52 protein-coding genes and 2 tRNA genes (1 of these 54 running past the window's edge) are annotated in these 55,801 nt (G+C 64.8%); 25 read left to right on the forward strand and 29 right to left on the reverse strand.

Annotation, left to right across the window (positions count from 1 at the left end; genetic code table 11):
• Positions 1 to 1,609 carry the 5' end (the start) of a sensor domain-containing protein gene (locus P5705_RS04685; RefSeq protein ID WP_277459759.1) on the reverse strand. The gene continues 2,222 nt to the left of window position 1, outside the view, so only the first 1,609 of its 3,831 coding nucleotides appear in the window; the start codon lies at positions 1,607 to 1,609; its stop codon lies beyond the left edge, outside the window.
• A gap of 251 nt (positions 1,610 to 1,860) precedes the next feature.
• Between P5705_RS04685 and P5705_RS04690 the strand changes: the two genes are divergently transcribed.
• The 3 genes from P5705_RS04690 (at position 1,861) to gdhA (ending at position 5,785) form a co-directional block, all read left to right on the forward strand.
• Positions 1,861 to 2,247: a hypothetical protein gene (locus tag P5705_RS04690; protein ID WP_277459760.1), complete on the forward strand. Its 387-nt coding sequence runs from the start codon at positions 1,861 to 1,863 to the stop codon at positions 2,245 to 2,247.
• A 252-nt stretch (positions 2,248 to 2,499) separates the two neighbouring features.
• Positions 2,500 to 4,167 (forward strand): energy-dependent translational throttle protein EttA, encoded by a 1,668-nt coding sequence (gene ettA / locus P5705_RS04695; RefSeq protein ID WP_213659536.1) that lies wholly within the window; start codon positions 2,500 to 2,502, stop codon positions 4,165 to 4,167.
• Positions 4,168 to 4,444: 277 nt separating this feature from the next.
• The gene (gdhA, locus tag P5705_RS04700; RefSeq protein WP_277459761.1) at positions 4,445 to 5,785 is read left to right on the forward strand and encodes an NADP-specific glutamate dehydrogenase; all 1,341 of its coding nucleotides are present in this window, start codon (positions 4,445 to 4,447) and stop codon (positions 5,783 to 5,785) included.
• 83 nt (positions 5,786 to 5,868) lie between these two features.
• Here gdhA and P5705_RS04705 read toward each other — a convergent pair whose 3' ends face one another.
• The 4 genes from P5705_RS04705 to P5705_RS04720 form a co-directional block, all read right to left on the reverse strand.
• Entirely contained in the window at positions 5,869 to 6,366 is a 498-nt protein-coding gene (locus tag P5705_RS04705) for a GreA/GreB family elongation factor (RefSeq protein ID WP_277459762.1), read from the reverse strand.
• 69 nt (positions 6,367 to 6,435) lie between these two features.
• Positions 6,436 to 6,792: a hypothetical protein gene (locus tag P5705_RS04710; RefSeq protein WP_277459763.1), complete on the reverse strand. Its 357-nt coding sequence runs from the start codon at positions 6,790 to 6,792 to the stop codon at positions 6,436 to 6,438.
• A gap of 138 nt (positions 6,793 to 6,930) precedes the next feature.
• Complete coding sequence (locus P5705_RS04715) at positions 6,931 to 8,784, reverse strand: DUF4105 domain-containing protein (protein ID WP_277459764.1); 1,854 nt, start codon at positions 8,782 to 8,784, stop codon at positions 6,931 to 6,933.
• 78 nt (positions 8,785 to 8,862) lie between these two features.
• Complete coding sequence (locus P5705_RS04720) at positions 8,863 to 9,351, reverse strand: DUF3015 domain-containing protein (protein WP_277459765.1); 489 nt, start codon at positions 9,349 to 9,351, stop codon at positions 8,863 to 8,865.
• A gap of 254 nt (positions 9,352 to 9,605) precedes the next feature.
• Between P5705_RS04720 and P5705_RS04725 the strand changes: the two genes are divergently transcribed.
• From P5705_RS04725 to P5705_RS04745, 5 genes are all read left to right on the forward strand, one after another.
• The gene (locus tag P5705_RS04725) at positions 9,606 to 12,044 is read left to right on the forward strand and encodes a Lon protease family protein (RefSeq protein ID WP_277459766.1); all 2,439 of its coding nucleotides are present in this window, start codon (positions 9,606 to 9,608) and stop codon (positions 12,042 to 12,044) included.
• Between the two features lie 162 nt (positions 12,045 to 12,206).
• Complete coding sequence (locus tag P5705_RS04730; protein ID WP_277459767.1) at positions 12,207 to 12,545, forward strand: hypothetical protein; 339 nt, start codon at positions 12,207 to 12,209, stop codon at positions 12,543 to 12,545.
• Positions 12,546 to 12,721: 176 nt separating this feature from the next.
• Complete coding sequence (locus tag P5705_RS04735; RefSeq protein WP_011532163.1) at positions 12,722 to 13,210, forward strand: TIGR00645 family protein; 489 nt, start codon at positions 12,722 to 12,724, stop codon at positions 13,208 to 13,210.
• Positions 13,211 to 13,369: 159 nt separating this feature from the next.
• Entirely contained in the window at positions 13,370 to 13,675 is a 306-nt protein-coding gene (locus P5705_RS04740; RefSeq protein WP_011532164.1) for a DUF6482 family protein, read from the forward strand.
• 86 nt (positions 13,676 to 13,761) lie between these two features.
• Positions 13,762 to 14,379, forward strand: a complete 618-nt coding sequence (locus tag P5705_RS04745; RefSeq protein ID WP_011532165.1) for an FKBP-type peptidyl-prolyl cis-trans isomerase — start codon at positions 13,762 to 13,764, stop codon at positions 14,377 to 14,379.
• A 75-nt stretch (positions 14,380 to 14,454) separates the two neighbouring features.
• On the opposite strand, the gene P5705_RS04750 is transcribed toward P5705_RS04745, so the two are convergent.
• The 3 genes from P5705_RS04750 to P5705_RS04760 form a co-directional block, all read right to left on the reverse strand.
• Positions 14,455 to 14,700, reverse strand: coding sequence for a PA4570 family protein (locus tag P5705_RS04750; protein ID WP_011532166.1), 246 nt, complete (start codon positions 14,698 to 14,700; stop codon positions 14,455 to 14,457).
• A gap of 148 nt (positions 14,701 to 14,848) precedes the next feature.
• Positions 14,849 to 15,190, reverse strand: a complete 342-nt coding sequence (locus P5705_RS04755) for a zinc ribbon domain-containing protein YjdM (RefSeq protein ID WP_277459768.1) — start codon at positions 15,188 to 15,190, stop codon at positions 14,849 to 14,851.
• Between the two features lie 167 nt (positions 15,191 to 15,357).
• On the reverse strand, positions 15,358 to 16,326 hold the full coding sequence (locus P5705_RS04760) for a polyprenyl synthetase family protein (RefSeq protein ID WP_213659546.1): 969 nt from the start codon (positions 16,324 to 16,326) through the stop codon (positions 15,358 to 15,360).
• Between the two features lie 245 nt (positions 16,327 to 16,571).
• Between P5705_RS04760 and rplU the strand changes: the two genes are divergently transcribed.
• From rplU to P5705_RS04785, 5 genes are all read left to right on the forward strand, one after another.
• Positions 16,572 to 16,886 (forward strand): 50S ribosomal protein L21, encoded by a 315-nt coding sequence (gene rplU, locus P5705_RS04765; RefSeq protein WP_011532169.1) that lies wholly within the window; start codon positions 16,572 to 16,574, stop codon positions 16,884 to 16,886.
• Between the two features lie 37 nt (positions 16,887 to 16,923).
• Positions 16,924 to 17,181 carry a 50S ribosomal protein L27 gene (rpmA, locus tag P5705_RS04770; RefSeq protein ID WP_003247464.1) on the forward strand — a complete coding sequence of 86 codons (258 nt, stop codon included), beginning with the start codon at positions 16,924 to 16,926 and terminating at the stop codon, positions 17,179 to 17,181.
• A gap of 188 nt (positions 17,182 to 17,369) precedes the next feature.
• Positions 17,370 to 18,593, forward strand: a complete 1,224-nt coding sequence (cgtA, locus tag P5705_RS04775) for an Obg family GTPase CgtA (RefSeq protein ID WP_277459769.1) — start codon at positions 17,370 to 17,372, stop codon at positions 18,591 to 18,593.
• 87 nt (positions 18,594 to 18,680) lie between these two features.
• Positions 18,681 to 19,799: a glutamate 5-kinase gene (proB, locus tag P5705_RS04780; protein ID WP_240064593.1), complete on the forward strand. Its 1,119-nt coding sequence runs from the start codon at positions 18,681 to 18,683 to the stop codon at positions 19,797 to 19,799.
• Between the two features lie 23 nt (positions 19,800 to 19,822).
• Positions 19,823 to 20,269 carry a CreA family protein gene (locus P5705_RS04785; protein WP_277459793.1) on the forward strand — a complete coding sequence of 149 codons (447 nt, stop codon included), beginning with the start codon at positions 19,823 to 19,825 and terminating at the stop codon, positions 20,267 to 20,269.
• Between the two features lie 110 nt (positions 20,270 to 20,379).
• Here the strand turns inward: P5705_RS04785 and mksF are convergent, their stop codons facing one another.
• Genes mksF through mksB form a run of 3 tightly spaced genes read right to left on the reverse strand, consistent with a single transcriptional unit; the run spans position 20,380 to position 25,194 of the window.
• A complete protein-coding gene (mksF, locus tag P5705_RS04790; protein WP_011532173.1) occupies positions 20,380 to 23,211 on the reverse strand; it encodes an Mks condensin complex protein MksF in 2,832 nt (943 codons plus the stop codon).
• On the reverse strand, positions 23,208 to 23,915 hold the full coding sequence (gene mksE, locus P5705_RS04795; protein WP_011532174.1) for an Mks condensin complex protein MksE: 708 nt from the start codon (positions 23,913 to 23,915) through the stop codon (positions 23,208 to 23,210). The genes mksF and mksE overlap by 4 nt, the downstream gene beginning before the upstream one ends.
• Positions 23,905 to 25,194 (reverse strand): Mks condensin complex protein MksB, encoded by a 1,290-nt coding sequence (gene mksB, locus P5705_RS04800; RefSeq protein WP_277459770.1) that lies wholly within the window; start codon positions 25,192 to 25,194, stop codon positions 23,905 to 23,907. Before mksB ends, mksE begins: the two co-directional genes overlap by 11 nt.
• 438 nt (positions 25,195 to 25,632) lie before the next feature.
• On the opposite strand from mksB, the gene P5705_RS04805 reads away from it, so the two are divergent.
• Both P5705_RS04805 and rimI read left to right on the forward strand, forming a co-directional pair.
• Positions 25,633 to 26,424: an energy transducer TonB gene (locus P5705_RS04805; RefSeq protein ID WP_277459771.1), complete on the forward strand. Its 792-nt coding sequence runs from the start codon at positions 25,633 to 25,635 to the stop codon at positions 26,422 to 26,424.
• Positions 26,421 to 26,876 (forward strand): ribosomal protein S18-alanine N-acetyltransferase, encoded by a 456-nt coding sequence (gene rimI, locus P5705_RS04810; protein ID WP_011532177.1) that lies wholly within the window; start codon positions 26,421 to 26,423, stop codon positions 26,874 to 26,876. The genes P5705_RS04805 and rimI overlap by 4 nt, the downstream gene beginning before the upstream one ends.
• Positions 26,877 to 26,963: 87 nt before the next feature.
• Here the strand turns inward: rimI and P5705_RS04815 are convergent, their stop codons facing one another.
• Positions 26,964 to 28,127 carry a hypothetical protein gene (locus P5705_RS04815; protein ID WP_277459772.1) on the reverse strand — a complete coding sequence of 388 codons (1,164 nt, stop codon included), beginning with the start codon at positions 28,125 to 28,127 and terminating at the stop codon, positions 26,964 to 26,966.
• A gap of 67 nt (positions 28,128 to 28,194) precedes the next feature.
• On the opposite strand from P5705_RS04815, the gene P5705_RS04820 reads away from it, so the two are divergent.
• Positions 28,195 to 28,779: a D-Ala-D-Ala carboxypeptidase family metallohydrolase gene (locus P5705_RS04820; RefSeq protein ID WP_277459773.1), complete on the forward strand. Its 585-nt coding sequence runs from the start codon at positions 28,195 to 28,197 to the stop codon at positions 28,777 to 28,779.
• On the opposite strand, the gene P5705_RS04825 is transcribed toward P5705_RS04820, so the two are convergent.
• Positions 28,719 to 29,624 (reverse strand): LysR substrate-binding domain-containing protein, encoded by a 906-nt coding sequence (locus P5705_RS04825; RefSeq protein ID WP_277459774.1) that lies wholly within the window; start codon positions 29,622 to 29,624, stop codon positions 28,719 to 28,721. The genes P5705_RS04820 and P5705_RS04825 overlap by 61 nt on opposite strands.
• Before the next feature lie 180 nt (positions 29,625 to 29,804).
• Between P5705_RS04825 and P5705_RS04830 the strand changes: the two genes are divergently transcribed.
• Positions 29,805 to 30,422, forward strand: a complete 618-nt coding sequence (locus tag P5705_RS04830; RefSeq protein WP_277459775.1) for a LysE family translocator — start codon at positions 29,805 to 29,807, stop codon at positions 30,420 to 30,422.
• Between the two features lie 67 nt (positions 30,423 to 30,489).
• On the opposite strand, the gene P5705_RS04835 is transcribed toward P5705_RS04830, so the two are convergent.
• Positions 30,490 to 30,566: transfer RNA gene (locus P5705_RS04835), tRNA-Met, on the reverse strand.
• 96 nt (positions 30,567 to 30,662) lie between these two features.
• Entirely contained in the window at positions 30,663 to 31,595 is a 933-nt protein-coding gene (locus tag P5705_RS04840; protein ID WP_277459776.1) for a FecR family protein, read from the reverse strand.
• A gap of 192 nt (positions 31,596 to 31,787) precedes the next feature.
• Here P5705_RS04840 and P5705_RS04845 point away from each other — a divergent pair, with 192 nt between their 5' ends.
• From P5705_RS04845 to P5705_RS04865, 5 genes are all read left to right on the forward strand, one after another.
• The gene (locus P5705_RS04845) at positions 31,788 to 33,002 is read left to right on the forward strand and encodes an MFS transporter (protein WP_277459777.1); all 1,215 of its coding nucleotides are present in this window, start codon (positions 31,788 to 31,790) and stop codon (positions 33,000 to 33,002) included.
• A 476-nt stretch (positions 33,003 to 33,478) separates the two neighbouring features.
• Positions 33,479 to 34,639, forward strand: coding sequence for an MFS transporter (locus P5705_RS04850; protein WP_277459778.1), 1,161 nt, complete (start codon positions 33,479 to 33,481; stop codon positions 34,637 to 34,639).
• Positions 34,640 to 34,776: 137 nt separating this feature from the next.
• Positions 34,777 to 35,403, forward strand: a complete 627-nt coding sequence (locus P5705_RS04855; protein ID WP_277459779.1) for a DNA-3-methyladenine glycosylase family protein — start codon at positions 34,777 to 34,779, stop codon at positions 35,401 to 35,403.
• Positions 35,404 to 35,649: 246 nt separating this feature from the next.
• Positions 35,650 to 36,708 carry a bifunctional DNA-binding transcriptional regulator/O6-methylguanine-DNA methyltransferase Ada gene (gene ada / locus P5705_RS04860; protein ID WP_277459780.1) on the forward strand — a complete coding sequence of 353 codons (1,059 nt, stop codon included), beginning with the start codon at positions 35,650 to 35,652 and terminating at the stop codon, positions 36,706 to 36,708.
• 54 nt (positions 36,709 to 36,762) lie between these two features.
• Positions 36,763 to 39,165: a DUF3772 domain-containing protein gene (locus P5705_RS04865; protein WP_277459781.1), complete on the forward strand. Its 2,403-nt coding sequence runs from the start codon at positions 36,763 to 36,765 to the stop codon at positions 39,163 to 39,165.
• 114 nt (positions 39,166 to 39,279) lie between these two features.
• Here the strand turns inward: P5705_RS04865 and P5705_RS04870 are convergent, their stop codons facing one another.
• The 4 genes from P5705_RS04870 to P5705_RS04885 form a co-directional block, all read right to left on the reverse strand.
• Positions 39,280 to 40,497 (reverse strand): DUF3422 domain-containing protein, encoded by a 1,218-nt coding sequence (locus tag P5705_RS04870; RefSeq protein ID WP_277459782.1) that lies wholly within the window; start codon positions 40,495 to 40,497, stop codon positions 39,280 to 39,282.
• A 173-nt stretch (positions 40,498 to 40,670) separates the two neighbouring features.
• On the reverse strand, positions 40,671 to 42,101 hold the full coding sequence (locus P5705_RS04875) for an aldehyde dehydrogenase family protein (RefSeq protein ID WP_277459783.1): 1,431 nt from the start codon (positions 42,099 to 42,101) through the stop codon (positions 40,671 to 40,673).
• A gap of 13 nt (positions 42,102 to 42,114) precedes the next feature.
• Positions 42,115 to 43,614 carry a purine-cytosine permease family protein gene (locus P5705_RS04880; RefSeq protein WP_277459784.1) on the reverse strand — a complete coding sequence of 500 codons (1,500 nt, stop codon included), beginning with the start codon at positions 43,612 to 43,614 and terminating at the stop codon, positions 42,115 to 42,117.
• A gap of 87 nt (positions 43,615 to 43,701) precedes the next feature.
• Entirely contained in the window at positions 43,702 to 44,091 is a 390-nt protein-coding gene (locus P5705_RS04885; protein WP_277459785.1) for a YybH family protein, read from the reverse strand.
• Positions 44,092 to 44,466: 375 nt separating this feature from the next.
• On the opposite strand from P5705_RS04885, the gene P5705_RS04890 reads away from it, so the two are divergent.
• The 3 genes from P5705_RS04890 to P5705_RS04900 all read left to right on the forward strand — a co-directional run bounded on the left by P5705_RS04890 (position 44,467) and on the right by P5705_RS04900 (position 46,852).
• Positions 44,467 to 45,156 carry a hydrolase gene (locus tag P5705_RS04890; protein WP_277459786.1) on the forward strand — a complete coding sequence of 230 codons (690 nt, stop codon included), beginning with the start codon at positions 44,467 to 44,469 and terminating at the stop codon, positions 45,154 to 45,156.
• A 34-nt stretch (positions 45,157 to 45,190) separates the two neighbouring features.
• On the forward strand, positions 45,191 to 45,811 hold the full coding sequence (gene ycaC, locus P5705_RS04895) for an isochorismate family cysteine hydrolase YcaC (protein WP_277459787.1): 621 nt from the start codon (positions 45,191 to 45,193) through the stop codon (positions 45,809 to 45,811).
• Between the two features lie 114 nt (positions 45,812 to 45,925).
• Positions 45,926 to 46,852, forward strand: coding sequence for a LysR substrate-binding domain-containing protein (locus tag P5705_RS04900; RefSeq protein WP_277459788.1), 927 nt, complete (start codon positions 45,926 to 45,928; stop codon positions 46,850 to 46,852).
• Here the strand turns inward: P5705_RS04900 and P5705_RS04905 are convergent.
• The 10 genes from P5705_RS04905 to P5705_RS04950 all read right to left on the reverse strand — a co-directional run bounded on the left by P5705_RS04905 (position 46,830) and on the right by P5705_RS04950 (position 55,468).
• A complete protein-coding gene (locus P5705_RS04905) occupies positions 46,830 to 47,999 on the reverse strand; it encodes an MFS transporter (RefSeq protein ID WP_277459789.1) in 1,170 nt (389 codons plus the stop codon). The two genes, P5705_RS04900 and P5705_RS04905, sit on opposite strands and share 23 nt — an antisense overlap.
• Positions 48,000 to 48,210: 211 nt before the next feature.
• Positions 48,211 to 48,501, reverse strand: a complete 291-nt coding sequence (locus tag P5705_RS04910; protein ID WP_252091962.1) for a cupin domain-containing protein — start codon at positions 48,499 to 48,501, stop codon at positions 48,211 to 48,213.
• Between the two features lie 167 nt (positions 48,502 to 48,668).
• Positions 48,669 to 49,769: a redox-regulated ATPase YchF gene (gene ychF / locus P5705_RS04915; RefSeq protein ID WP_213659567.1), complete on the reverse strand. Its 1,101-nt coding sequence runs from the start codon at positions 49,767 to 49,769 to the stop codon at positions 48,669 to 48,671.
• Positions 49,770 to 49,791: 22 nt separating this feature from the next.
• On the reverse strand, positions 49,792 to 50,376 hold the full coding sequence (gene pth, locus P5705_RS04920; RefSeq protein WP_248918664.1) for an aminoacyl-tRNA hydrolase: 585 nt from the start codon (positions 50,374 to 50,376) through the stop codon (positions 49,792 to 49,794).
• A gap of 79 nt (positions 50,377 to 50,455) precedes the next feature.
• Positions 50,456 to 51,052, reverse strand: a complete 597-nt coding sequence (locus P5705_RS04925; RefSeq protein ID WP_011532196.1) for a 50S ribosomal protein L25/general stress protein Ctc — start codon at positions 51,050 to 51,052, stop codon at positions 50,456 to 50,458.
• Between the two features lie 123 nt (positions 51,053 to 51,175).
• On the reverse strand, positions 51,176 to 52,117 hold the full coding sequence (locus P5705_RS04930) for a ribose-phosphate pyrophosphokinase (protein WP_016391678.1): 942 nt from the start codon (positions 52,115 to 52,117) through the stop codon (positions 51,176 to 51,178).
• A gap of 45 nt (positions 52,118 to 52,162) precedes the next feature.
• Positions 52,163 to 52,237: transfer RNA gene (locus tag P5705_RS04935), tRNA-Gln, on the reverse strand.
• A 20-nt stretch (positions 52,238 to 52,257) separates the two neighbouring features.
• Complete coding sequence (gene ispE / locus P5705_RS04940) at positions 52,258 to 53,118, reverse strand: 4-(cytidine 5'-diphospho)-2-C-methyl-D-erythritol kinase (RefSeq protein ID WP_277459790.1); 861 nt, start codon at positions 53,116 to 53,118, stop codon at positions 52,258 to 52,260.
• Positions 53,119 to 53,122: 4 nt separating this feature from the next.
• On the reverse strand, positions 53,123 to 53,740 hold the full coding sequence (gene lolB, locus P5705_RS04945; protein ID WP_011532199.1) for a lipoprotein insertase outer membrane protein LolB: 618 nt from the start codon (positions 53,738 to 53,740) through the stop codon (positions 53,123 to 53,125).
• Positions 53,741 to 53,743: 3 nt separating this feature from the next.
• The gene (locus P5705_RS04950) at positions 53,744 to 55,468 is read right to left on the reverse strand and encodes a tetratricopeptide repeat protein (protein WP_277459791.1); all 1,725 of its coding nucleotides are present in this window, start codon (positions 55,466 to 55,468) and stop codon (positions 53,744 to 53,746) included.
• Positions 55,469 to 55,801 lie beyond the last annotated feature (333 nt).

The raw sequence follows: 55,801 nt of genomic DNA on the forward strand, positions 1-55,801 counted from the left end.
AGCCGCCATCACGGTGACGGAAGCGCAACTGGCAATGCAGCGACTGGCCGTAGCTGGTGTCCAGCTGTTGCTGGCGCAGGGCGCGGTAGTGCGCGGCGTCCTCGGGGTGCAGCAGTAATTCCCAGAAGCGTTCGCCCATCTGTGCCAGCTCGGCGCGGTCGTAGCCCAGGGTCTGGCCGAGGTGGCGGTTGCTGAAGATCATCCGCTGGCTCTGTACGTCCTGCACGTAAAGCTGGTCGGGCACGGTACGTACCACGTCCGACCAGAAACCCTCGCGCTCGAGCAGGGACAGCTCCACCTGCTTGCGGCTGGTGATGTCGCTGATGCTCAGGATCACCGCCTGGTAGTCGCGACGTTGCCGGGGCATGCGCACCATCAGCCACAGGTGCAGTTCGCCGCCCAGCGGAGCGGGGAGGCGTACCTCCAACTCAAGTTGCTCACGTGCCTCGATCAACGCGTCGATCAGTTGCATGCCGACACTGTCGCGACCGTCGCCACTGCCTTCGATCAGGCGCTGCCAGGCACCCTGGTGGCAGTCGACGTTGAGCAGCTGGCGGGCTACCTGGTTGATCTCGGTGATCTTCAGCTCCGCCAGCAGCGAACGCCGCAGGTTGGCGTCCAGGGCCAGGCTGTGGCGCAGGGCCGCGTGATTGCGCAGGTGGTAGCGGTCGAGCTGGCCGGGCAGGCTCGACAGGTCGAGCACGCACAGGGCTACGCCTGTGCCTTCGAAGATCTCCTGGTAGCGTCGACGGTCTTCCTGCAGGGCGCGCTGGCGGCGGCGCATGTTGATCAGGGCGAGCACCGGCAGCAGGGCGCAAAACAGCACCAGCACACACTTGCCGATCAGCGCCGGGAGCAGCTTGTCGCGGGCCAGGCCGGCGTCGAACAGGCCGCGCAGTTGCCAGGTACTGTTGTCGATGAAGGCCAGCATCACGCTCTGCAACGGCTCGTTGCTGGCCGGTTGCGTGCCGTGGCGTTCGATGACCTCGCCGTTGCGACTGTTTTCCAGCAGCCACGAAGGGTGGCCCGAGGCGTCCAGATGCTGGGTCAGCTCCTTGTAATAGGCAGGGCTCAGCCGCAGCAGCCAGTAGCCGCGATCCTGCTCGGCGCTTTGGCGCAACAGCAGGTAGACCAGCTGGTTGTCGGGCGCGTTGCTGTAGAAATAGACGCGACCCTGGTTCAGTTGCAGGATCTCGTCAATCATCTGGCGGTCGGGGCTGCCCTCGAGGGTGTCGCTGCGCACCTGCCCGGAGCTGTCCAGCCAGGCCATATGACGCAGCGCGGGGAGGCGCGCGCGCAGCGTCGCGAAGAGGCTGGGCAGGGCGGCGGGCGCCGGAGGTTTGACGTAGGGCTGGACCAGGTTCAGCGCCTGCTGGGCCTTGAGTGCCATGTTCAGGCCCAGATGGTCGGCCAGCTCGGCGCTGGTCGCCAGGCTTTGCTGGCGCAGGTCGGCCTGGGTGTGACGGAACTGGGTGAACAATTGCCACAGCAGCAACCCCAGCAAAACCAGGGCCAGCAGGGCCAGCGCCCCCTTGAGCGAGCCACGCAGGTGTGTGCCGGCCGATGAGTGGGCAGGGCGCAGGGGTGATGAGTGCGTGAGATTGGTCAAGCGTTGGGTCCTGCGATTTGGCTGGCGATGGCAGGGGGTGTTTCACGGTGCATGCATGGCGCGTGCCGCGTGCGTCGGGCGCACTATAAGCCGCACAAGTGAAGCCGCCTAGAATGCCTTCAAATATGGCAAAGTGCCAGTCCGTGTGTCTGCTGCCGGGTTGCAGCCGGTCATGCCGGTTCGGCAAGACCCTGCGACCTGTGCGAGAATGCCGCCCGCTTCAATAGTCAACGCATCGGAGAAGTACGGTTTTGGTTACCCACTATTCCACCAATGGCCTCGATTCCGCCTGTGGGCGTAGCAGTGAGACGCTGGTCAGCACTGCCGTGGCCGAGGACGTGTCCTGCAAGACCTGCCAGCGTTCGCTGGCCAAGCCGGAGGCGGCCGCCTCGAAGAACAAGACGCCATCGCTGGCCGAACTGCGCAAGACCGCCAAGGCGGCTGCGCAACCGGCTGCAGTCGCAGCCAAGCCGGCGACCAAGGTGACCAGCGCACCTGCCGCCAAGCCGGCCAAGACCGTTGAGCAGGCTGCCCGCAGCGGCGGCTTCAGCGTCAAGGCTGCCTGGGCCGCGCGCCTGGCTGAGCAATCGGACCGTTGCCGCCTGCCGCGTGGCAAGGTCAAACAGTCCCACGTCTGAGTTGGCCTCGGCGAGGACTTCGTCCTCGATCGCGACACAAGGCCGCTCCCACAGTCGTGCATCGACCGTGTGGGAGCGGCCTGCCGAGGCGTCGGAGCGGTCCCCCCATCCTGCCATCTGCCCATCTGTGCAACGCCGTCACTTGGCGTAGAATGGCCCACTTTGTTCAATGACACCCCGTAAACACATCCCCCTGGTCACCTGGCCGGGGCGAACGTCGATGTCTTTACCTATCTGATAGAGGGCTTGGTTTTGGCTCAATACGTCTACACCATGCATCGGCTGAGCAAGGTCGTGCCGCCGAAGCGGGAAATTCTCAAGAACATTTCCCTGTCGTTCTTCCCGGGCGCCAAGATCGGCGTGCTGGGCCTGAACGGCGCGGGTAAATCGACCCTGCTGCGGATCATGGCGGGCGTCGACAAGGAATTCGACGGCGAAGCCCGTCCGATGCCCGACATCAACGTCGGCTACCTGCCCCAGGAGCCGCAGCTGGACCCGAGCAAGACCGTGCGTGAAGTGGTCGAGGAAGCGGTCAGCGTGATCAAGGACGCCCAGGCTCGCCTGGACGAGGTCTACGCCGCCTACGCCGAACCCGACGCCGACTTCGACAAGCTGGCCGCCGAGCAGGCCAAGCTCGAAGCCATCCTGCAGGCCGCCGACGGCCACAACCTGGAGCGCCAGCTGGACGTCGCCGCCGACGCCCTGCGCCTGCCGGCCTGGGAAGCGAAGATCGAGCACCTGTCCGGTGGCGAGAAACGCCGCGTGGCCCTGTGCCGCCTGCTGCTGTCGGCCCCCGACATGCTGCTGCTGGACGAACCGACCAACCACCTGGACGCCGACTCGGTGGCCTGGCTGGAGCGCTTCCTGCACGACTTCCCCGGCACCGTGGTGGCGATCACCCACGACCGTTACTTCCTCGACAACGTCGCTGGCTGGATCCTCGAACTGGACCGCGGCGCGGGCATCCCGTACGAAGGCAACTACTCGGGCTGGCTGGAAGCCAAGTCGGAGCGTCTGGCGCAGGAGTCCAAGCAGCAGAGCGCCCACGAGAAAGCCATGAAAGAGGAATTGGAGTGGGTGCGCAAAGGCGCCAAGGCCCGCCAGTCCAAGTCCAAGGCACGTCTGCAGCGCTTCGAAGAGATGCAGTCGCAGGAGTTCCAGAAGCGCAGCGAAACCAACGAGATCTACATCCCGGCCGGTCCACGCCTGGGCGACAAGGTCATCGAGTTCAAGAACGTCTCCAAAGGCTACGGCGATCGCGTGCTGATCGACAACCTGTCGTTCGCCATGCCCAAAGGCGCGATCGTCGGCGTGATCGGTGGTAACGGTGCCGGTAAATCGACCCTGTTCCGCATGCTCATGGGCAAGGAGCAGCCGGATTCGGGCAGCATCGAGATCGGCGAGACCGTGCAACTGGCCTGCGTCGACCAGAGCCGCGAAGACCTGGACGGCAGCAAGACCGTGTTCCAGCAGATCTCCGACGGTTCCGACCAGATCCGCATCGGCAACTACGAGATCCCGTCGCGCACCTACGTGGGCCGCTTCAACTTCAAGGGTGGTGACCAGCAGAAGTTCGTCAAGGACCTCTCCGGCGGTGAGCGTGGCCGCCTGCACCTGGCCCTGACGCTGAAAGAGGGCGGCAACGTCCTGCTGCTCGACGAACCGTCCAACGACCTCGACGTCGAAACCCTGCGTTCGCTGGAGGAAGCCCTGCTGGACTTCCCGGGCGCCGCCATCGTGATCTCCCACGACCGTTGGTTCCTGGACCGCGTGGCGACCCACATCCTGGCGTACGAAGACGATTCGAACGTGGTGTTCTTCGAAGGCAACTACACCGAGTACGAAGCCGATCGCAAGAAGCGCCTGGGCGACGCCGCTGCCCAGCCGCACCGTGTGCGTCACAAGAAGCTGGCTCAGTAAGCCGGTTTTCGTTGCACAAAAATGGGGCCCTTCGGGGCCCCATTTTTGTGCCTGGCTTTCGGCCTGTTCGCCGGCAAGCCGGCCCCTACAGGTGCCGTTTCCTGTAGGAGCGGATTTATCCGCGAAGCAGGCGACACGACTCTTTACTTGTATACAGTTATAGAAAATGCACCAAATAATTTCATAAAAACGACATTTCGCCCTGTTCCAGTGCGATTGGTTCTTGGTACATTCCCGAAAAAACCAAAAAACAATCCCTCTTGGTGAGATGTCTACCATGATCGAATCCGTCGACCATTTCCTGGCACGTCTGCAACAGCGCGACCCGGCCCAGCCCGAATTCCACCAGGCCGTGGAGGAGGTGCTGCGCAGCCTGTGGCCCTTCCTCGAACAGAATCCCCACTACCTCGAAGCCGGTATCCTCGAACGCATGGTCGAACCCGAGCGCGCAGTGCTGTTCCGCGTATCGTGGGTCGATGACCAGGGCAAGGTCCAGGTCAACCGCGGCTACCGCATCCAGATGAGCAGCGCCATCGGCCCGTACAAGGGCGGCCTGCGCTTCCACCCGTCGGTGAACCTGGGCGTGCTCAAGTTCCTGGCCTTCGAGCAGGTGTTCAAGAACTCGTTGACGTCGCTGCCCATGGGCGGGGGCAAGGGTGGTTCGGACTTCGATCCGAAGGGCAAGAGCGACGCCGAGGTCATGCGCTTCTGCCAGGCGTTCATGAGCGAGCTGTACCGCCACATCGGTGCCGACCTGGACGTACCAGCCGGCGACATCGGTGTCGGCGCCCGCGAGATTGGTTTCCTGTTCGGCCAGTACAAGCGCCTGGCCAACCAGTTCACCTCGGTGCTGACCGGCAAGGGCATGACCTACGGCGGCAGCCTGATCCGCCCGGAAGCCACCGGCTACGGTTGCGTGTACTTCGCCGAAGAGATGCTCAAGCGCCAGGACCAGCGCATCGATGGTCGCCGCGTGGCGATCTCGGGTTCGGGCAACGTCGCTCAATATGCGGCGCGCAAGGTGATAGACCTGGGCGGCAAGGTGATCTCGCTGTCCGACTCCGAAGGCACGCTGTTCTGTGAAGCCGGGCTGAGCGATGAGCAGTGGGATGCGCTGATGGAGCTGAAAAACGTCAAGCGTGGCCGTATCAGCGAGTTGGCCGGGCGCTTCGGCCTCGAGTTCCGCAAGGGCCAGACGCCTTGGAGCCTGGCGTGCGATATCGCGCTGCCATGCGCCACTCAGAACGAGCTGAACGCCGACGACGCCCGCACCCTGTTGCGCAATGGCTGCATCTGCGTGGCCGAGGGCGCCAACATGCCGACTACCCTCGACGCTGTGGATATCTTCATCGAGGCCGGCATTCTCTATGCCCCGGGCAAGGCTTCCAATGCCGGTGGCGTGGCGGTGTCGGGCCTGGAGATGTCGCAGAACGCCATGCGCCTGCTGTGGACCGCCGGTGAAGTGGACAGCAAGCTGCACCACATCATGCAGTCGATCCACCATGCCTGCGTGCATTACGGCGAAGAGGCCGATGGCCAAATCAACTATGTGAAAGGCGCCAACATCGCAGGCTTCGTGAAAGTCGCCGATGCCATGCTGGCGCAGGGCGTGGTCTGATTTGCAGCCCGTTCGCCGGCAAGCCGGCTCCTACAGAATTGGCGCTGACCCTGTAGGAGCCGGCTTTGCCGGCGAATGGGCGTTCATGCCTCAGGCTCGATCAAGACGATCTCGATCCGCTGATCCCCCACAGGCCGTCGCCACAGCACTTCATCTCCTGGCCCACCCCCCAGCAATGCACGTCCCAACGGTGAGCCCCAATTGATCAGCCCATGCAGGGCATCGGCCTGGTCTTCACCGACCAGATGCACCTGGTGCTCCCGGCCATCCTCATCGACAAAGCGCACCCGGCTGCCAATCTGTACCTTCTGCGTGGACGTGGCGGCAGGCACCTGCTGTGCGCTCTGCACGCGGGACGTGAAGTAACGCAGGTCGCGCTCGGTGTCGGCCAGACGCTGCTTATCGGCGCGATCGCCTTCGGCCAGCAGTTCGCCGTGCAGCGCCCTCAGCGCGGCCACGCGCTGCTGCAACTGGGCCAGGCCGCTGGCGGTCACATAGTTGGGTTGGTCGCTGACGCGCCGCTCCACCGGCTGGCTGGCCTGGGTGGCGGCCTGGTCCTCGTTGACGAATGCTCGGCTCATGCGGGGCCTCCTTGTGCTGGAGACCATGGTGGCAGGTCGCAGGTTGCAACGGTTGTCCGTTTGCGACCTCTAGTTGCGACGATAGGCGCGGGCGGCGTCGCGGTCCTTTTCCTGCTGCCATTCGCGGTCGCGCTCGTCCCAGTAGCGCTCGCGGTATTCGCGCAGGTCTTCGTTGGACTGCATGGCGTGGCACTGGCGAAAGCCGTCGTCCCAGCCGCTTTCGTACTGGCGGTTGTGCAGGTAGCGCGGGACGTCCTTGCGAAAGTCGCCGGCCATCAGCCCGGCGGCCTGGCGACCGCTGCTGCAGCCATCCTGAAAACCGTCGGCGTAGGCGGGGGGATAGCCTTGGTTGACCATCTGTTCGTGGGTGGTTTCACAACCGGCCAGCAGCATTGCGACACACAGGCCCAACCAGTACCGCGACATATCCACAAGACCTTTGACGTGATGATCGAAAGTCTAGGGGGTGAATTGTTGGCGGGATGTCAAAACGCTGTCGAAGGATCGCGGCGGGGCTGTTCGCCGGCAAGCCGGCTCCTACGGGGAGCGCTTGCCGGCCAATCTTCAATATTGGTACCACTTCAATTCCAGCATCACCTCGTTCTGTGCCGTGGCCAACTGGCTGAACTGCCGCGAAGCGCTCAACCTCAGCCCGAGATTCTGGCTGATCTCCCACTGCTGGTTCAGGCTCACGCTGCGTCGTACCTCGCCATTGGTGAAATAGTCACCCTTGGCTTCCAGGGTCAGGTTGCCCAGCCCGTTGCGCCACAGCAACCCGCCATTGAACCCGGCTGCCGGCGAGATGAATTCGGCGAAGTCGTTGTGGTGCTCCACCCGTGCCGTGCCCAAGGCGAAGCCGAGCATGTCGTCGGTCAGCTGCCAGGTCCCACCGGCACCGCCGTTGACGTGGCTGACCAGCACCTCGTCGCCATGCTTGCCCGGCACTCGCTCAAGCCCTCCGGCGACCTGCCACGACCACGGCTTGAGCAGCGCGTTGCGCGGCGTCAGCGAACGGATGGTGGCCAGGTCCAGGCGCTGCACCTGCCAGTCGTTGCCCTCGTACTGGCGCAGCTTGAGCTGGAGGATCTCGATCTGTGCGCCGAGCGGGAAACCGTACAGGTTGTCGTTGAGGTCGTGATAGGCCATGCGCAGGCCATATTCAGCGAAGGCGCGGTCCTCGCGAGTACCCACGCCCAGTTGCCAGGTGCGCGACTGGTGGCCGTCCTCCGGCAGGCCGGGGCGTTCGATCTGCAACGGTGGCGGCGGGTTGCGGTTGATCGCCTTGAGCAGCTCGAAACTGCGCGCGGCCTGGCCGGCGTCGCGCGCCTGGCCATTGGCCCGGTAACGCTCAAGGCGGTAGGCGGCGTCCTGCACCAGTGCCTGGCGGTCGCGGGGCAGGGCGGTGAACGCGGTGCTTTGCAGATGGCCGGTGTCGGCGCTGATGGCCAGCACCTGCTGTTGTTCGGCGTGGTCGAGCGGTTCGGCGCGGGCCAGCAGCTCGCGTTCACGCGAGGGGCGGTAGCGCACGTCCGTCACCAGCCCGGATTGCTTGACCGCCTTGACGGTGTCGGTGGGGATGGCGGTCAGCGGGAACTGCGAGGTCAGGTCCAGGCCCGGGCGCGCCACCTGCAGCAGTTCCAGCAGGCGGTAGGAGCAGTTCTCGTCGAAGAAGAAGTAGTCGAACTTGATCTGCTTGAGTTCCCACACATGCTCGACCATGCGCCCGGTCTCTTCCGGGGTCAGGTCCAGCTGGTACTCCCACAGGTCGCGGTTCTCCAGGCTGCGGTACTCGGAGAGTTTCTCCTGGTAGGGCATCATCGCGAACAGGCCCGGATAGCCCCCCATCAGGCCTTTCCAGGCGTAGAGGATGCTGTTGTCGCTGCCTTCGATATAGGCGCCGAAGTTGATCGCGTAGCTCAGCAGCGTCGTGTCGTCGCGGCGGGTGTTGGACTGGTCGATGCGCAGCAGCGTGTGGCCGAACATCGACGACGGGCTGTTGAGGTAGGCGGCGGGGAAGATCAGCGCCGCGCTGTGCGGGTCGATGGACGTGTACCAGGTGTTGAACTCCTGGCAATCCGGGCGTGGCAGGTCGTTCAGCGCCAGTTGCTCGCGCAGCCAGCGGGTGCGAGCCGGGAATACGCACTGGGGGTGTTTGTCGCCGAGGCTTGCCGGGGCATACAGCGCCGCCACCGTGGCCGTGAGCTCCTGGTCGGGATGGTGGGCACCGTCTGCGGCGAGGAAGAAGCGCGGGTCATCCACATAGCTGCGCCAACCGCCGAGCTTGGCGGTCTCGTAGTGGCCCAGGGCGATCCAGTAGGGCGTGGCGGCCAGCTGCTGCGCGCGGGCCGGGTCGATCTGTGGTGCGGCGTGAAGCGGGGCGCTGACCAGTAGCGCCAGGGATGCGAGGCGTTTGAGCATGTCGGGCAACTACTTCCTGATGATGCCGAAAGATGAATCGCCAAGCCCGCCCCGGTGCCGGGGCGGGAGGCGTGGGACTCAAGCCTCGGTGGCGTATTTGGCCAGTTGCGGGTCGCGCTTGAGCACGGCCAGGGTGTTGCTGTGGACAGCTTCTGCCGTCACGTTGGCGCTGCTGAAGATCTGCTGGAAGTGCTCGTGGGTGACGGCGGCGAAGTGCGCGCGGTCTTCAGGTGCCACGCCCAGGACCACGGCGTAGGTGGTCAGGGCTTCACCCTGGCCCTTGGCCATGTCTTCGGACAGCTCGTTCATCATGCCGTTCATGGCGAACCAGGACTTGCCGCCGTAGGTGAGGGAGGCCTTGGTCGAGCAGCCGTTGGTGCCCGAGGTCATGCCGAAGGTTGCGTTGCCGGAGGTGCCGTTGGTGGTGGAGGCGAGGAAGTGGGCCGGTGTACCGCGCTGGCCCTCGAACAGCAAGTTGCCCCAGCCGCAATTCGGGCCGCCCGGCGCTTCGGCCATGGCGTTGATCGAGACTGCGGCGAACAGGGTACCCAGAAGAATCCGTTTCATAGCGTTGTTCTCATTCTCAAGTGGCATACCAATGGTCAGGGTTCTGGCAACGTGGTTGCCAGGTCGGAAAGGCCCTACGGCCCCCCGCGCAGTTTGGAGTTTAGGCATGATCCAAAGGTTGCGTTGTTTATTGCGAAAAATTGCTTGCGTGACGGGCATTGTCGGACTGCGACATAAAGTCTCGCGCAGCCTTGCCGCTGCGCGCTGGCAGCGCCAGAATGCGGTCATCCGCCCCGCCGAAGTAAGGAAACCCAATGCCCGATCCTGTCGCCTCGCGCCTGCGTCTCGCGCCCGAAGCCCTGACCCGGCGTTTCTCCGCTGAACAGTTTGCCTTCTCCAACACAGACGACCTGGAGCCGTTTCGTGGTGTCCTGGGCCAGGAGCGTGCCGTAGAGGCCCTGCAGTTCGGCGTGGCCATGCCGCGCCCGGGTTACAACGTGTATGTGATGGGCGAGCCGGGCACTGGCCGGTTCTCCTTCGTGAAGCGTTATCTCAAAGCCGAAGGCAAGCGCCAGCACACGCCCGCCGACTGGCTGTACGTGAACAATTTCGAGGAATCTCGCGAGCCCCGCGCGCTGGAGTTGCCGGCCGGCAGCGCCAGCGAGTTCATCAGCGACATGAACGGGCTGCTCGACAACCTGCTGGCGACTTTCCCGGCGGTGTTCGAGCACCCCTCCTACCAGCAGAAGAAAAGCGCCATCGACCGCGCCTTCAACCAGCGCTACGACCGTGCCCTGGATGTCATCGAGCGCGCCTCGCTGGAAAAGGACGTGGCCCTCTATCGCGACAGCAGCAACGTCGCCTTCACCCCGATGGGCGATGGCAAGGCGTTGGACGAAGCCGAGTTCGCCCAATTGCCGGAAGAGGTGCGTGAGCGCTTCCACGAGGACATCGCCGAGCTCGAAGAGCGCTTGAACGAAGAGTTGTCGAGCCTGCCGCAATGGAAGCGGGAGTCGAACAATCAACTGCGCCAGCTCAATGAAGAGACCATCACCCTGGCCCTGCAGCCGCTGCTGGCGCCGTTGTCGCAGAAGTATGCGGAAAACGCCGCAGTCTGCGCCTACTTGCAGTCCGTCCAGCTGAACCTGCTGCGCACGGTGGTCGAGCAACTGGTCGACGACAGCAAGACCGACGCCGTGGCGCGCAAGATGCTCGAGGAGCAGTACGCCCCCAACCTGGTCGTCGGGCACCCCCACAAGGGCGGCGCACCCGTGGTATTCGAACCGCACCCGACCTACGACAACCTGTTCGGGCGGATTGAATACAGCACCGACCAGGGCGCGCTGTACACCTCTTATCGCCAGCTGCGCGCGGGGGCCTTGCACCGCGCCAATGGCGGCTTCCTGATTCTCGAAGCCGAGAAGATGCTTGGTGAGCCGTTTGTCTGGGACGCCCTCAAGCGCGCCCTGCAGTCGCGCAAGCTGAAGATGGAGTCGCCGTTGGGCGAACTGGGGCGCGTCGCCACGGTCAGCCTCACGCCGCAGATGATCCCGCTCAACGTCAAGCTGGTGATCATCGGTTCGCGCCAGCTGTACTACGCGCTGCAGGACCACGATTCGGACTTCCAGGAGATGTTCCGGGTGCTGGTCGACTTCGACGAAGACATGCCCATGCTCGACGAGAACCTGGAGCAGTTCGCCCAGCTGTTGCGCACCCGCACCAACGAAGAGGGCATGGCGCCGCTGACCAGCGACGCGGTGGCGCGCCTGGCCACCTACAGCGCACGCCTGGCGGAGAACCAGTCGCGGCTTTCGGCGCGTATCGGCGACCTGTTCCAGCTGGTCAGCGAGGCGGACTTCATCCGCCAGCTGGCCAATGAAACCATGACCGACGCCGGGCACATCGAGCGGGCGCTCAAGGCCAAGGCCACGCGCACCGGGCGTGTGTCGCAGCGGGTGCTCGACGACATGCTCGCCGGCATCATCCTGATCGATACCGAAGGCGCCGCCATCGGCAAGTGCAACGGCCTGACCGTGCTCGAGGTCGGCGACTCGGCGTTCGGCATGCCGGCGCGGATCTCCGCCACTGTCTACCCGGGCGGCAGCGGTATCGTCGACATCGAGCGCGAGGTCAACCTGGGGCAGCCGATCCACTCCAAGGGCGTGATGATCCTGACCGGATACCTGGGCAGCCGCTACGCCCAGGAATTCCCCCTGGCGATCTCGGCGAGCATTGCCCTGGAGCAATCGTACGGCTACGTCGACGGCGACAGCGCCTCGCTGGGCGAGGCCTGCACCTTGATCTCGGCGTTGTCGCGCACACCGCTCAAGCAGTGCTTCGCCATCACCGGCTCGATCAACCAGTTCGGTGAAGTGCAGGCGGTGGGTGGGGTGAACGAGAAGATCGAAGGCTTCTTCCGCCTCTGCGAAGCCCGTGGCCTGACTGGCGAGCAAGGGGTGATCATCCCGCGGGCAAACGTCGCCACGCTGATGCTTGACGAGCGTGTGCTGCAGGCGGTCGAGGCCGGGCAGTTCCATGTCTACGCCGTGAGCCAGGCCGACGAGGCCCTGAGCCTGCTGGTGGGCGAGGAGGCCGGCGCCCTGGACGACAAGGGCGAGTTCGCCGAAGGCAGTGTCAACGCGCGGGTGGTGGAACGCCTGCGGGTGATCGCCGAGATGATCAGCGAGGAAGAGATCAAGGAAGCCGAGAAGGAGCGGCTGGAAGAGGTCATCGCCCAGGCCAAGCCCGCCTGAGTCAATAAAACGGCGCTGGCGGCCAAGTGCTACCGTTCAGCGCCGGTTTTCTAACTTTTCCACAGGTCGGCTAAAGTGGAACTTAGGGACGGTATCAGGGTTCAGGATGGAAACAGCCCGACGGTTTCGGGCTGAACAGGGCTTCACAGAGGGGACGCCGCCATGCGCAACCTCAGCCTCACCCGCCAGTGCCTGGGCCTGGTGACCCGTATCGAATGCTGCATTCGCCCACTGGCCGGTGACAACGGCATGTGGACCTTGCTCTTCGCCGCCGGCATGGCCGGCGAACAACCCTCGGCGATCAAGGCCCAGGGGCCGTTCCATGGCCCGCTGGTGGCCGAGTCGGTGATGAACGCCATCGTCGACAGCCTCACCCTCCATGGTTACCAGGTCGCGGAAGATCCGCAGATCTGGTGCCTGCACCTGCAGGCGCAACTGCGCAGGATCAACGGCGAGCGCTGCCGGAACCTGGGGGACTACCAGTTCCACCCGGAAACCTGACCACACCGCTTTCTTTGTAGGAGCCAGCCTTGCTGGCGAACCTCTGCGGCCCCGGTTCGCCAGCAAGGCTGGCTCCTACAGGTGTATCGCGAAACGACCATAGGCTTTTGCTGTCACAGGTGGCTGGCTATACTCGCGCCCGCTTTTCCAGTCACCTCAAGAGTCCCTAACTGTCCATGGAACGTATCCTCGAAAATGCGATGTATGCCTCGCGCTGGCTGCTCGCCCCCATCTACTTCGGCCTCTCGCTGGGCCTGCTGGCATTGGCGCTGAAGTTCTTCCAGGAAATCATCCATGTCCTGCCCAATGTCTTCACCCTGGCCGAGGCGGACCTGGTCCTGGTGATCCTGTCGTTGATCGACATGTCGCTGGTCGGCGGCCTGCTGGTGATGGTGATGATCTCGGGCTACGAGAACTTCGTTTCGCAGCTGGACATCGACGACAGCAAGGAGAAACTGAGCTGGCTCGGCAAGATGGACTCCTCGTCGCTGAAGATGAAGGTCGCGGCGTCCATTGTCGCCATCTCCTCGATCCACCTGCTGAGGGTGTTCATGGATGCCCAGAACATCTCCACCGACTACCTGATGTGGTACGTGATCATCCACATGACCTTCGTTGTCTCGGCGTTCGTCATGGGTTACCTGGACCGCATCACCAAGCATTGATCGACTCGGGTAGGAGCCAGCCTTGCTGGCGAACCGGGCGCCCCGTTCGCCAGCAAGGCTGGCTCCTACCGAAATAAGTGATGGGCGGTGGCTTGCGCTTTTGTCGATGCTGTACAAAAAATGAGCACTCATGCGTGGTTCCCGCAGCGAGGTACGCCCATGAACCTGCATCAGCTCAACACCGAGGCCAGGGCCGGCCATGTCGACGAACTCAACCTGATCGCCATCGAAGGTGGTGACTACCTGCTCGAAGCCCGGGTCAAGGGCCGTGCCCACCCCCTGGACGATGCCCGTGGCAAGCGCCTGCGCGTGCACTCGGTCGAGGATGCGCGGCAGCTCCTGCAATCGCTTCCCCTGCTGTCGATGAACCTGGTGCACTGGTCCGTTCAGGACGAGATGTGCGGCTTGGGCACGCACCCGGAAGAAGACCTCAAGGTCCCGATTTCCCAGCGTTCGGCCTGGTAGCTGCTTCACGCCGCGCCAGTGTGCTAGGCTGCTCGCCCTTTTCATCAAGGGCGCGGATGCAGTGCGCCCTTAAGTGGAGCAAGCCCATGTCCGAACTCAACCTGTCCACCGACGAAACCCGCGTCAGCTACGGCATCGGCCGCCAGCTGGGCGGCCAGCTGCGTGACAACCCGCCACCAGGCGTCAACCTGGAGGCCATCGTGGCCGGCCTGACTGACGCCTTCAACGGCGCCGACAGCCGCGTCAGCGAAGCCGACCTGTCGGCTGCTTTCAAAGTCATCCGCGAAGTGATGCAAGCCGAAGCCGCTGCCAAGGCTGAAGCCGCCGCTGCCGTTGGCAAGGAATTCCTGGCCGATAACGCCAAGCGTGAAGGCATCGTCACCCTGGCCTCGGGCCTGCAGTACGAAGTGCTGACCGCAGGCGAGGGCGCCAAGCCTTCGCGCGAAGACAACGTGCGCACCCACTACCACGGCACCTTGATCGACGGCACCGTGTTCGACAGCTCTTACGAGCGTGGCCAGCCGGCTGAATTCCCGGTGGGTGGCGTGATCGCTGGCTGGACCGAAGCCCTGCAGCTGATGAACGCTGGCAGCAAATGGCGCCTGTACGTGCCAAGCGAGCTGGCTTACGGCGCCCAAGGCGTTGGCAGCATCCCGCCGCACAGCGTGCTGGTGTTCGACGTCGAGCTGCTCGACGTTCTGTAATGCCCGTTCGCCGGCAAGCCGGCTCCTACAGATTGCGAATGCGTCCTGTAGGAGCCGGCTTGCCGGCGAAGCTTTTCAGTTCCAATCCGTTCCTCCCGGGCGCAACGCCCGCGCATAGCAGAACAGGAACAGGTTGCGCACCACCTCCTTGAGCACCCCCGGTTCACTCGAATTCAAGCCCGTAAGATCCAGGTCGCCCTGGTCGCGCAGTTCGTCGAGCGCGTCTTCTTCAAGCACGGCACAGACTTCGCCAGTCTCGCGATGCAGGATGCGCAGGTAGGGGTGGGGGCGGTCGAGCCAGGCGTCGATCAGATAGGTCATGGCTATTCTCCTTGGATAGCGGCTCCAATGAGAATAATTCTTATTATCAAAATAGCAAGAGACTATTGGAAGATTTCTTCCAAATGGTGCGGACGATCCCGTTGCAGGATCTGTCAGGGCCGCCCGGTGGGCAGCCCCGAGGGCTGAGTCAGACCTTGCGGACGAACTCGGACTTCAGCTTCATCGCGCCGATGCCGTCGATCTTGCAGTCGATGTCGTGGTCACCGTCGCACAGGCGGATGTTCTTGACCTTGGTACCGACCTTGACCACCAGCGACGAGCCCTTGACCTTGAGGTCCTTGATCACGGTGACGGTGTCGCCGTCCTGCAGGATGTTGCCGACCGAATCCTTCTTCACCACGTCATCGCTGGCGGCATCGGCTTCGCCATTGGCCGACCACTCGTGGGCGCATTCGGGGCAGATCAGCTGGGTGCCATCCTCGTAGGTGTATTCAGAGTTGCATTGGGGGCAGGGCGGCAGAGTGCTCACGGCTTTTCCTTTCAAGTACAGACGAACAAAGGCGCACATTGTATAAGGTTTTGCCTGGGAAATGTGCTTTGCCTGTGCAAAAGCATTCGCGGGTAAACCCGCTCCTACAGGTAAGTGGTGGACCTGTAGGAGCGGGTTTACCCGCGAAGAAGGTGACGCGATTCGTTCTAGTGCGTGCGCGCTACGGCAAATTCGCTCAGCTCGACCAGCGCATCCCGGTACTCGCTGGCTGGCAGCACTTCCAGGCAGGCGATGGCGCGGGCGACGTAGTCACGGGCCATCTGCGCGGTGTAGGCCAGGGCGCCGGAGGCTTCGACAGCGATGCGAATCTGCTCCAGGTCCTCGAGGCCACCCTTCTGGATCGCCTGGCGTACCAGCGCCGCTTGCTCGGGGGTGCCCTCGCGCATGGCGTAGATCAGTGGCAGGGTTGGCTTGCCTTCGGCCAGGTCGTCGCCGACGTTCTTGCCGAGGGTTTCCGAGTCGCCCTTGTAGTCCAGCAGGTCGTCGACCAACTGGAAGGCCACGCCCAGGTGGTCACCGAAGGTACGCAGGGCTTCGCGCTGTTCGTCGCTGGCGCCGGCCAGCGCGGCGGCGCTGTGGGTCGAGGCTTCGAACAGCATCGCGGTCTTGCCGCGGATGACGTCCATGTAGATTTCCTCGGTGGTGCTGGCGTCGCGCACACGCGACAGCTGCAGCACTTCACCCTCGGCGATGACGCGGGTGGCCTTGGAGAGGATTTGCATGACCGGCATCGAGCCCAGCTCGACCATCATCTCGAACGAGCGCGAATAGAGGAAGTCGCCCACCAGCACGCTCGGTGCGTTGCCCCACAGGGCGTTGGCGGTGGAGCGGCCACGGCGCATGCCGGACATGTCGACCACGTCGTCGTGCAGCAGCGTGGCGGTGTGCAGGAACTCGATGGTCGCCGCCAGCAGGCGCAGGTCGTCGCCTTCGCGGCCCAGGGCCTTGCCGCACAGCAGCACCAGCAGCGGGCGCAGGCGCTTGCCGCCGGCGGAGGTGATATAGTCGCCGATCTTCGATACCAGCGGCACGCGCGAGGTCAGCTGCTTCTTGATGATCTCGTCGACGGCGCTGAAATCATCAGCTACCGCGCGGTAGAAGGTTTGGGGTTGCATCGGCTGCTCCATTGAGGTTGCGCGGCATGCTAGGTCGCGGGTACCGGTGTGTCAAGGCGCGGTGGCCGTGGCCCCGGGCCGGTACTTGCAAGCATTTATAGGGTTGCGTACAATCGCGCACCCTAACTTTCCTGGGCAGCACCTGCCTTACGCAATTGCGCCGGGCCTTTCCAGCCTTGTGCAGCCATGCCAGCCAATACTCATCATATAAAGCGCTGGGTGAGCAGGATTATCGGAGAAATACCATGTCTTACGCAGTAATCGTTACCGGCGGCAAGCAGTACAAAGTCGCTGAAGGTGAATTCCTCAAGATCGAGAAGCTGGAAGTCGCCACCGGCGAATCCGTGACTTTCGATCGCGTCCTGCTGGTCGCCAACGGTGACGACGTCACCATCGGTGCTCCAGTTGTTGCTGGCGCTAAAGTAGTGGCCGAAGTCGTTTCCCAAGGCCGCCACGACAAGGTTCGCATCATCAAGTTCCGTCGTCGTAAGCACCACATGAAGCGCATGGGCCACCGCCAGTGGTTCACCGAGATCAAAATCACCGGTATCCAGGCTTAATCGCCCCGATCCCCTGAATTTATTGGAGAATTGAACCATGGCTCACAAGAAGGCTGGTGGTAGTACTCGTAACGGTCGCGACTCAGAATCGAAACGCCTTGGCGTGAAGATGTATGGCGGCCAGGTTATCAAGCCGGGCAACATCATCGTCCGTCAGCGCGGCACCGAATTCCACGCTGGCTACGGCGTTGGCATGGGCAAGGACCACACCTTGTTCGCCAAGATCGAAGGCGTGATCAAGTTCGAGAAGAAAGGCGAGTTCATGCGCCGTTACGTGAGCATCGTCGCCGCTTAATCGCGACGTCGCTCCAGAAGCCCCGTCATGCGACGGGGCTTTTTCGTTTGTGGTGAGCCTCTTGCAAAGCTGTTTGAATGGGCTGCCGGCGTTGGTTTCTGGTTCGTACGGGGCCGCCGCGCTCATCTTTGCAAGAGCCTCAGGTTTTTCTGGTTTTCGACTCGTCGTCCGACGAGAGGCGGTTTTGAATGAAGTTTGTAGACGAAGTATCGATCCGGGTAAAAGCCGGTGATGGCGGCAACGGTTGCATGAGCTTCCGCCGCGAGAAATTCATCGAGAACGGTGGCCCCAACGGCGGTGACGGTGGCGACGGCGGCTCGGTGTACATGGTGGCCGACGAGAACCTCAACACCCTCGTCGACTATCGCTATACCCGCCACCATGAAGCCCAGCGCGGCTCCAACGGCGGCAGCACCGATTGCACTGGCAAGAAGGGCGACGACCTGTTCCTGCGCGTGCCGGTCGGTACCACCGTGATCGACGCCTCCACCCAGGAAGTCATTGGTGACCTGATCACCCCGGGGCAGAAGCTGATGGTCGCCCAGGGCGGCTGGCACGGCCTGGGCAACACCCGCTTCAAGTCCAGCACCAACCGTGCGCCGCGCCAGACCACGCCAGGCAAGCCGGGCGACCAGCGCGACCTGAAGATGGAAATGAAAGTGCTGGCCGACGTCGGCCTGCTGGGCTTGCCGAACGCCGGCAAGAGCACCTTCATCCGTTCGGTGTCGGCGGCCAAGCCGAAAGTCGCCGACTACCCGTTCACCACCCTGGTCCCCAACCTGGGCGTGGTCAGCGTCGACCGCTGGAAGAGCTTCGTCATCGCCGACATCCCCGGCCTGATCGAAGGGGCTTCCGAAGGCGCAGGCCTGGGTATCCGCTTCCTCAAGCACCTGGCCCGTACCCGCGTGCTGCTACACCTGGTCGACCTGGCGCCGCTGGACGACAGCAGCCCGGCCGATGCCGCCGAAGTGATCATCAACGAGCTGGCGCAGTTCAGCCCGGCTCTGGTCGACCGTGAGCGTTGGCTGGTGCTGAACAAGGCCGACATGATCATGGACGACGAGAAGGACGCGCGCGTCAAGGAAGTGGTCGAGCGCCTGAACTGGGACGGCCCGGTCTACGTGATCTCGGCCATCGCCAAGCAGGGCACCGAGAAGCTCAGCCACGACTTGATGCGTTATCTCGAAGACCGCGCCGACCGCCTGGCCAACGACCCGGCCTACGCCGAAGAGCTGGCCGAGCTCGACCAGCGCATCGAGGACGAGGCCCGCGCCCAGCTGCAGGCCCTGGACGACGCCCGCACCCTGCGGCGCACTGGCGTCAAGAGCGTGCACGACATCGGCGACGATGACGACTGGGATGATTTCGAGGACGACGAAGACGGCCCGGAAATCATTTACGTGCGCGACTGATCGGTTGCAGTACACTAAACGCCGCTCTCTGGAGCGGCGTTTTTGTATCCACGGTATCTACAGATTCGACATAGGTTGGAAGAGAAGATGCGAAGCAAGGTGACTGGCGCCCAGCGCTGGGTCGTGAAGATCGGCAGCGCGCTGCTGACCGCCGATGGCAAGGGGCTGGACCGCGGCGCCATGGCGGTGTGGGTCGAGCAGATGGTGGCCCTGCGCGAGGCAGGCGTGGAACTGGTGCTGGTCTCCTCCGGGGCCGTGGCCGCCGGCATGAGCCAGCTGGGCTGGACTTCGCGACCGAGTGCGATGAACGAGCTGCAGGCCGCGGCCTCGATCGGCCAGATGCGCCTGGTGCAGGCCTGGGAGTCGAGCTTCGGCGAGCACGGCAAGCACACCGCGCAGATCCTGCTGACCCACGACGACCTCTCCGACCGCAAGCGCTACCTCAATGCGCGCAGCACCCTGCGCACACTGGTCGACCTGGGCGTGGTGCCGGTGATCAACGAGAACGACACCGTGGTCACCGACGAAATTCGCTTCGGTGACAACGACACCCTGGCCGCGCTGGTGGCCAACCTGGTGGAAGCCGACCTGCTGGTGATCCTCACTGACCGCGACGGCATGTTCGATGCCGATCCGCGCAACAACCCCGAAGCCCAGCTCATCTATGAAGCCCGTGCCGACGACCCGGCGCTGGATGCCGTGGCCGGTGGCACCGGTGGCGCCCTGGGCCGTGGTGGCATGCAGACCAAGCTGCGCGCCGCGCGCCTTGCTGCCCGTTCCGGTGCCCACACCATCATCATCGGTGGCCGTATCGAGCGTGTGCTGGATCGGCTGAAGGCCGGCGAGCGCCTGGGCACCCTGCTGTCGCCCGAGCGCGGCATGCTTGCCGCCCGCAAGCAGTGGCTGGCTGGTCACCTGCAGACCCGTGGCACCCTGGTGCTCGACGATGGCGCGGTGCAGGCGCTGCGCCAGGCCAACAAGAGCCTGTTGCCGGTGGGTGTGAAGACCGTGCAGGGCAGCTTCCGCCGTGGCGAGATGGTGGTTTGCGTCGGCCCGGATGGCCAGGAGATCGCCCGCGGCCTGGCCAACTACAGCGCCCTGGAGGCGCAGAAGATCATCGGCCAGCCGTCCGACGCCATCGAGAGCCTGCTGGGCTACAGCGCCGAGCCTGAGCTGGTGCACCGCGACAACCTGGTTCTGGTCTGAAGGAGATCACTGTGCTGAAAAGGATGTTTGCCATGGCGGCGCTGATGCTGCCGATGCTGGCCGGGGCCGAGGAGATCGGCCAGGTGTCCACCGTGTTCAAGTTCGTCGGACCTAACGACCGAATCGTGGTCGAGGCGTTCGATGACCCGAAGGTCGACGGCGTGACCTGCTACCTGTCGCGGGCCAAGACCGGGGGCCTGAAAGGTGGCTTGGGGTTGGCCGAGGACCGTGCCGAGGCGTCGATCGCCTGCCGTCAGGTCGGGCCGATCCACTTCAAGGGTGAGCTGAAGGATGGCGAGGAGGTGTTCAAGGAGCGCACCTCGCTGGTGTTCAAGACCATGCAGGTGGTGCGGTTCCTCGACAAGAAACGCAATACGCTGGTGTACCTGGTGTATAGCGACCGGGTGATCGAAGGTAGCCCGCAGAATGCGGTGACGGCGATTCCGATCGTGCCGTGGGCGCAGCAATAACGGAGGCCTTCGGCCTCCATTCGCCGGCAAGGCCGGCTCCTACAGGTGCGGCGGTGCTGTAGGAGCGGATTTATCCGCGAAGGGCCGCAAAGCGGCCCCAATACACCGAATCAGGCCAGTTCCTCGGCCTCATCCTCGCGCACGATGGCCTTCACTTCGTCGCGACGGCTGATGTACTTCCAGTCCGCCTCGTCGATGTAGATACCGTTCGGCCCGCTGCCGCCTTCCAGGTCGATCGCCACCCGCGCCGACACCTGTGGCTTCACGCTCGCCAGGATCGGCACGAAGCCCAGCTGCTGGCTGGTTTCCAGCAATGCCGCCTGGTTGCGTTCGTCGATGTCCGCCGCCTCGTCGAGGTAGTACGGCAGGCGAATGCGTCCGGCCAGGTCGCGGTCCATCAAGTGCAGCAACAGGTACATGTTGGTCAGCGCCTTGATGGTCATGGTGGTGCCGTTCGAGGCGGCGCCGTCGATGTCGGCGTGGATCACCGGCTGGCTGTTGATCTTGGTGATCTCGAAGGCCAGTTCGAACAGGTCCTTCAGGCCCAGCTGGTTGTGGTTGGCCGCCACCAGCCGCGCCAGGTACTCCTTGGCCTCTTCGTTCTTGTGGTCCTGGTCGGCGTTCTGCGTCAGGTCGAACACCGACAGTGTCTCGCCTTCCTCGTACTGGCCGGCGCTGTGGATGATCTGGTCGATGTGCTTGAGCGCTTCCTTGTTCGGTGCCAGCACGACGCGGAAGCTCTCCAGGTTCGACACCTGGCGTTTGTTGATCTCGCGGTTGAACAGCGCCAGCTGGTGCTCGAGGCTGTCGTAGTCGCTGCGGATGTTGCGCAGGGTCCGGGCGATGTCGGTGACCGCGGCGCGGCGGGCCTTGGCCAGCGTCAGCGCTTCCTCGGTGCGGTGCGAGTAGGCGTTGATCAGCAGTTGCAGGCGGCGCTCCATGTCGTCTTCGCTGTCGAACTTGGCCACGCCTTTGAGGCGTACCTGGGCGTACAGCGCTTCGATCTGGTTGTCCACGCGCTGCAAGGCTTGCCAGCTGTCCTGGTAGTCGTTGAGCAGCGGCAGCAGGTTGTCCATGGAGTCGTCGATCGCCTCCATGAACGGCGTGCCGAACGGCAGGTCGGCCGGCAGCAGCTGGCGACGGCGCAGGGCGTCTTCCAGGGTGCGCTGCTTGGCTTCCAGGTCGGCGATCTGCCGGCCTACCAGTTGCAGCTTGGCCGACAGTTGCTGGACGCGCTCGGTGAAGGCGTCGCTGGAGCGCTTGAGCTCGTCCTGGGCGGCTTCCAGCTGGCCCAGTTGCTCCATCTTCTCCGGCTCTTCGGCGGCCAGGGTCTCGGTGCGGCGGAAGTCTTCCAGCGCTTTCTGCGCATCCAGCACCTGCTGGTACAGGGCTTCGGTCTGCGCCTTGCTGGCGGCGCGGTCGAGGGCCACGGCTTGTTGGGTCTTGAGCTGCTTGAGCTCTTTTTCCAGGCGTTCCTTCTGGTCGCGCAGGGCGGCGCGGTCGGCCAGCGCCTGCAGCGCGGGCGGGTCGATGTGCGAGATATCGATGGACAGGCCCGGCACTTCGAAACGCTCGCCCTTGAAGCGGTCGAGCACGCCTTCGAGGGTTTTCACCCAGACGTCGCTTTCGTCCAGCTCGATGCCGCGGTCACCCAGCGGCAGGCTGAACAGCGCACCGTTGAACAGGCGCATCAAGCGGTCGACGTCCTGCTGCGAGAATTCCTCGCGCAGGCGGGCGTAGCTGTTGTTGTCGGCGTGGTCGAGCTGCTGCTTGACCGCCTTGACGCGTTTTTCCAGGTCGCGCACGCGCTCGTCGAGGTCTTCGGCGGAGAACTGCCGCGACTGGGCCAGGGCACCGGCCAGTTCGTCGTGGGCGTCCTTGGCGGCCAGCAGTTGCTGTTCCAGCACCTTGACGTCGGTGACCAGGGCGAAGCGGTGCTTGAGCACCGACAGCTCGCCCAGCCAGCGCTGGATGCCGGTGATCTCGCGCTCCAGGCGCATCAGCTCCTGGGTGCCGCCGCGCTGGTCGTTCTGCAGGCGGTCCTGCTCGCCGCGGTAGTGCTCGGACTGGATGACCAGTTCTTCCTTGCGCGCCATGGCGTAGTCCTGCCAGGTGCCCAGCAGGTTGTCGAGCAGTGGCGAGATGCGGTGCAGCTTGCCGCGCAGGATGTCGCGCTGGGCCACGCCGCCGGCCAGGGCCTCGACCAGGGGGCCTGCGGCCACCAGGGCGTTGTAGTCGCCCTCCATGCGGCGCACGTCGCGGAAGGCCTCTTCGCAGGCGGCGATGTAGTCGACGCTGCCCGAGCGCAGGCTGTGCTCGAAGGCGTCGAGGAACAGCTGCTTGAGCTTGGCGGCGGTGATCTCGCGCATGTGCAGCAGGTTGATGAACAGGGCGCGGAAGGTCTTCAGGCTCTGCTCGCTGGTCGAACGCAGCGGGATCAGGGTGAGGTCCAGCGGCACCGAGGTGTGGCCGCCGACCAGCAGCCGGCGCAGTTCGTCCGGCTTGAGCTCGTAGGCCTTCAGGCCGTTGCGCTCGAGGTTGGTGAACAGCTCTTTCTGGCGCAGGCAGGTGTCGTCTTTCTGGTAGTGGGCCAGGTCCAGCTCTCCCTGGTAGGCGAAGAACTGGTGGCCGAAGCCGCCACCCGGGCCGCGACCGACCACACCGATCACATGGGGGCCGTGGGGCAGGTTCAGTTCGCAGAGGATGTAGCTGGTGTCGGTGGCGAAGTAGAAGCGGCGCGACTGCTCCAGGCTGTACTTGCCGAAGCTCATGTCGGACATGCGCGCCAGGATCGGGAACTGCAGCGCGTTGATCGACGCCGATTTGCCCAGGTTGTTGGCGCCATAGACCGACAGCGGGTGTTCCAGGGGGAACAGGCCAAGGCTGTAGCCGGCGGTGTTGAGCAGTGCGAAGCGGCGGATGCCGTAGCGTTCCTGGCTCATGCGTCAATCTCCTGTTGCTCTTCGCGGATCGCCCGGGCCAGGGCGTCCTCCTCGCTCTCCTCGCCATCGAACGGCGTGAGGTCGAGCGGGTCATCGGTGCGGTTGAGTTCTTCGGGCGTCTCTTCCACCACCAGCACAGGCACCGGCAGCGGCAGGTCGCTGTGCAGGGTGGCGGCCAGGTCGCGGTCCTGCTGGACCGACAGGCACACGTCGAGGAAGCGGTGCATCGGTGGCATGAAGCGGTAGATGCCGCCTTCCTCGAAGGCGAAGCCCAGCTGGGTCATGCGGCGCATGATCTTTTCTTCAAGCTCGTCGACGGTCTGCACTTCAGCTTGCAGGAACAGGTCGCGGTACTTGTCCAGCAGCGACGGCAGTTCGTCGCGACCGATGCTGCCGCCGTCGAGCACGGCCATCGGGTCGCGGCCCTGGTCGGCCAGGTGCTCGACCAGGATGAAGGTGAACAGCGACAGGCGCTGGGCGGTCTTGTTGACCTGCGCGGCGGCCTGCTCGGGGACGAAGTAGTAGAAGCCGCGGGTGTCGCAGACCAGCTCGAAACCGAGGGCCTTGAACAGGGTGCGGTACTGGTCCTGGAAGTTCGACAGCTGGGCGTACAGCTCCGGGTCGCGGCGGCTGATGTGGAAGCCCTTGAACAGCTCGCGGAAGATCGGCGCGAGCTGGGACAGTTCGGAAAGATCAAGATGCATGGGTGGGGCTCGCGGTGGATTCGGTCGTGGTCGCCGGCTTGTTGTCGCGGCTGGAAGTCAGGGCGAAGGAGCGCAGGCTGACCAGGTGTTCGCGGGTGAGGTATTGCTGGCGGACGAGGCGTTCGCGGCTGAAGCGCTTCTCGCGCGAGAGGCGCGAGAACCAGTACAGCAGCTCGTCGGTGGCGCCTTCGGGCTCCTGCTCCAACAGCCAGACCATCAGGTCCGGCAGCGGCAGGGCGTCTTCGCAACGTTCGAGCATTTCCTTGACCGTGCGCGGGGCGCGGGGCAGCGGGCCCTTTTGCGTCTTGTGCGCCTTGGGGAAGCGCGCCGGCTTGGGCTCGAAGCGGGCCAGGGCATAGACATAGGCTTCGACCTGGCTGGCGCTGCCGAGGAAGGTGCTCTGCGGGCGGGTGAACAGCGGCATGGCGGCCTGCGGCACGGCGTCGATGCCCTTCTTGCGGATGACCGACAAGGCCAGCGCCGCGCCACGGGTCACGGCGTTGTGCCGGCGCGCTTCTTCACGCAGCGGCAGCAGCAGTTCGCGGGCGTGGCGCAGGGTGAGCTGGGCGCTGGTCTGCATTTCGAGGATGCGCGCGTGGGTGCGCAGCAGCATGTCGTCGTCGACCAGGTGGCCCAGGCGCGCCTGCTCGCCCAGCAGGCGCAGCAGCACGGTCTCGACCTTGCGCACGCCCTGCTCGAAGGCGCCATCGGCGTTGACCAGCTGGATCATCGGCTCGACGTATTCGTCCCAGGTCGCCAGCACTTCGGCGTAGCGCTGGCGCAGGGGGATCTGGCGGTTGCTGGTCTTGGCCCGTTCGGCCACGGCCACCAGCGCCTGTTCGTCGTTGTCGAGCTTCTTCAATACATCGCGCACGCGCATGTCGAGCAGGCGCAGTTGGCGCGCCAGGTCGTCGCTGTCGCGGTTGTCGAAGGCGTCCTGGATATGCCCGGCCAGGCGTTCCAGGTGGCGTAGATACGCCTCGATCTCCAGGCACAGGCCCAGCCGGTGTTCGCGGCGCAGGTAGGCGAGGAAGTCGTGGATCTGCGCGTTGAGCTCGAAGCGGTTCGGGCTCTTGGCCACCGGGACCAGGATGTCCAGGCGGATCCACACGTCGAGCAGCTGGGTGATGTCCTGCGGGGTGCTTTCCACCTGCTGGCGGGCCAGCTGCTGGCGCAGCTCGACCAGGCTCAGGGTGCCCTGGTCGAAGCGCTCGCACAGCGGCTCGATCAGGGCCCAGTGTTCGGCTAGGGCGCGCAGGACGCGCTTGGGTTCGATCATTGGCGGGTCGACTCGTTGCCAAATAAAAGGGGCGATTGTACTGCATCCGGGGGGGAGGAATTCACCCCTTGGTCTGTAGATGGGGGTAACCCTGATTCTTTTAGGGGATTCGCTGGCCCTGTCGCAGGTAAAACCGCTCCCCCTGAGCTTTACGCGATCCTTGTAGGAGCGGCCTTGTGCCGCGAAAGGGCCGCAAAGCGGCCCCGACGATCTTTGCTCGACACTGAAATCCTGGGGCCGCTACGCAGCCCTTTCGCGGCACAAGGCCGCTCCTACAGTGAGTGGCGCAATTTTCGAACACCCTGCAAGACAGTTGCTCCCGCGCCTGCCGGATTATCGTGGGAGCGGGCTTGACCCGCGATGGCCGACAATCTGTTGCGGCGCATACTGGGCAACGGCGTTAGAATGCCCGACTGATTTTTCCCGGATACCCGCGCCTTGCTCATCGAGTCCCGCCGCCGCGCCTACCTTTCCGCCATGCAAGTGGTGCACTGGCTGCCGCGCGCCGAACTGCCGTTCGCCGCGCCGTCGCGGCCTGAACTGCTGCTGCCGGTGGCGCCGGTCGAGGACATCGATTTCGACACGCGCCCGGCGGCCCCCGCGCCGGCTTCAAGCGAAGCGCCCGCAGCCCCCCAGGCCCGTGCGGAGCGGCCGAAGATCGAGATCCCGCGCCCGGGCAGCGCGCCGAAACCCGCTGCCAAGCCGGTCGAAACCGAGGAGGCGGCCCCGGCGCCGCGTCCAGCCCCCGTTCCACCGCCACGCTTTGCCCTGCAATTGCTGCGTGCCGGCAGTTGCCTGCTGCTGGTGGAACTGGCCACCGGTCAGCCGTTCCAGAGCCGCGACCCATCCTACCTGCTGCTCAAGGACATGCTGCGCGCAGCCGGCCTGCCGGACGCCCCGCAGATCATCGGCGAGCCTGTGCGCTGGCCGTTCCTGGTGCGCGGCAACATGGACCAGGGCCCCGATGCCGCCCGGGACTTCGTCCAGGGCTTCATTGCCGCGCGCCTGGAAGAGGCGCCGTGCAGTTGCCTGTGGCTGGTCGGCCTGCCGGCGGTGCGCTTTGCCGGGCAAGCGGATGCCGAGGCCTACTACCAAGAACTCAAGGCCGACCTGCTCGGCGACGCCTGGGCCTTGCCCGGCCTTGAACTGTTGATGGACGAGCCGCAGCGCAAGGCGGACGTCTGGAAAGCCATGCGCCAGCTGATGGCGCGCTGGAAGAGCGTTGAATGAGTGAATCGATCAGTTTCCGCCCGGCGACCGAGGCGGATCTGGATGCCCTGCTCAAGATCGAGTATGCCGCGTTCAGCCACCCCTGGACCCGTGGCATCTTCCAGGATGCGCTGAAGTCGTACGAAGTGTGGCTGATGTTCGACGGTCAGCAGCAGGTGGGGCATGGGGTGATCAACGTGATCATCGACGAGGCGCACCTGCTCAATATCACCGTCAAGCCGGAGAACCAGGGCTGCGGGCTGGGCCTGCGGCTGCTCGAGCACCTGATGGCGCGGGCCTACCAGCTCAATGGGCGTGAATGCTTCCTCGAAGTGCGCGCCAGCAACCAGTCGGCCTATCGCTTGTACGAGCGGTATGGGTTCAACGAGGTTGGGCGGCGCCGGGATTACTACCCGGTGGCGGGCGGGCGTGAGGATGCGCTGGTGATGGCCTGCACGCTGCTGGAAGACTGATCTCTAACCAGCCGGGATCTGCGCTGTACCTGTAGGAGCCGGCCTTGCCGGCGAATGGGCCGCAAGGCGGCCCCTCGCTCAGGCGTCTCAGATTTCCGGGTGTTCCACTTCGACCGGCTTGCGCAAATCACGCAGGCTACGCGTCACCGGCCCGGTGTTGCACTTGGCCGCCGCCTGCTCCGGCGTCATCTCGCGAATGGTGCGGTAGAACAGCTCGCAGGTCTGCTTCTTCTGGGTGACCTGCCACTTGGTGGTGCAGGCATCCAGCGTCAGCTTGGCGTCGGCCTGCGGATTGCGACCCATGCCAGCCTGCCAGCAGGCGACGGAAAGATCCTGGCCCATCATCTTCAGGCCGGCCGCGTCGGCCTTGTCCTGGTCGCCGTCGTAACCCTTCGGGTCGGCGGCGTACCAGATGGCGCTCGGGTGGTTGGCGCCGAGTACCGGCACCTTGGCGCTGCCAGCCTCGGGGCTGATATTGACCAGCCCCAGCACGTTCACCTTCGGCCCATACTGCTGCTGGATCCAGCTGCGCACGGGGGAACCGAAGGCGACCATCGGCAAGGCGGCCTTGCCCGCGTGGGTGAGGGCGATTTCCTTGACCATGCGTACCTGGTAGTCGTTGAAGTAGCTGTAGACCCCTTCCAGGTCCTTGCCGGCGCTGGCCGGCGCGGCAATCGGGGCGATGTCGACGATGGTCTGGTAGGCCGGGGTCTGGGTGGCGTCGACGCCGTTGAAGGTCAGCAGCTCGGCCCAGCGGTCGGTGGTGTTGGACTTCAGGTAGTCCTGGTAGTGGGTCAGCGAGTAATCCGGCGGGAAGTGCAGCAGTTCGACGCTGCGACGATTCTCCAGTGCCATCCCCAGCGGCAGGAACAGGTACCAGCTGAAGTCCCAGCCGCCTTTCTGGTTGAGCTGGGTGGCGCCCTGGTAGGCCAGTTCGCCACTGTCGAGCAGCTTGCGCAGGGGCTCGGTATAGCCAGCGGGAACATCCGTGATCTGGGCATGCAGCTTGTCGTTGTCGCGGTTCACGGTGACCTTGGCGTTGGCGTAGCCATCGCGGCGCACGCTTTGCGTGAGGTAATGCTCGACCGTCTGCTCCAGCGTCCAGTCGCGGTAGCAGATCACGTTGCAGTTGTTGGGGTAGGCGAACAGGCGGGTGACGCGCTTGGCGTCGCCCAGGTCAATCTGCGCGTCGGCCAGGGCCATGCCGCTGAAGGCAAGGGCGGCCAGACCCGATAGGGCAATCTTGTGCATGCTTAACTCCTTGTCAGTGGCCGCCAGGGGTGGCGGGCGCGCCCATGGTGGAGGAAGAGGAGGGGGGATGAAAAGCAGCAGATTGTGGCTAGTGGCCATTGGCTGGCTGGGGATGAGTGCCGTTCAGGCCGATGAGCGCGATGTGTGGATGTTTGCCCAATGGGCGGGGGACCATGAAAACCGCGCCTTTCGCAATATGCTGGTGGATGCGCGGCTGTATGGCGTGGTGCCGATCCACCAGTTGCTGCGCTCGGCGTCGGATTGGCGCCTGTGCCGAGCCTCGCCGTTCGCGGTGCCCCCGGCCAGCCACTGGCCGACAGTGCGCTCGACGCTTTCACTGGTCAAGACGCTGGATGAGCAAGGTGTGCTGCGTCAGTTCGAAGTGGTCTCGGCCTATCGCGACCCGCAGCTCAATGCCTGCGCGGGTGGCGCGCCGAGCAGCGCGCACATGCGGGCTTTCGCCGTCGATTTGCTGCTGCCGGCCTGGGCCGACCCCAACCCGTTGTGTCGCTTCTGGCAGCAGCATGGCGAGGCCTGGAACATGGGGCTGGGCCGCTATCCGTCGGGGCGCATCCACATTGATACGGCCGGTTATCGCACATGGGGTGGCGATGGTCGCTCCGGCTCTTCGTTCTGCGCCAAGCCCAGGTGAGCCAGGCAGGCCAGGCATTCGGCAGAGACCCACTGTGCGAAACGCTGGCGCTTGCCGCCGTCATCCAGTGGCTGTGGGCTGAGCAGGTGGTAGCTGGAACCGTCACGCAGGAAGCCGAAAGGCGCCTCTAGCTGACCATTGCCCAGTTCGTCGCGCACCATCAGCGCAGAGGCGATGGCCAGCCCCAGGCCCGCGCTGGCGGCCTGGAGCGACAAGTAGAAATGCTCGAAATCGCTGCGTTCTCCTTGCTTCAGGCCCTGGCCGCTCAGGCGTAACCAGGTCGCCCAGGCGTGGGGGCGGGTGGCGCTGTGGAGCAGGCGTTGGCCCTTGAAGCCTGGCGTGGCGACCGGGCCGATCCATTCATCGCAGATCTTCAGGCTGTGCAACTGGCGGTCCCAGTGGAAGTCATCGCGGCGCAGGGCCAGGTCCACGCCGGCGCGGGCGAAGTCCACCGGCCCTCCAGCCGCCACCAAATGCAGTTGCAGGTCGGGGTGTGCGGCGTGGAAGCGCGGCAGGCGAGGGATCAACCAGCGCATGGCGATGGTCGGCTCGCACGAGAGCACCAGCACGTTGTCGTGGGCGGGTGGATGCAGGCGCTGCACGGTCTGTTCGAGCTGTTCGAAGATGGCCCGGGTGGTGGCCTGCAGCTCACGACCTGCGTGGGTCAGGAACAGGGCGCGGTTGCGCCGATCGAACAGTTCCACGCCGAGGCTTTCTTCAAGCAGGCGCACCTGGCGGCTGACGGCGCCGTGGGTGACGTGCAGGTGTTCGGCGGCGCGCACGAAGCTTTCGGTTTCGGCGGCGATGTCGAAGTAGCGCAGGGCGTTGAGTGGGGGCAGTTTCATGGAGGGTGTGGTCCTTTCTGGCCTCTTCGCCGGCAAGGCCGGCTCCTACAGGTTGGCGTGAGTCCATATTTGTGAGGAAAACTAGCGTATTTGTCTCACTATAAATCGATTTTTACTGCTTTTAAGTGCCTCGATAATCACGGCTCAAGTGAATTTTCATCGCCTATCGAGGACGCTTTCGTGAATGAACTCATCGCCGTCGCCCTATTCACCGTGCTGGCTGTCATCAGCCCGGGTGCCGACTTCGCCATGGTCACCCGCAGCAGTTACGCCCAGGGTCGCAAGGCCGGGCTGGCCGCCGCCTTGGGGATCGCCCTGGGCGTGCAGGTGCATGTGCTGTACACCGTGCTCGGCATTGCCGTGGTCATCAGCCAGAGCCCCGCGCTGTTCCTGGCGATGAAGGTGGTGGGGGCGGGGTACCTGGTTTACCTGGGCTACAAGTCGCTGACCAACACCACGCGCATCAGTCTCGACGGGCAGGCGCCCGGCGGTCAGGCCAATATGTTGGCCGCATTGCGCACCGGTTTCATGACCAATGCCCTGAACCCCAAGACCATGCTCTTCGTGGTCAGCGCCTACACCCAGGTGGTGCAACCGGGCAGCCCGCTGGCTGTGGATTTCGCCTATGGCGCGTTCATGTCGTTCGCCCACTGGGTGTGGTTCAGCCTGGTGGCCGTGTTTTTTTCCAGTGCAGGGTTGCGCCAGGCGATGATCGAGCGGCAGGTGATCGTGGACCGCTTGATCGGGGTGGCGTTGATCGGCCTGGGATTGGCGGTGGCAGTGGCGGGAGTGAAGTAGCCGAAAGTGGCTGCTTTTTCGCAGGCAAAGAAAAAGGGCTTATCTTTCGATAAGCCCTTTTAGAAGGTGGTGGCTACACAGGGACTTGAACCCCGGACCCCAGCATTATGAATGCTATGCTCTAACCAACTGAGCTATGTAGCCAACTTGGCGCGCATTATTAGCTCGAAACGCCAACCTGTCAACACTGTTTTAAAAAAAATTTTCCAACCTTTCAAATGCTTAGCCGGAAAGTCCGGTTCAACGCACGATCAGCCAGTGGCCCAGCACGTTGTATAGCCGCAGTTGCTGGCCGGCCGCCAGCGTGTCCAGGCTCTGGCCCGCGTGATCCAGGTCGAACTCACCGCTCACGCGACGATACGCGGCCTGTTCGTCCTGCCACCAGACGCGCAACCCTTGATAGCCAGCCAGGCGCTCCACCACTTCCCCCAGTGGCATGTTGCTGGCCAGCAGTCGGCCGTCGCGCCAGGCCTCGGCGGACTTGAGGGTGATCTTTTCGACCGGGTTGATCCGCTGCTCGCTGAAAGTGACCCGCTCGCCGGCGCTGACCATGCGTTGGTCGCTGCCTTGCACGACAGTGGCCTTGCCGCTGATCACTTGCAGTTCATCGTGGTTACCGTGGCGGGCGATCTGCAGGCGGGTGCCGAACACCTGGATCCGCGTGTCGCCGACCTGCACCTCCATGGCCCGGCCATCGAGCATCACTTCCAGGTAGACCTGGCCCTGTACCAGCTGAAGCAGGCGGGTGCGCCCGCGCAGGTCGACATTCATCGCGCTGGCGCTGTCCAGGTGCAAGGTCGAGCCGTCGGCCAGGCGTACGCTGCGGCGCTCGCCGACGTCGGTATGCAGTTCGCTGGCCAGGCGTTGCATCAGCGGCCAGTAGAGTACCGCCAGCACACTCAGTAGCGCCAGGAACAAGGTCGCCAACCCTAGGCCAGCACGGCTGCGGCGAACCTCGACGATCCGCGGACGTGGTGGCGTCGCCGGGACCTGTAGCTGCTGCCAGTAGGCTTCCAGTTGCGCATAGGCGCGCGCATTGAGTGGGTCCTGGCACCATTGGCCGAATGCCTGGCGCAGCGCCTCGTCGCAGCCGGGCTGGCGCAGGCGGGAGAACCAGTCCAGTGCTTCCTGCTCGGGATCGGGCGTGGGGTGCAAGGCGGGCATCGGGGTCATGGGATCGGGCTGCTCGCAAGGGCGGGGCGGTTTGGCCCAGCGTTTACGGGAGGGAGGCAAAGGATGCTAATTATATTGAGAATTATTTACAAGTACGTGAGAGATGGACGGCAGGGGTAAATAAAAAAGGTAGCTTCGTATCTATTTGTTTCACGATAATCGGATCCCAACCTGCGGACGGAAATCCAGCCCATGGCCATCAGCAACACCCAAAGTTCCAGCGCGAGCAGCCCGGCAAGCCAGGCAAGCCCGTTGGTGATGCGCATCATTGGTTTCTGCGCCCTGGCGCACCTGATCAACGACCTGATCCAGTCGGTGCTGCCGGCGATCTACCCGATGCTCAAGGCCAACTATGGTTTGAGCTTCGCTCAGATCGGCCTGATCACCCTGACTTTCCAGGTTACGGCTTCGTTGTTGCAGCCGTGGGTCGGCTTCTACACCGACAAGCGGCCAACACCCAACCTGCTGCCCCTGGGTACCCTGTGCACCCTGGTGGGGATCGTGATGCTGGCCTTCGTGGGAAGCTTCCCGATGATCCTGCTGGCCTCGGCGCTGGTGGGAATCGGCTCGTCGACCTTCCACCCGGAGACCTCGCGCATCGCCCGCCTGGCCTCGGGCGGGCGTTTCGGCCTGGCCCAGTCGAGCTTCCAGGTCGGCGGCAACGCCGGTTCCGCGTTCGGCCCGCTGCTGGCGGCGGCCATCGTCATCCCGTTCGGGCAGACTCACGTGGCCTGGTTCGGCGTGGCCGGGCTGTTCTTCTTCGCCGTCACCCTGATGCTGCGCCGCTGGTACAAGGACCACCTCGACCAGTTCAAGGCGCGCAAGGCGGCGCAGGCCACCCATGGCATCTCGCGCCAGCGGGTGATGCTGGCGCTGGTGGTGCTGGGGTTGCTGGTGTTCTCCAAGTACTTCTACATGGCCAGCTTCACCAGCTACTTCACCTTCTACCTGATCGAGAAGTTCCAACTGTCGGTGGCCAGTTCGCAGTTGCATCTGTTCCTGTTCCTCGGCGCGGTGGCGGCCGGCACCTTCTTCGGTGGACCGATCGGTGACCGTATCGGGCGCAAGGCGGTGATCTGGTTCTCGATCCTGGGCGTGGCGCCGTTCACCCTGGCGCTGCCCTACGCCGACCTGTTCTGGACCACCGTGCTCAGCGTGGTGATCGGCTTCATCCTCGCCTCGGCGTTCTCGGCCATCGTGGTGTATGCCCAGGAGCTGGTGCCGGGCAACGTGGGGATGATCGCCGGGATCTTCTTCGGGCTGATGTTCGGCTTTGGCGGGATCGGCGCGGCGTTGCTGGGCTACCTGGCCGACCTGCGCGGGATCGAGTATGTGTATGGGGTGTGTTCGTTCCTGCCGTTGTTCGGGTTGCTGGCGGTGTTCCTGCCGTCCACCGGCAAGCGTTGACAGCTCTCCCCATTGCTCTGCAGCGACCTCTTGTAGGAGCGGCTTCAGCCGCGATCACCCGCACAGCGGGTGCCAGGCACCGCGATTTCCGCATCGCGGCTGAAGCCGCTCCTACAAGGATCCCGGTAGGCGCCGGCTTGCCGGCGCACGATTGACGTGCCGTTCATCGATGGCCTAGAGTGCCGCCTCCTCTTTACCTGCGTAGTCGATGCAATGAACCGTAGTGCTCATCCACACCGCCAGCCTGTCGCCCCGACAGCGCGCCGCGCGTGGCCTAGCGACACGGTGCTCAAGCGTCGGCGCAGCGTGCTGTTCGCCTTCACATTCTCGCCACACCTTGCCCTGAACTGATCCGCGCCCCTGCGTCCAGCGCCTCCCCGGCGTGACCGCGGGCGCCTGCGTTCGAACATTTTTCAGCGGATTTTCCAGTCGGCCGGGGCCAGAACCCCTGCACGCCGGCTTGCAAGGAGTGGTACATGAACATGCGTTTGCTGGCGGGCCTGTTGTTCGCCGTGTCGGTGGTCGGTTTCAGCCTCGGGGCGAGCCTGCCGCTGGTGTCGTTGCGCCTGCACGAGGCGGGGGCGGGGACACTGGAGATCGGCATCATCTCGGCGATCCCGGCGGCGGGCATGATGTTGTCGGCGTTCATGGTCGACGCCTGCTGCAAGCACCTGACCCGGCGCGTCATCTACTTGCTCAGTTTCAGCCTGTGCACCCTGAGCATCGCCTTGCTCGAGTGGGCCTTCGACTCGATGTTGTGGCTGGCGCTGCTGCGCCTGGGGCTGGGCATCGGCATGGGCATCGCGATCATCCTCGGCGAGTCGTGGGTCAACGAGCTGTGCCCGGACCACAACCGCGGCAAGATCATGGCCCTGTACGCCACCAGTTTCACCGGCTTCCAGGTGCTCGGCCCGGCGCTGCTGGCGCTGCTCGGTGCCGACAGCCCGTGGCTGACCGCCGTGGTCACCGCCTGCTACGGGCTGGCCCTGCTGTGTATCCTGTTCACCGTGCCCAACGACCATGTCGAGCACGGCGAGGAGGGCGAGAAGAGCTTCGGCTTGGCCGGCTTCTTCCGCGTCGCGCCGGCGCTGTGCGTGGCGGTGTTGTTCTTCTCGTTCTTCGATGCCGTGGTGCTGTCGCTGTTGCCGGTATACGCCAGCAGCCATGGCTTTGCCGTGGGCATTGCCGCCCTGATGGTGACCGTGGTGTTTGCCGGGGACATGATTTTCCAGCTGCCGCTGGGCTGGCTGGCCGACCGGGTCGAGCGCACCGGCTTGCACCTGGTATGCGGGCTGGTCGCGATGAGCATCGGTATCGCCCTGCCGTGGCTGCTGCAGATGACCTGGCTGTTGTGGCCCTTGCTGGTGGTGCTGGGCGCGGTGGCGGGGGGGATCTACACCCTGGCGCTGGTGCTGATCGGGCAGCGTTTCAAGGGGCAGGACCTGGTCACGGCCAATGCCAGTGTCGGATTGCTCTGGGGCGTGGGTAGCCTGGTCGGGCCGCTGGTCAGCGGCGCGGCGATGGATGTGGCGCCCCATGGCTTGCCCATGGCGCTGGCGCTGATGGCGGGGTTGTTCGTGTGCTTTGCGCGGCAGGCGTATCGGCGGGCGGGCAGGCTGCAGGCGGTGGTGGACTGAGCACCTTGCGTTGACTGTACTGGCGCATTCGCCGGCAAAGCCGGCTCCTACAGGGGTGGCGTTGGGCGCAAGAAGGGTCGTTTCATCGTAGAACGGTTGGTCTAGGATGGAGGTTCCACCGTGCTTGAGCCGTGCCGATGATCCTTGCCGACCTTTCGCCCCAGGCCTTTGACGCGGCCACCGAGTACCTGGCTGGCCAGGACCCGGACTGGGCGCGCCACATCGCCGTCACCGGCCCTTGCCTGCACCAGGCCACGCCCGGGCGTGAGCCCTACGAGACGCTGGTGAGGGCTATCGCCTACCAGCAATTGCATGCACGGGCGGCGGAGGCGATCCTCGGGCGATTGCTGGCGCTGTTTCCCGAAACAGCATTCCCGACACCGGAACAGTTGCTGGCGGTCAGCCCCGAGATGATGCGGGCCTGCGGGTTTTCCGCGAGCAAGACCGCAACGCTCCATGGCATCGCCCAGGCGCATCTGGAGGGCGTTGTACCCGGTCGGGCAGAGGCCTTGCTGCTGTCCGACGATGATTTGGTCGAGCGCCTGGTGAGCCTGCGTGGGGTTGGGCGGTGGACGGTGGAGATGCTGCTGATCTACAGCTTGGAGCGTTCGGACATCCTGCCGGTGGATGACTTTGGCGTGCGCGAGGGGTACCGCCGGATGAAAGGGCTGGAAAAGGCACCCACACCCGCGCGAATGCGCGCGCTGGGGCAAGCGTGGAGCCCCTATCGCACCGTGGCGGCCTGGTACCTGTGGCGTGCCTGACCGACCTGTGCATTCCCTGTAGGAGCCGGCTTTGCCGGCGAAAAGGCCTGTGCAGGCAGCGCAAGGTCGATGCTCCCGTACCGGCTGTGGCGGCCCATTCGCCGGCAAAGCCGGCTCCTACAGGTAGTGTGCGGCATTCGACGATGAGGGTGTCTGGATGTCACCTGATGAATTACTTGCAAGAATCGGAGTGATCGCGCCAGCCCCTGCTGTCAGGCTGAACCTATCGACGCCCGGAGAGACGCCATGAACCCCGTCCCGACCTACACCACCGAAGCCGCCCGTTGGCACGCCGTGCAATCCCGCGACGCCGCCGCCACCGGCCATTTCGTCTATGCCGTGCGCACCACCGGGGTGTATTGCCAGCCAGCGTGCAAGTCGCGCCTGGCCAAGCGCGAGAATGTCGAGTTCTTTACCAACGCCGCCCAGGCCGAAGCCGCCGGCTACCGCGCCTGCAAACGCTGCGCGGGTGGCCACCAGGCTGTGCGCCGCAGCGACCTGGTGGCCCGCGCCTGTCGCCTGATCGAAGCCAGTGACCCTGCGCCCAGCCTCGATCAGCTGGGCGTGGCGTTGAACCTCAGCCCCTTCCACCTGCACCGCCTGTTCAAGGCCGAGACCGGCCTGACCCCCAAGGCCTACGCCTCGGCATTCCGCGCCCGGCGCCTGCGCGAGCGCCTGGACGATGCCTCCAGCGTCACCGAAGCCATCTACGATGCCGGTTACAACTCCAACAGCCGCTTCTACGAAAGTGCCGGTGAGCGCCTGGGCATGCGCCCCCGTGAGTACCGTGCGGGCGGGGAGGGCGCGACCATTCACTTTGCCTTGGGCCAGTGTTCGCTAGGAGCGATCCTGGTTGCCCAGAGCCAGCGTGGTGTCTGCGCAATCCTGCTGGGCGACGAGCCCGAGCCATTGCTCGACGAGCTGCAGGACCAGTTCCCCAAGGCACGATTGATCGGCGGCGATGCCGGGTTCGAACGGCTGGTCGCCGAAGTGGTGGGCTTCGTCGAAGCCCCGGCGCTGGGCCTTGCCCTGCCACTGGACGTGCAGGGCACGGCCTTCCAGGAGCGGGTCTGGCAGGCGTTGCGCGAGGTGCCGGCGGGTACTCGGGTGAGCTACACCGACATCGCCGAGCGCATCGGCGCGCCCAAGGCGTTCAGGGCGGTGGCCCAGGCTTGCGCGGCCAACCACATCGCCGTGGCCATCCCCTGCCACCGGGTGGTGCGCCGTGACGGTGACCTCAGCGGCTACCGTTGGGGCATTGAACGCAAACGGCAGCTGTTGGACCGAGAAACGGCACTCTCCTGAGCGCTCGGACCGCGTAGAATTCACGCCCTGTCGAGTTGTATAGAGGAATATTCGATGAGGCGTGTCAGCCTTGACCGATTTTACGCGGGGCTTCTGGCCCTGTTGTTGTGCGTGGCCGTACCGGCCTGGGCCCAGCCGGCCACGCCGGTATCGCGCCTGGCCGTGGCCGAGCAGCAGGTGCTGGACGAAAACGCCGGGCTGGAGGAATTGAGCGAACGGCTCGACCAGATCCGCCAGGGCGTCACCAGCAACGCCAACGATGACTTGCTCGCGCAACTGCGCCAGTCGGCCCTGCAGGTGCAGCGCCAGGCCGATGTGCTGGTCACCCAGCGCACCGCCGACGTGCAGCGCCTGGACGACCAGCTCAACGTGCTCGGCCCGCAGATGCCGGAAGAGGCGCAGAGCCTGACCCGCCAGCGCAAGCAGCTTACCGACGAGAAGAACGAGGTGCTCGCCGAGCAGAAGGACGCCACTACGCTGGCCCAATCGGCCCGTGACCTGTCCACCCAGATCGTCAACCTGCGCCGCAGCCTGTTCAACTCGCAGATCACCAGCCGCGCCGCCAGCCCGCTGAGCCCGGCGTTCTGGTCGAGCCTGATCCGCCCCACCGACGACGACGTGGCCCGCCTGCGCGACCTGCGCGGCGAGGCGTCGGATGCCATGGCCAGCGCCTTCAGTGCCGAGCACCGCTGGTGGTTCATCACCGCCCTGGTCGCCGCCGTGCTGGTCTGGACCCTGGTGCGCCGGGTGCTCGAGCGGTTGCTGGCCGACGCGATGATCCGCTGGCTGCCCGAAGGCCGCTTGCGCCGCAGCGCCCTGGCGCTGAGTGTCAGCCTGGCGACCCTGGGCACCATTTCCGGCTCGGTGTCGCTGCTGCGCTGGGGCCTGGAAAGCAGCGCCGACCTCGGCCCTGACCTGGCCAGCCTGACCAATCACATCCTCGCGTTGGTGGTGTTCAGCGCCTTCATCTCCGGCCTGGGCCGCGCCATGCTGATGCTGCAGCGCCCGTCCTGGCGCCTGCCGCCGATCGCCGACGAAGTGGCCAGCGCCCTGGGCTGGTTCCCCAAGGTACTGGCCCTGGCGCTGATGGTGCTGCTCACCCAGGAGCGTATCAACAGCGTGATCGGTACCAGCCTGGCCTTGACCCTGGCCACCAACGGCGTGACCGCGCTGGTGGTGTCGCTGCTGTTCGTCGTGGCCCTGCTGCGCTATCGCCGCGCCCATCGCCTGCATGACCTGGAGCGCCCGAAAGGGCTGGCCGGGCTGATTCCGTTCGTGATCGTGGTATGGGTGGTGGCGATCCTGTTGACGCTGCTGGCCGGCTACCTGACGCTGGCGTACTTCCTCACCGCCAAGCTGCTGTGGATCAGCGTGGTGGTGACCTGCGCCTACCTGCTGGTCACGGTGTTCGGCGACCTGTGCGAAACGTTGCTGTCCCCTCGCCAGCCGGGTGGCCTGGCACTGGCCTCGGCCCTGGGCCTGCAGCAACGGCACCAGGCCCAGGCCAGCACGGTGCTGGCGGGCATTGGCCGCACACTGCTGCTGTTCGCCGCCGCATTGCTGGTGTTCATGCCTTCGGGCACCAGCCCGGGCGAGCTGCTGCTGAGCCTGGCGGACTGGGACGGCACCGGCGGCAAGGTGCTGGGTAACCTGAACATCGTGCCCCAGGACATCTTCCTGGCGGTGGCGATCTTCCTCGGCGGCTGGTTCGCCATCCGCGTGGTCAAGCGCTGGCTGAGTGAGCGCCTGCTGCCGGAAACCGACATGGACGCCGGCATGCGCGCCTCGCTGGTGACCCTGGTGGGCTACCTCGGTTTCCTGTTCCTGGCCATGCTGGTGATGTCCACCCTGCACATCAACCTGACCAGCCTGACCTGGGTGGTCAGTGCGCTGTCGGTGGGTATCGGTTTCGGTCTGCAGCAGATCGTGCAGAACTTCATTTCCGGCCTGATCCTGCTCACCGAGCGCCCGGTGAAGGTGGGCGACTGGGTCAGCCTGGCCGGTGTCGAGGGGGATATTCGCCGGATCAACGTGCGCGCCACCGAGATCCAGATGTCCGACCGCTCGACAGTGATCGTGCCCAACTCGCAGTTCATCTCGCAGAACGTGCGCAACGTGACCATGGCCAACGCCCTCGGGGTAGTCAGCGTCACTTTGACGCTGCCGCTGGAAACCGACCCCGGGAAAGTGCGCGAGGTGCTGCTGGCGGCATACAAGGAGCACGAGTCGATCCTCGATGCGCCGGCCACGTCGGTGACCTTCAAGGACCTGACCAGCAGTGGCATGGTGATCGGGGTGAGCGGCTACGTGGCGTCGCCTCGGCAGGTGTCGAGCACGCGCAGCGACCTGTTGTTCACCATCCTCGGGCGCTTGCGCGACGAGGGCATTGCCCTGTCCTCGCCGCAGAGCATGGTGCTGGTGCAAGAGAACGGGCGCCCGGCCGACGAGTCTGCTTGATGCCCCTCGGGGCTGCTTTGCAGCCCATCGCGGGTAAACCCGCGCCTACAGGCTCAACTCTGCACCTGTGGGCGCGGGTTTACCCGCGATGGGCGCAAAGCGCCCCATTGGTACTCAATGCTGCTTGGCCCTTCGAATCCTCAGCAGGATTACCAGCAGCAACAGCCCTGCCACGGGTGCCATCCCTAGCAGGGCCTCCCGCGCCGCCAACCCCGCCCCCAGCACATTCAACCCGCCATACAGCAGCTTGAACAGGTTCAGCAGGTAGTAGGTGATCGCAATGATCGACAAACCTTCCACTGCCCGCTGGATCTTCACCTGGGCATCGGCCCGGGCATTGAGGCTGCGCAGGATCTCGGCGTTCTGTTCCTCCATTTCCACCTGCACCCGCGCCTGCAACAGGTCGCCCAGGTTGGCGACGTTCTTCGCCAGCTGTTCCAGCCGTTGTTCGGTGGCCACGCAGTAGCGCAGTGTCGGCTTGAAGCGCCGCTCGATGAACACTCCCAGGCGCTGGCAGTCGGCGACATGGCTTTCGCGCAGCTCGCCCAGGCGCTCGAACACCAATTGCGCATAGGCCTGGCTGGCACCGAAGCGGTGGCGGGTCTGTACCGTGCGATCCACCACCTGGCGTGACAAATGAGCGATGGCCTCGAGCAGGGCCTTGGAGTCGTTGGGCGCGACGCTGGTGCTGCGTTCGGAGAGGCTGACCAGGGTCTTGTCGAAGCCGTCCAGCTCCTGGCCCAGGGCCTTGGCCGTGTCCAGGGTCAGCGAGGCCATCATGCGGTAGGTCTCGATCTCCAGCAGGCGGCGGATCATGCGGCCCTGGCGATAGGCGTTGAGCCGGCGGTTGATGAACAGGAAGCGGTTGGTGCCGTCCTCGGTCAGGCGGAAATCGCTCCACACCACCGCATCGCCACCACCGACGCTGGAGCCGCAGGGGTCCTTGAAGCCATAACGGGCGAGGTCCAGATCCTGTTCGTCGCGTACCAACACCTGCACGGCGTTGATCACCTGCGCCGCCTGCGGGGCGATGGCCTCGGCGAGCACGGCGGGCAGGGGGTGCCAGTCGCTGTCGTGGCTGGCGCAGGGCACCACCAGGGTCAGGGTGAAGAACTCGGCGTGCCGCTCCCACTTGAACGGGTGGCCGTCGAGCCGGGTGATGCCCTGGGCGGCCTGGGTGTCGAGGGCCTCGGGGCAGCAGCGTTGCAGCAGGGTTCGACAGTCGGCCTCGCCGCCAAGCAGGGCGAGGTGGTGGACGTGGGCCGGGTCGTCGAAGTACAGCGACGGGCGGGCGTGCAGTTCATTGTGCAGGGCGGTGCGAAGAGGGTGCATGGGGCTGGCCTGGTGTTGTGATTGTGGGGCTACCAGGAGGTGGGACTTCGCGGCGGGGAGGAAAAGTCACGGCCCATTCGCCGGCAAGGCCGGCTCCTACACTGTGGACTACGACTGTAGGAGCCGGCCTTGCCGGCGAATGGGCCGGAACAGGCGAAGACGGGATTACGTCGTCAGCCCAGGCACCGCGTCACATGCTTCACCGACTGATACCCCGAAAGCCCCCAAGGTCCGAGCTCGCGGCCAATGCCGCTGCCCTTGGTCCCGCCCCACGAGGTCTCGACGAACACCGCCTGCACCGAGTTGATCCACACATGCCCGACCTCCAGCGCATCGGCCACGCGCTCGGCGCGTTCCAGGTCGGCGGAGCAGACGGTGGCCACCAACCCGAAGCGGCTGTCGTTGGCTTGGGTGATGGCTTCGGCTTCAGTGCTGAAGCGGCGCGCACAGAGCACCGGCCCGAAGATTTCCTCGCCCCATAGGCGGCTGTTCTCTGGCACATCCACATACAGCGTCGGGCTGACGAACCAGCCATCACGGTCCAGCGCCTTGCCGCCGGCCAGGCACTTCAGGCCTTCCTCGCGGGCGGTGGCGAAGTAGCCGGCGACCTTGAGCCACTGCGCCTGGCTGGTCAGCGGCCCCATGTCGACTTCCTCAGTGAGCGGGTTGCCCACGCGCAACGCCTCCAGCGCCGCCTGCAAGCGCGGCAGCAGCGCGTTGGCAATGCCATCCTGCACCAGCAGCCGCGAGGTGGCCGAGCACATCTGCCCGGCGTTCCAGGTAATGCCGGCGACGATCCACTCCACCGCCTGGTCCACATCGCAATCGTCGAACACCACGATGGCCGACTTGCCGCCCAGCTCCAGCGTCACCGGCCGGCACTGGGCCGCCGCGGCGCGCATCACCTGGCTGCCGACGCCATTGCTGCCGGTGAACGACAGCTTGTCCAGGCCGTTATGGCCGCTCAGGGCGGCGCCGGTCTCGGCCTTGCCGTTGACGATGTTCAGCACGCCGGCCGGCAGGCCCAGCTGCTCGGCGATCTGGCCGTAGGCCTGTTCGATCAGCGGGGTGACCTCGGAGGGTTTGAGCACCACGGTGCAGCCCGCCGCGAGGGCCGGGGCGAGCTTCCAGGCGCTGGTCACCAGCGGGAAGTTCCACGGCACGATCAGGCCGACCACGCCCACCGGCTCCAGGCGGGTGCGGGCGGTGAAGCCCGGCGCGGCCAGGGGCACGTCGCGGTTTTTCGTCGGCAACTGCTCGGCCAGGTCGGCGTAGTAGGCGAAGGTGGCGATGGCGTCGTCCAGGTCGATCTCGGCCTCGTGGCGCGGCTTGCCGTTGTTGCGCATCTGCAGCGCGATCAGTTCGTCGCGGCGTTGGCCCAACTGGTCGGCGAAGCCGCGCAGGTAAATGGCGCGCTCGGCGGCGGATACCGTCTTCCAGGACACCAGGGCGCGGCGCGCGGCGGCCACGGCCTGGTCGACCTGGCCGGCGCTGGCGGCCATCAGTTCAGCGAACGGCTGGCCTTCGGACGGGTTGTGGACAACGATGCAGTCGCTGCCCTGGCCTTCGACCCAGCGGCCGTCGATGTAATGAGGTGTGGTCATGGTCAGATTCCAGTCAGGCCATTTCGGCGGTGGTCACGGGCTTTACGGGCGTGCTTTTGCAGCGCACCCAGCGCGGGCCCCGGGGGCCATACACGCCAGCGGGTTCGGGGAACAGGTTGAGCAGGATCAGGTACAGCACGGCGGCGATACCCAGGGTCACCGGCAGGCTCAGGTCGATGCCGTCGGCCAGTTCACCCAGCGGGCCGACGAACTGCCCCGGCAGGTTGACGAAGCACAGGCCGACCACCGCGCTGGGGATCCACGCCCCCATGCCGCGCCAGTTCCAGCCGTGGTCGAACCAGTAGTGGCCGCCTTGCTGGCCACGGGTGAACACCTGCAGGTCGTCGGCATGGTAGAAGCCGCGGCGGGTGATCAGGCCGAGGATCATGATCACCATCCAGGGGCTGGTGCAGGTGATGATCAGCACGGCGAAGGTCGATACGCTCTGCACCAGGTTGAAGGTGAAGCGGCCGACGAAGATGAAGCCGATGGCCAGCACGCCGATCAGCAGGGTGGCGGCGGCGCGGCTGAGCAGGCGCGGGAACACGCTGGACATGTCCAGGCCAGTGCCATACAGCGCCGTGGTGCCGGTGGACATGCCGCCGATCACCGCGATCAGGCATACCGGCAGGAAGAACCAGCCCGGCGAGATCGCCAGCAGGCCGCCGACGTAGTTGTTGGCGGCGATGTAGTCCGGCGCCTGGCTGGCCACCAGGGTGGCGGTGCACAGGCCGAACAGGAACGGGATCAGCGTGGCGGCCTGGGCGAGGATCACCGCCAGCATGATGCGCGACTTGGGTGTTTCGCGCGGGATGTAGCGCGACCAGTCACCCAGGAAGGCGCCGAATGAAACCGGGTTGCTCATGGCCAGGATCGCCGCGCCGACGAACGCTGCCCAGAAGCCGGCCTGGCCGAGGTTGACGCTGCCGGCGTAGCCCGCGTCGAACGGCCCGGCGAAGGCGAAGATGCCCAGCAGGAACAGCAGGCTCGAAGCCCACACCGCGATCTTGTTGACCCACAGCATGAAGCGGAAGCCGAAGATGCACACCACCAGCACCAGCACCGCGAACAGGCCGTAGGCCAGGCCCAGGGTGAGGTCGGTTTCCGGCAGGCCGACCAGGCGCTTGGCGCCGCCGACCAGGGCATCGCCCGAGCTCCATACCGACAGCGAGAAGAACGCCACGGCGGTGAGCAACGACAGGAACGAACCGACGATACGCCCGTGCACGCCAAAGTGCGCGCCGGACGACACGGCGTTGTTGGTGCCGTTGAGCGCGCCGAACAGGCCCATCGGCGCGAGGATCAGCGCGCCGACGCCGACGCCGAGCAGGATCGCCCAGACCCCGGCCTGGAACGACAGCCCGAACAGTACCGGGAAGCTGCCCAGCACGGCGGTGGCGAAGGTGTTGGCGCCGCCGAAGATCAGGCGGAACAGGTCCAGCGGGGCGGCGTCGCGTTGATCGTCGGGGATCTGTTCGACGCCATTGGTCTCGATACCGGTCGAGTGGCTCATGGTGATGCTCCAGCGCGAATGTTGTCGGCCGTCGGGCGGCCTTGTTGTGGGTGCGATGGCAGTGCGGCAGGGCCGCTTGAAATGTGATCAGCTCGGCGAGACGACCGACAGGTGCTCGTGGCAGGCCAGCCAGCGTTCACCGTGCAGGCGGAAGACGATGGTCTCGCGCTCGTTCAGGTCCAGCACTTCACCGGCGACGCGCAGGCGCGTGGCCACATCGTGCATGAAGATCGCCAGGTCGCCTTGCAGGCTAACCTGCGCGTTGCTGGACGCGCAGCCGAGCACGGCGAAGCCGTCCGCCTGCCAGTTGGCCCAGAGGTCTTCATAGGCGCGGCGCGACAACAGCGGTTGCGGCAAGGTGTGGAAGAGGAAGGTGGCGTCTTCGCTGAAGCAGTCGAAGTAACGGGCGGTGTCGTTGCAGGCGAAGGCGGCGACGAGGTCGGCGGCGGCCTGCCGTACCTGGAGTGTCTGGTCCACGGGAGTGGCCTCACGGTTTCTTGTGATTGTTGGTGAAGCGATTCTGGTGGGGGGCGGCGAGGGGACAAATCGCTGCGGGCAAATAATCAGTTCATGAATTTGTGAAGTGTTGTGGGTCGAGGACGCTATCGTTCTTCAGATGGAACTCTGAGGGTTCACCCATGGGGCTACCGGCCCGCGCCTCTCCTCTCTACCGTTGGCCCTGTCGCCCGCCTGGCCTCAGACCGCACGGGCATTTCCCAAGGCCCGCCGACTGACGGTCGCTTCGTTCAGCCTGCGTTGCCTACTCTCATAGTCCCCCACCGTGGATATGTGGGGCGCGGCCCGTCCGCACCGGCCAGGATGGCCTGTTCTCCAAACCAAGAGGAGAGAACGATGAGCAATTTCTCGCAAGCCGCCAACTTCGAAGGCCAGGTGCCGCGCATCGACCCCGACAACGCCACGATGCTGCTGATCGACCACCAGAGCGGTCTGTTCCAGACGGTCAAGGACATGCCCATGACCGAACTGCGGGCCAATGCCATCACCCTGGCCAAGATCGCCAGCCTGGCGAAAATCCCCGTCATCACCACCGCATCAGTACCGCAAGGGCCCAACGGCCCGCTGATTCCGGAAATCCATGAGGCCGCGCCGCACGCGAAATACGTGGCTCGCAAAGGCGAGATCAACGCCTGGGACAACGCCGAGTTCGTTGCCGCGGTGGAAGCGACCGGGCGCAAGCAACTGATCATCGCCGGCACCATCACCAGCGTGTGCATGGCCTTCCCCAGCATCAGCGCGGTGGCCGCCGGCTACCAGGTATTCGCGGTCATCGATGCGTCAGGTACCTACTCCAAGATGGCCCAGGAAGTGACCCTGGCGCGGGTGGTCCAGGCCGGCGTGGTACCGATGGATACCGCCGCCGTCTGCTCCGAGGTGCAACGCACCTGGAACCGTCCGGATGCCGCCCAGTGGGCCGAGGCCTACAGCGCGGTGTTCCCGCACTACCAACTGCTGATCGAGAGCTACATGAAGGCCCAGGCCGTCGTTACCCAGAATGAACAACTGGATTCGCAACGCACCTGAGTCGGGTTTTCCAATCCCCGCAAGGAGAAGCACCATGGCATTCCAATACAAGCGTCTGGACAAGAACAACGCTGCGGTACTGCTGGTCGATCACCAGACCGGGCTGTTGTCGCTGGTGCGCGACATCGACCCGGACCGGTTCAAGAACAACGTGCTGGCGCTGGCCGACCTGGCCAAGTACTTCAAGCTGCCGACCATCCTCACCACCAGCTTCGAGACCGGCCCCAACGGCCCGCTGGTGCCCGAGCTCAAGGAGCAGTTCCCCGAGGCGCCGTACGTCGCCCGCCCCGGCAACATCAACGCCTGGGACAACGAGGACTTCGTCAAGGCGGTGAAGGCCACCGGCAAGAAGCAGCTGATCATTGCCGGCGTGGTCACCGAGGTGTGCGTGGCCTTCCCGGCGCTGTCGGCGCTGGAGGAGGGCTTCGACGTGTTCGTGGTCACCGACGCCTCCGGCACCTTCAACGAACTGACCCGCGACTCGGCCTGGCGGCGCATGGAGGCCGCCGGCGCCCAGTTGATGACCTGGTTCGGCGTGGCCTGCGAGCTGCACCGTGACTGGCGCAACGACATCGAAGGGCTGGGCACGCTGTTCTCCAACCACATCCCCGACTACCGCAACCTGATGACCAGCTACAGCAAACTGGCCAAGTGACCGGCAGCCCGGGCCCCGTTACAAGGGCCCGGGCCTGGTGACGCCCACGGCCCCTGTGACGATCCCTGGAGAATGGCGGATGATGCAGCGGTGAGCCGTGGACGAGTATTGCCGATGTTCGACCTGAACGACCTTTATCTCTATGCCAAGGTGGTGGAGCACGGCGGCTTCGCGCCCGCCGGGCGCATCCTTGGCCTACCCAAGTCACGCCTCAGCCGGCGTGTGGCCAAGCTCGAGGAGCGCCTGGGCGTGCGCCTGATCCAGCGCTCCACGCGGCAGTTCCAGGTGACCGAGGTGGGCCTGGAGTATTACCGCCACTGCCTGGGCATGCTCGAGCAGGCCGTCGCCGCCGAGGATGCCGTCGAGCGCAACCGCGCCGAGCCTCGTGGCATTGTGCGCCTGGCCAGCAGCACCGCGCTGCTCGATTCGCGCCTGGCGCCGATGCTGGCACGCTTCATGGCTCAATGCCCGGTGGTCGAGCTGCTGGTCAAGAGCTACAACCGCCGGGTGGATGTGATCGGCGAGGGCTTCGACCTGGTGCTGAGCGTGCAGCACCAGCCACTGGAAAGCAGCGAGCTGGTGATGCGTCGCCTGGCCACGAGCCGACAGTGCCTGGTAGCCGCGCCGGGTTTGTTGGCCGTACATGGGCGCCCCCTGTCTCCGGAAGGGCTCCAGGCGCTACCGAGCCTGAGCTGGGGCGCCGATGTGCAGGACTCCATTTGGATGCTGGCCGGGCCTGCGGGTAGTGAGGCTGCCGTGCGCCATCGCCCTCGTGTGGTATCGGACGACCTGGCGGTACTGTGCGAGGCTGCCCTGGCCGGCGTGGGCGTGGTGCTGCTGCCCGAGGAGGCGGTGCGCGCCGATCTGGCTGCCGGGCGGTTGGTCCATGCCCTCGACGACTGGGCGCCACGGGAAGGGGAGGTGGTGGCGCTGTTCCCTTCCCGGCGCGGGTTGATGCCCGCGGTGCGCAAGTTGATCGACTACCTGGCAGATGCCTTCGAGCAGGAGCAGCAGGCCGCTACGCCGGCTCGCGCTCGCTGAAGCGCGACACAATGGGTGGGCGCGCCGACCAGAACGCCAGGCCCGCCGCCAACGCGGTCAGCGCGGCGCCAGCCCAGGGGGTGGCTGCCAGCGTCGCCCCGGTGATCACCCCACCACCGATCGCCGAACCCAGCCCGACGCCCAGGTGCATGGCCGACATGTTCAGGCTCATGCCTGCCGGGAAGGTATCTTCCCCGCGCTTGGCCAGGTAGCTCTGTACCACTGGCGAGGTGGTCCAGCTCAATCCACCCCAAAGCATCATCGCCGGCAGGAACAGCCACGGTGTGCCCGCGCTCAGCGGCAGCACCAGCAGGCTGGCGAGGTACAACAGAGGCGCCAGCAGGATGGCCTTGGCCACGCCCAACCGATCGGCCATCCAGCCGCCGACATAGCCGCCCGAGACACCAGCGATACCGAATGCCGCGAACACCGCTGCCAACCATTGAGGCGGTACATGGGCGACCTGCTGGGCGTAGGGCGCGAGGTAGGCGAACACAGTGAAGTGCCCGGCGATCATCAACAGCGATACCCCCTGCGCGGCCGTGAGGCGGCTGTCGCGCAGATGGCGCACGTAGCTGGCCAGGGCGATGCGTTCGTTGCTCTGCAATGTCGGCAGCCCGCGCCAGGCCATCAACAGCACTGCCACCGCCAGGCCGCTCAGGCCGACGAACACGCCGCGCCAGCCCAGGGCGTCGCACAGCAGCATGCCGGCCGGCACACCGAGTATCAGCGAGCTGCAGATACCCATGAAGATCACCCCGATGGCGCGCCCGCGCAGGGCTTCGGGCGCCATCCGCGTGGCCATCAAGGTGCAAGTCAGGCAGGTCAGCGCGCTGGTCGCGGCCATGCCGATGCGGGCGATCAGCAGTGCGGTGTAACCGGGCGCCCATGTCGCCAGCAGGTTGCACAGGGCAAACAAAGCCAACGTGGCGCACAGCAGTCCACGCAGCGGCAAGCGTGTGGTGAGCAGGGGAGAGAAGGGCGCGGCGAGGGCGAAGCTCAGGGAGAAGACCGTGGTCAGTTGCCCGGCCACGCCGAGCGGAACGTCCAGGCCATCGGCCAGTGCCGGCAGGATGCCGACCGTGATGTTTTCCGCCATGCCCGTGACGAACGTCGCCAGGGCCAGCAGCCAGATACGCGGGCTCATGTGTTGCCTCCGATAAACAGGCCGGCCAAGGTCCGGACCCATTTGTCCCGACGGTTGACCGGCAGTGGTCAGGTCCATCGGGTTTCGAGGCAGCGCTTCGGTTATCCCGGTTCAAGCAGGAGGAATTGTAGACGGTTGCGCAAGGTGGGTGAAGGTGCGGCGCCGACCCTGTAGGAGCCGGCTTGCCGGCGAACCGGCCCGCACAGATGAACTACTTCAACTCGGTCTCGATGAACACGATCTCGTGGTCACTGGCATTGATCACGTTGTGCTCGACCCCCGCCTTGCGAAAATAACTCTGCCCCGCCACCAGTGCCGCCCGTTTCTCACCTTCCGGAGTCTCCAGCAGCAAGGTGCCGTCGGTCATTGGCACCACCACATAGTCATGGCCATGCAGATGACGCCCGGTTTCGGCGCCTGGGGCGAAGCGCCATTCGGTGACGATCACTTCGTCGGTGTCCACCTGCACGGTGGGGATAGCCTGGGGGCGAGCGTGCTTCATGAGCGGGTCCTGTCTGCGCAAAAGCGTCTAGCCTGAACCCGGCTGCGGGGGCGATAAATGCAAAACTGCTGGCAGTCAGTCAGCGAAAAGCTCACCTAACCCGCAGAAAAAAGAAAGCCCCTTGAACGCGAACGCTCAAGGGGCTTTTCCCATCGTGGCCTGTTGGCTCAGACGTTGAAGCGGAAGTGCATCACGTCGCCATCCTTGACGATGTAGTCCTTGCCTTCCAGGCGCCACTTGCCGGCTTCCTTGGCACCGCCTTCACCCTTGAACTGGATGAAGTCGTCGTAGGCCACCACTTCGGCGCGGATGAAGCCTTTCTCGAAGTCGGTGTGGATCACGCCCGCGGCTTGCGGCGCGGTGGCGCCGACGCGGACGGTCCAGGCACGCACTTCCTGCACGCCGGCGGTGAAGTACGTTTGCAGGTTCAGCAGCTCGTAGCCGGCGCGGATCACGCGGTTCAGGCCAGGCTCTTCCAGGCCCAGGGCCTCGAGGAACATGTCCTTCTCTTCGCCTTCGTCCAGCTCGGCGATTTCGGCTTCGATCTTGTTGCACACCGGTACCACGACCGCGCCTTCTTCCTCGGCGATGGCCTTGACCACGTCCAGGTGCGGGTTGTTGTCGAAGCCGTCTTCGGCAACGTTGGCGATGTACATCACCGGCTTGCTGGTCAGCAGGTGGAAACCACGGATCACGGCCTTCTCGTCGTCAGCCATGTTTTTCATCAGGCTGCGTGCCGGCTTGCCTTCGGTGAAGTGCGGGATCAGTTTTTCCAGGATGGCTTTCTGCGCCAGGGCATCCTTGTCGCCGCCCTTGGCGTTGCGCGCGACCTTCTGCAGTTGCTTCTCGCAGCTGTCGAGGTCGGCGAAGATCAGCTCGAGGTCGATGATCTCGATGTCGCGCTTGGGGTCGACGCTGTTGGAAACGTGGATCACGTTCTCGTCTTCGAAGCAGCGCACCACGTGGGCGATGGCGTCGGTCTCGCGGATGTTGGCGAGGAACTTGTTGCCCAGGCCTTCACCCTTCGAGGCACCGGCGACCAGGCCGGCGATGTCGACGAATTCCATGGTGGTCGGCAGGATGCGGTTCGGCTTGACGATCTCGGCCAGCGCGTTCAGGCGCGCGTCGGGCATCGGCACGATGCCGCTGTTCGGCTCGATGGTGCAGAAGGGGAAGTTCTCCGCCGCGATGCCAGACTTGGTCAGGGCGTTGAACAGGGTGGACTTGCCGACGTTGGGCAGGCCGACGATGCCGCAATTGAAACCCATGGGTATTCCCCTTTCTAAAGTGTCAGGCCTTCTGGCTGTGCAGTTCGCGCATCGCCTTGGCGAAGTCGCCGGCAAGCACGTCGGGCATCACGCCGAGGGCAAAATCGATGCTGGCGTCGAGCTTCTCCTGCTCGGCGCGCGGCGCGCGACCCAGGACGAAGTTGGAGACCAGTTTGGCGTCGCCCGGGTGGCCGATGCCAAGCCGCAGGCGGTGGAAGTCGTTCTGGTTGCCGAGCTGCGCGATGATGTCGCGCAGGCCGTTGTGCCCGCCATGGCCGCCGCCCTTCTTGAGCTTGGCGACACCGGGGGGCAGGTCGAGTTCGTCGTGGGCCACCAGGATCGCTTCCGGCTTGATGCGGAAGAAATTGGCCAGAGCCGCCACGGACTGGCCGCTACGGTTCATGTAGGTGGTGGGGATCAGCAAACGAACATCGTTGCCTTGATGGCTGAACTTAGCCGTCAGGCCAAAATACTTCTTGTCAGCGGTCAGCGACACGCGCTGGGCACTGGCAAGGCGTTCAACGAAAAGAGCCCCTGCGTTATGCCGGGTCTGTTCGTATTCGGGGCCGGGGTTACCCAGGCCGACGATCAACTGGATGGCGGTCACGTCAGGGGCTCTTCCTTGGAGTTGGTGGGTTACGGTGCGCGCGGCACTGTAACCCGATCAACGCCGGCGTGCGAGTGGATTACTCGGCAGCGCCTTCAGCAGCTTCAGCGGCAACGCGCGGGGCGTGGACGTTGGCAACAGCTTTGTCATCACCGTGGGCCAGAGCGACGAACTCTACGCCTTTCGGAGCTTTCAGGTCCGACAGGTGGATGATGGTGCCGACTTCGGCCTTGGACAGGTCGACTTCGATGAACTCAGGCAGGTCCTTGGCTTCGCAGGACACTTCGATCTCGGAAACGACGTGCGAGATCTCGCCGCCTTTCTTGATCGGGGCTTCTTCGCCGACGAAGTGAACTGGAACCTTGGCGGTCAGCTTCTGGCCAGCAACGACGCGAACGAAGTCGGCGTGCATGATGAAGCCTTTGGCCGGGTGACGCTGCATGGCCTTGACCACGACGTTCTGCTTGGCGCCATCGACGTTCAGTTCGATCACGTGGCTGAAGGCAGCTTCGTTTTCGAACAGTTTGGCGATTTCCTTGGCCACGATGGTCAGGGATTGGGCTTCTTTATCGCCACCGTAGACAACGGCAGGGATGTTGGCGGAGTGACGCAGGCGGCGGCTCGCACCTTTCCCCAGGTCAGTACGCGCTTGGGCGTTCAGGATGAAGTCAGTCATTTTGTTTCTCCAAAATAGCCTCCCGAAAGGCGTTTGCGACCAGCGCCAGACGGGGATGGCAAAAAAGCCCCGCCCCAACAACCAGTGTTGGGGCGGGGCGCTTTTCGTCAGCGAGTGTTCCGCTTAGCGGAACATCGCGCTGATCGATTCTTCGTTGCTGATGCGGCGTACCGCTTCAGCGACAACCGGTGCGATATCCAGCTGGCGGATACGGTCACAGGCTTGAGCAGCGGCGGACAGCGGCACGGTGTTGGTCACCACCAGCTCGTCCAGTACCGACTTCTCGATGTTCTCGATCGCGCGGCCCGACAGGACAGGGTGCGTGCAGTAGGCGTAGACCTTCGCGGCACCGTGTTCTTTCAGGGCTTTGGCCGCGTGGCACAGGGTGCCGGCGGTGTCGACCATGTCGTCTACCAGGATGCAGGTGCGTCCTTCGACGTCGCCGATGATGTGCATAACCTCGGAGTGGTTAGCCTTCTCGCGGCGCTTGTCGATGATCCCGAGGTCGACGCCCAGGGACTTGGCCACGGCGCGAGCACGCACCACGCCACCGATGTCCGGGGAAACGATCATCAGGTTCTCGAAACGCTGGTCTTCGATGTCGTCGACCAGTACGGGCGAGCCGTAGATGTTGTCGACGGGGATATCGAAGAAACCCTGGATCTGGTCAGCGTGCAGGTCGACGGTGAGTACACGGTCGATACCCACGACAGTGAGCATGTCAGCGACGACTTTGGCGCTGATGGCTACACGTGCCGAACGCGGACGGCGGTCCTGGCGGGCGTATCCGAAGTAGGGAATCACGGCGGTGATTCGCGACGCTGAGGAGCGGCGGAAGGCATCTGCCATCACGACCAGTTCCATCAGGTTGTCGTTGGTTGGGGCACAGGTGGGCTGAATGATGAAGACGTCTTTACCGCGGACATTTTCGTTGATTTCAGCACTGATTTCGCCGTCGGAGAATTTACCGACAGAAACGTCACCCAGTGGAATATGCAGCTGACGTACGACACGCCGAGCCAGATCGGGGTTTGCATTCCCCGTGAAGACCATCATCTTGGACACGCGCAGTACCTGAAGGCTGAGGGTAACCTGGATGAGTATAAGAAATGGCAGGGGCGGCTGGATTCGAACCAACGCATGGCAGGATCAAAACCTGCTGCCTTACCGCTTGGCGACGCCCCTGTATCTGTTGCTGCGAATTCTTATGAACTCGACTTCTTGATCAGACTTTGCAGCTTGCGATGCAACATCGAAACGTTGCTTCCTTTCGCCACAAACCCTGTTTGGGTCTCTGAAAGAAGGGCCAGAACTCTATCAGCTTCGGCTTTGCTTGGGAAGGCCCCAAACACACAACTTCCAGTGCCGGTCATTCGAGCTTCCGTGAATTTACCCAGTGAAATCAGCGCATTGCGAACTTCTGGGTAACGTTGCTCTACTACCGGTTGGCAGTCATTTCGACTGTTTCCCTCGGGAACGGGGCGCATCTTAAGGGGGAGAGAATCACGTGTCAACTCCGGATGCGAAAAAATTTCCGCTGTGCTGACAGACACTTGCGGCACCAGCACGACATACCAGGGTTCGGCGGGGTCGACTGGGGTCAGTTGTTCGCCCACGCCCTGGGCGAACGCGGCGTGGCCACGCACGAACACCGGCACGTCGGCACCCAGCGTGAGGCCCAGCGCGGCCAGGCGATCCTCGTTCCAGTCGAGTTGCCACAGGTGGGCCAGCGCCAGCAGGGTGGTTGCCGCGTCGGAGCTGCCGCCACCGATGCCGCCGCCCATGGGCAATACCTTGTGCAGCCAGATGTCGGCGCCGAGTTTGGTGCCGGACTGTTCCTGGAGCTTGCGCGCGGCGCGCACGATCAGGTTGCTGTCGTGAGGTACGTTGGCGATCTCGCTGTGCAAGCGGATCACACCGTCCTCGCGAAGCGAGAAGCTCAGTTCATCGCCGTGGTCGAGAAACTGGAACACGGTTTCCAGCTCGTGATAGCCGTCGGCGCGGCGGCCGGTGATGTGCAGCCACAGGTTGAGTTTGGCCGGGGCCGGCAGGGTGAGCTTTTCCATCGACTCAGTGCCCCAGCTGGCGCGGCTGCCAGTCCTTGACCACCAGGGTGACGTCGATGTTCTCGCCGTGCAGCTTCAGGCGCTCGGGCAGCCAGTAGCCGTTCTGCTCTATATAGCTGAGGTACTCGACCTGCCAGCCATCCTGCGTCAGGCGGGCCAGGCGGCTGTCGCCGTCGAGGGTGAGCTGGCTCTTGCTGTCCGGGGCGGGCAGGCCGCGCACCCACCAGACCAGGTGCGAGACCGGCAGGCGCCACCCGAGCTGTTCTTCCAGCAGGGCCTCGGGGCTGTCGGCTTCGAAGCGGCCCTGGTTGGCCACCTCCAGCATCACCCCGCCGGGGCGGCCGGTCAGGCGTGCGGCGCCACGGCCGAGCGGGCCGGCCAGGCGGATGTCGTAGTAGTCCTGGCGCTGCAGCCAGAACAGCGTGCCGCTGCCCGAGTCGCGGGGCGCGCGGATGCCGACCTTGCCGTTGATCTGCCAGCCGTCGAGGCCGCTCAGCTGTTGTTTGTGCTGGCGCCACAGTTGCGGGTTGCCCTGGCCTTGCACGGCTTCCTTGCTACCGAAGCCGGCGCAGCCGGCGAGCAGGGCGATGAGGGTGAAGGTGATGCAATGACGCAGGAACATGGCTTACAGGCTCTCGGATCCGGTCAGGCGCAGGAGGGTCTTGCGCAGGATGGGGCTATCGGGTTGGGCCTCGAAGCCCTTGCCCCAGACCTGGCGGGCTTCGCGGCGCTTGCCGTTGGCCCACAGCACTTCGCCCAGGTGGGCGGCGACTTCATGGTCGGGGAAGCGTTCGAAGGCCTGGCGCAGTTGGCGTTCGGCTTCGTCGAGGTTGCCCATGCGGTAGGCGACCCAGCCCAGGCTGTCGAGCACCGCCGGGTCGTCCGGGGTCAACTGGTGGGCCTTGTCGATCAGGGCTTTCGCCTCGGTGTAGCGGGTGGTGCGGTCGGCCAGGGTGTAGCCCAGGGCGTTGAGGGCCATGGCGTTTTCCGGCTCGCGGGCGATGATGGCGCGCAGGTCTTTTTCCATCTGCCCCAGGTCGTTGCGCTTTTCGGCGAGCATGGCGCGGGTGTAGAGCAGGTTGAGGTCGTCCGGGTAGCGCTTGATCGCCTGCTCCAGCACCTGCGCGGCCTGGGCCTCCTTGCCGTTGTTGCCCAGGCTTTCGGCCTCGATCAGGTACAGCTGGATCGCGTAGTCGGGCTGAGCTTCACGGGCTTCGGCGAGCAGGCGCGAGGCCTCCGCGCTGCGGCCATTGGCGATGAGAATGTCGGCCTGGCGCAGTTGCGCCGGCAGGTAGTCCGGGCCCGCGCCGACCAGGGCGTATTCGCGCAGGGCGGCGGCCGGCTGGTGGCGCTCCTCGCGGATGCGACCGAGGTTCAGGTGGGCGGCGTCGGGGTTGGCGTCGCGCTCGACCATTTCCTGCAGGTAACCTTCGGCTTCATCCCACTGCTTGGTTTCCAGGCATACCAGGGCCAGGGAGTAACGGATCTCGTCGTCTTCCGGGTATTGCTGCAGCAGGCTTTCGAATTCGACCTTGGCATCGTTGATGCGGTCCTGCTCGACCAGGGTGCGCGCATAAGTGAGGTGCAGGCGCTTGTCGTCAGGGTTGTCGCGGATCGCCCCGCGCAGCAGCGGCAGCGCTTCCGGGCCACGGTCCAGCCCTTGCAGCAGGCGGGCGCGCAGCAGTATCGGGGCGATCTCGCCGTTCTGCGCCGGGTGGCTTTCCAGCAGTTCGAGGGCCTGTTCGGGCTTGTCGTCCTGGTTCAGCAGCAATGCCTTGCCGAACACCAGTTGGCCGTTGTCGGGGTACTTCACCAGCAGGCGGTCGAAGCTCTGCATCAGGCCGTCGCGGGTGGCCTGGTCGGTTTCAGCGGCGGACAGCGCGAGGAAGTCGAAGTGGGTGTCGCCCTTGCCCTGCAGCACTTTCTCCATGTACGCCATGGAGTCGTCGTAGCGCCCGGCGCGGGCCAGTTGGATGGCCGCGGCGCGTTGGGCGTCGAGGCTCTGCGGGTCGTTGCGGGCCCAGATCAACGCGCTGTCCAGGGCCGGCTCGTCGGCGCCGAGGTATTCGGCGATGCGGTAGGCGCGTTCGGAGACGCCAGGGTCCTGGGTTTTCTGCGCCTGGTCGGCGTAGTTGGCCAGGGCGATGTCGAAGCGGTTGCGCTGGCCGGCCAGTTCGGCCACCAGCAGGCTGTAGAGCGTGTCTTGGGTGAACGAACCATACACCACGGGCTTTTCCGCGCTCTTGCCGGCGTTGGCGGCGGGCGGTTGGTCGTCCGTCTTCTGCGGGGCCAGGCTTTGGCAGCCCTGGAGCAGGGCGAAGGCAAGCAGCAATGCGTAGGGTCTGTTCATAGAGGCTTTAGGAGGGCTAACCGGCGGTCGGAGCATGATGACACAAGCGCGATGGCAAACCCACCTGCGAAGGTCGTGGTGTGAAGTGTGGCTTCGGTCATAGGGACAATGCCTGGCGTGGGAGGTTCGCGCACAGGCATGGCAACAAACGAGTCAGCGGTTGCTTCTTATGGACGTCGGTGTTGTCTGGGTTCGCCAGCAAGGCTGGCTCCTACAGGTTCGGCGCCGCTCTTGCGGGCCGCGCGGTCCTTGTAGGAGCCAGCTTCGCTGGCGAAGAGGCCGGCCCACTCAACACACCCCTATGGTTTTCACTTTTTTAGGTTTTTGACTTCT

This window comes from Pseudomonas entomophila, assembly GCF_029478665.1.
GTDB lineage: Bacteria > Pseudomonadota > Gammaproteobacteria > Pseudomonadales > Pseudomonadaceae > Aquipseudomonas > Aquipseudomonas entomophila_F.

Bases quoted from the DNA above. Each gene is read 5' to 3' on its own strand.
- ycaC (WP_277459787.1), top strand. From the start codon at position 45,191: ATGGCATTCCAATACAAGCGTCTGGACAAGAACAACGCTGCGGTACTG.
- P5705_RS04900 (WP_277459788.1), top strand. From the start codon at position 45,926: ATGTTCGACCTGAACGACCTTTATCTCTATGCCAAGGTGGTGGAGCAC.
- ada (WP_277459780.1), top strand. From the start codon at position 35,650: ATGAACCCCGTCCCGACCTACACCACCGAAGCCGCCCGTTGGCACGCC.
- ispE (WP_277459790.1), bottom strand. From the start codon at position 53,118: ATGGAAAAGCTCACCCTGCCGGCCCCGGCCAAACTCAACCTGTGGCTG.
- P5705_RS04875 (WP_277459783.1), bottom strand. From the start codon at position 42,101: ATGACCACACCTCATTACATCGACGGCCGCTGGGTCGAAGGCCAGGGC.
- P5705_RS04735 (WP_011532163.1), top strand. From the start codon at position 12,722: ATGGAACGTATCCTCGAAAATGCGATGTATGCCTCGCGCTGGCTGCTC.
- rpmA (WP_003247464.1), top strand. From the start codon at position 16,924: ATGGCTCACAAGAAGGCTGGTGGTAGTACTCGTAACGGTCGCGACTCA.
- P5705_RS04815 (WP_277459772.1), bottom strand. From the start codon at position 28,127: ATGCACAAGATTGCCCTATCGGGTCTGGCCGCCCTTGCCTTCAGCGGC.
- P5705_RS04785 (WP_277459793.1), top strand. From the start codon at position 19,823: ATGTTTGCCATGGCGGCGCTGATGCTGCCGATGCTGGCCGGGGCCGAG.
- cgtA (WP_277459769.1), top strand. From the start codon at position 17,370: ATGAAGTTTGTAGACGAAGTATCGATCCGGGTAAAAGCCGGTGATGGC.
- P5705_RS04910 (WP_252091962.1), bottom strand. From the start codon at position 48,501: ATGAAGCACGCTCGCCCCCAGGCTATCCCCACCGTGCAGGTGGACACC.
- P5705_RS04850 (WP_277459778.1), top strand. From the start codon at position 33,479: ATGAACATGCGTTTGCTGGCGGGCCTGTTGTTCGCCGTGTCGGTGGTC.
- proB (WP_240064593.1), top strand. From the start codon at position 18,681: ATGCGAAGCAAGGTGACTGGCGCCCAGCGCTGGGTCGTGAAGATCGGC.
- P5705_RS04840 (WP_277459776.1), bottom strand. From the start codon at position 31,595: ATGACCCCGATGCCCGCCTTGCACCCCACGCCCGATCCCGAGCAGGAA.
- P5705_RS04705 (WP_277459762.1), bottom strand. From the start codon at position 6,366: ATGAGCCGAGCATTCGTCAACGAGGACCAGGCCGCCACCCAGGCCAGC.
- lolB (WP_011532199.1), bottom strand. From the start codon at position 53,740: ATGTTCCTGCGTCATTGCATCACCTTCACCCTCATCGCCCTGCTCGCC.
- ychF (WP_213659567.1), bottom strand. From the start codon at position 49,769: ATGGGTTTCAATTGCGGCATCGTCGGCCTGCCCAACGTCGGCAAGTCC.
- P5705_RS04880 (WP_277459784.1), bottom strand. From the start codon at position 43,614: ATGAGCCACTCGACCGGTATCGAGACCAATGGCGTCGAACAGATCCCC.
- P5705_RS04845 (WP_277459777.1), top strand. From the start codon at position 31,788: ATGGCCATCAGCAACACCCAAAGTTCCAGCGCGAGCAGCCCGGCAAGC.
- rplU (WP_011532169.1), top strand. From the start codon at position 16,572: ATGTCTTACGCAGTAATCGTTACCGGCGGCAAGCAGTACAAAGTCGCT.
- P5705_RS04740 (WP_011532164.1), top strand. From the start codon at position 13,370: ATGAACCTGCATCAGCTCAACACCGAGGCCAGGGCCGGCCATGTCGAC.
- P5705_RS04750 (WP_011532166.1), bottom strand. From the start codon at position 14,700: ATGACCTATCTGATCGACGCCTGGCTCGACCGCCCCCACCCCTACCTG.
- P5705_RS04725 (WP_277459766.1), top strand. From the start codon at position 9,606: ATGCCCGATCCTGTCGCCTCGCGCCTGCGTCTCGCGCCCGAAGCCCTG.
- P5705_RS04950 (WP_277459791.1), bottom strand. From the start codon at position 55,468: ATGAACAGACCCTACGCATTGCTGCTTGCCTTCGCCCTGCTCCAGGGC.
- P5705_RS04715 (WP_277459764.1), bottom strand. From the start codon at position 8,784: ATGCTCAAACGCCTCGCATCCCTGGCGCTACTGGTCAGCGCCCCGCTT.
- P5705_RS04820 (WP_277459773.1), top strand. From the start codon at position 28,195: ATGAAAAGCAGCAGATTGTGGCTAGTGGCCATTGGCTGGCTGGGGATG.
- mksE (WP_011532174.1), bottom strand. From the start codon at position 23,915: ATGCATCTTGATCTTTCCGAACTGTCCCAGCTCGCGCCGATCTTCCGC.
- P5705_RS04905 (WP_277459789.1), bottom strand. From the start codon at position 47,999: ATGAGCCCGCGTATCTGGCTGCTGGCCCTGGCGACGTTCGTCACGGGC.
- P5705_RS04855 (WP_277459779.1), top strand. From the start codon at position 34,777: ATGATCCTTGCCGACCTTTCGCCCCAGGCCTTTGACGCGGCCACCGAG.
- mksB (WP_277459770.1), bottom strand. From the start codon at position 25,194: ATGATCGAACCCAAGCGCGTCCTGCGCGCCCTAGCCGAACACTGGGCC.
- P5705_RS04890 (WP_277459786.1), top strand. From the start codon at position 44,467: ATGAGCAATTTCTCGCAAGCCGCCAACTTCGAAGGCCAGGTGCCGCGC.
- P5705_RS04710 (WP_277459763.1), bottom strand. From the start codon at position 6,792: ATGTCGCGGTACTGGTTGGGCCTGTGTGTCGCAATGCTGCTGGCCGGT.
- P5705_RS04720 (WP_277459765.1), bottom strand. From the start codon at position 9,351: ATGAAACGGATTCTTCTGGGTACCCTGTTCGCCGCAGTCTCGATCAAC.
- P5705_RS04825 (WP_277459774.1), bottom strand. From the start codon at position 29,624: ATGAAACTGCCCCCACTCAACGCCCTGCGCTACTTCGACATCGCCGCC.
- P5705_RS04865 (WP_277459781.1), top strand. From the start codon at position 36,763: ATGAGGCGTGTCAGCCTTGACCGATTTTACGCGGGGCTTCTGGCCCTG.
- P5705_RS04730 (WP_277459767.1), top strand. From the start codon at position 12,207: ATGCGCAACCTCAGCCTCACCCGCCAGTGCCTGGGCCTGGTGACCCGT.
- P5705_RS04745 (WP_011532165.1), top strand. From the start codon at position 13,762: ATGTCCGAACTCAACCTGTCCACCGACGAAACCCGCGTCAGCTACGGC.
- P5705_RS04925 (WP_011532196.1), bottom strand. From the start codon at position 51,052: ATGACTGACTTCATCCTGAACGCCCAAGCGCGTACTGACCTGGGGAAA.
- rimI (WP_011532177.1), top strand. From the start codon at position 26,421: ATGAGTGAATCGATCAGTTTCCGCCCGGCGACCGAGGCGGATCTGGAT.
- mksF (WP_011532173.1), bottom strand. From the start codon at position 23,211: ATGAGCCAGGAACGCTACGGCATCCGCCGCTTCGCACTGCTCAACACC.
- P5705_RS04870 (WP_277459782.1), bottom strand. From the start codon at position 40,497: ATGCACCCTCTTCGCACCGCCCTGCACAATGAACTGCACGCCCGCCCG.
- gdhA (WP_277459761.1), top strand. From the start codon at position 4,445: ATGATCGAATCCGTCGACCATTTCCTGGCACGTCTGCAACAGCGCGAC.
- P5705_RS04760 (WP_213659546.1), bottom strand. From the start codon at position 16,326: ATGCAACCCCAAACCTTCTACCGCGCGGTAGCTGATGATTTCAGCGCC.